Raw genomic sequence first — 55372 nt, 5'->3', positions numbered from 1 at the left:
CACGAACGACGGTGGAATTGACCGGCCCCTGCAGGAAGACCAGGTCCAACGCCAGCAGCAGCAGGCCGAGTGGCAGCATCCAGATGCCCAGCACCGGCAGGAAGCTGAATATGCCGCCCAGGATGAGCAGGATGCCGAGCGGGATGCGGATCAGCCGGGCTTCCGGCCGGCGGATGCGCTCAAGCCAGCGGGCGGCAAAGCCCGGAATCCGCCGCTGCAGGCGGTCGAACTGGCGATTGAGGCGGGCGCGGCTCTTGGATGCCATCATCGGGTCCCTCGTATGGACATGTCCATTTCGCATCTGGTGAGTCAAACGCCAAGCGCCAAGATCGTTTCGGTCAATTTTTCGCGTCCGGCACTGGCGAAACCTGCCGGAACGCGTGTGGCGGAACTTCCGGCCCGGGCCAGAGTTGAGCCAGCAACGAAACCCTATTCTGGAGCGTCACATGGCCACGAGTGCAAAAAAAGCTATCAAGACAGTCGAAGATGCCGGCGAGAGCGTGTCGGACGCGCTGTTCGACCAGATTGCCGCGCTGCGCAAGGAGATCGCCTCTATCTCCGAGGCCGTGAGTGACTATGGCGGCCACGCGCTCAGCGATGTGCAGCACAATGCTGTCGCCCTCGCCAAGGAAGTCCGTCACCAGGGCGCCGTCGTGGCGCGTGAAGCCAACAAGCAGGCGCATGCCGCCGGCAAGGTGGTGCAGGAAAATCCCGTGCCCGTGATCGTCGTGCTGGGGACCATTGCCCTGCTCTCGGCCCTGCTGTTCAAGCGCGACTAACTTTGCCGCGTTCAGGAACTGGTAACCCTTCGGGGCAAGGCCGCCTTAAGCCTATTGGGGCATTTTCGGTCTGACTTGCAGCAAAGCAACAGACCGGAGCAGCCCATGGCACCGATATCGCGGACTATTCTCCATGCGCTGACGCTGGCTGTGTCAGCGTCGGTGCTTGGGGGCTGCAGTTTCCTCGGTCTCAATTTCGGCATGGCGCAGCTCAGCGAAAAAGAATGCCTGATGCGCGCCATGTATTTCGAATCGAACCGCTCCAGTTCGGAAGGCATGCTGGCCGTCGGCACGGTGGTGATGAACCGCCAGGCCGATCCGCGCTATCCCAAGACTGTTTGCGGCGTTGTCGGGCAGAAGAACCAGTTCGCGCAGGGCGTGCTCACGCGCAAGATGACCGATAGCGGTGCGGTGCTGGCCTCGCAGATGGCCGATCAGGTCTTGCGGGGCGCGCGGCATCCCGGGGTGCAGAATGCTCAGCATTTCCACACCGCCGGACTGCGCTTTCCCTACAACAACATGTATTACGTGCTCGAAGCGGGCGGGAACGAGTTCTACGAGAAGCGCTCGCCCGTCCGCTAGGCGAGGCTAGAAGCCGCCGCCAAAGTCGAAGTCATCCCCACCACCGAAGTCGTCGCCGCCGGCGTCAAACTCCTGCTCCGTCGAGTCGGCAGGCTCTTCCGGGCTGGCTTCGGCGGCATGGGCGCCGCCCGTCAGCATGCCGGCAATGGCGCTGCCCAGCAGCACGCCGCCCGTCACGCCCAGGGCCGTCTGCGCCGCTCCGGCCAGAAAACCACCACCGCCCTGCCCGCGCCGGTCGTCATAACCCTGCTGCTGGCTGTCCCATGGTCCGCGGCTGCGCGCCGGACGCCGCTGCTGCGGCTCCGCATCGCCGAACAGGCCGCCAAGGAAGCCGCCTGCCGGTCGCTGGCTGGCTTCCAGTTGCTCGATACGCTCCTGGGCCTGCCGCAGAGCCTCTTCCTGGATCAGGATGGTCTGCGCCATGTAATAGGGTGCGGGCGGATATTCCCGCAGCCGCTGCTGGATCAGCGCCTCGGCGTCGCTATCGCGCGGCGGGCTCTTGCGTGCCACGTCCTCGATGCGGTCGAACAGGCCGTCAATGGCCTGCTGGTCTTGCTGGTTCGGCATGTGCCCACTCCATGAGCGACTGATAATGATCAGGAGATGGGAAAGCATGCCGCGCTGTGCAATGGCGGCAGGCTATTTCTGTGCGCTGGCCCGCAGCACATAGCCGATGACGATCGCCACGGCCTCGTAGAGCTCGATCGGGATCGTGTCGTCGATTTCCACCCCGCTCAGTGCTTCGGCCAGCACCGGATTGGCCTCGACGATCACGCCGTTTTCCTGCGCCAGTTCGACGATGCGGTCCGCCAGCAACCCTCTGCCCTTGGCGACAACACGCGGTGCATCGCGGGTGCCCTTTTCGTATTGCAGCGCTACGGCGACGGAGCGGGGACGAATTTCATCGCTCATGTGCGGGAATCCACGAAGTGACCCGAAGGCGCTGGCGGCGGGGTTGGCGGCTCGCCATGTCGGACGATAATGGCGCCCGGGTTCAGCCCGGCGGCGGCCAGCGTGTCGCGCAACGCCGTCACCTCGGCTTCGAGAGCGGCAGAGGTTCCGGGTTCGGTAGCCCAGAGCATGACGCCGGTGGCACCCGCCCGCAGCGAGACCTGCGCCCCGACTTCGCCCATGCCCGGCAGGCTGATGGCAAAACGCATCTGCCAGCCGCGTTCTGCACTGGCGTCGGCTTCATTGTGCTGGTCGCGATGGATCTGGAGTTGCAGCAGGGTCTGGTGCGAACCGATCAGCACCGGCAAGTCCATGCTCCAGTCGGCCGTCCGCGCCAGGGTATCGGGTAAGGACGCATGCTGATGCAGCCGCACCCGCGCCAGCGCTGACTCGGTGCGCTCCAGCAGCTGTTTGCCGACCTCCTCCGGGGCGACCAGCGGATCGACCGGCGGGGCTTCGGCACCTCGAGCCCGCAACACGCCGCCCTTGAGCGGCGGCGGGATATGCGCAACGGCGGCCACTGGCGCCTGCGAGCCGAGCCAGGTGACCAGGGTTTGCCGCAAGGCCAGCAGGGCCGATTTCATGTCGGCCTGCGGCAATGGCAACTGGCCGCGCGCCAGTCCGGCCTCCTGGAAAATGCCCGCACCGCGGATGGCGGCCTGCAATTTGGTGCCGTCGAATTTCGGGGCGTCAATCGCCACGCGGTTGGCCAGGACCTGCTGGGCCGCCCGGGCCACCGGTTCGGGCAGCACCACCTTGCCGGCAATACCCGTGAGCGCTGCCGTCAGGCTGGTCACGGCGCCCTGCCGTGGCACCGAGGCCTGCACCATTTGCGCAATCGCTGCCTGCGGGGTGGCTGGCTGCGTTGCCGCCGGCTGGGGCGCTGTTGCCGTCGGCACCGGATTGGCCGTCGCACCGGCGGCGGGCGTGGCTGGCGAGACCGGCACCACCGGTCGGATACCGGTAGGCACGGCCGAAGCAGCCGCTGGCGCCTGGGCGGCAGGGCCAAGGCTGGCGGCCGCCACCGGCACGGGCTGGGGCGCAGGTGTGGCAGACTGAGGATAGGGCGTGGCCGGCACTGCCGGCTGGGTCGTCGCTGCTGCAGGCATTGCGGCAGGGCCGGCCGGCATGGCCTGTGCTGCCGCAGGCTGCGGCAAGGTTGGCGGATTGGCTGAAGCTGTCGGCGGCGGCGCGGGGTATGCGGTCTGCTGAGTGGATGCCGGCTGGGTTGCCGCATTTGCCGGAACAGCCGGTTGTGGCGTCGACGGCACGGACGGGGCTTGCGGCTGTGTCACCTGCGCTGGGGGCGGGTTGCCCTGCGAGGGAGGCGAGCTGGCCTGAGGCGTCACCGGGGTGGCGGATTGGGTGGGCTGCGCGGGCGCCGGCGTGGCGGGCGATATCGGCGTACCGGTCGGCATTTGCAGCGCCAGGCGCAATTGCTGCGCGCTGCCCTGGACCTCGAATTTCAGCGTCTCGCCGGCCTTGGCGGCCAGCGGCAGCAGGAGGTTCAGCATCTGGCCGCGGATTTCCACCTGCGTGCCGCCATTGGGGGCCGGGCCGACGACCTTGCCATCCAGCACCTGTCCGGCCTGCAGCGCCAATGCCTGCAAGGCCCCGGAACGGGCCGCCGTCACGATCTGGGGTAGCTGCGAGGGGATCGTCGTCACGTTCCGGCCCTCTGCCGCTCCATGCGGCAACCCATTCTAGCGCAGGCTCAGCATCCGATGATTCCCCCGCTGTTGGGAAACTTAACGTTGCCTCACCGGCGGCGCGCGAAAGTGGCGCAGTGCGGCCTTATATGTGTTGGCTCAGTCCGGGCGGATATCGGTATACTTCTTGGTCGCCGGCTTGCCGCGGAAGGTGACCCAGAAGAAGTTCAGCGTATAGGTCCCGGCTGTCCGGAACACGCCTTCCTTCTCGAGGCGGCGCCCCGAGGTCATCATCTTGAGGGCAAAGGTCCATTTGACCCCGCCCACCTTGGACAGCCGCACCGCGACGTCGGTATCCTCGCCAAAGAACTCGATCGAGCGGTCATACCCGCCGACTTGCTGCCAGGCGGCGCGCTTGAAGACGAAATTGCCCCCCTGCACCACCGAGCCCACCCGCAGCACGAAGCGGTTGAGGATGTAGATCAGGTAGGTCAGGCCATAGAACATGTTGACCAGGAACCGGCTCCACGCGGACATGTCGTAATAGACGTAGGGCCCGCTCAGGCAGACGAGCTTGGGGTCACGGCCGAATTCGGCGAATACGGTATCGAGCCAGCCCGGCGGGACGATGGTGTCGCTGTCGATATTGGCGATCAGCTCGAAGCCCTCGCTGGCGGCAAAGCCGGCATCGCGGGCATTCACTAGGCCCTTTTTGGGCTCATCGACCACGCGAACACCGGCAAAGCTGCGGGCGATCTCGCCGGTGCGGTCGGTCGAGGCATTATTGACGACGATGACTTCAGCATCGGCGCCGGAACGCGCGATTTCTGCAATCACCGATTCAAGGCATTTGCCGATCAGCGCTTCTTCGTTGTAGGCCGGGATGACGAATGCCAGTCTCATGACTGCCTCTTGGCTGGGCTGGAGCGGCTTGCCGCAATGTGGTGCAAATAGCGCCTGCCCAAGGCCACGGCAACAGAGCGCGGTGCTTTTCCATCGATGTTCGGGCCTGGCGGCCTGCGTCGACTTGTTTCCGCACCATGGCCGGTAATACTATGTTCATTCGGCATTCAGCTGCGCATTGCGACAAGCGAGGCCATGATGAAACAGTTTGTCTTGATACCTTTGCTTGGCCTGTGCCTGTCGCTTGCGGCACCAGCCGCCTATGCGGATGGCGAAGGCACGGCCGTCGGCGTCAACCCCGATGCGGTGGCGCGGGTCAGCTCCAGCGACCGCCTGCTGCATGTCGGCGCCGATGTATCGGTGGGCGAAATGATCGTCACGGGTCCTTCGGGACAGGTCCAGATCATCTTCGACGACGCCACGCGGCTGGTGGTCGGTCCGCGCAGTTCGCTGCTGATCGAGACCTATCTGCTGGCAAGCAGCAACACGGCGCAGAAGCTGACGATCAATGCGCTGGGCGGATCCTTCCGCTTCATCACCGGCAACAGCCCCAAGCCTGCCTACTCGATCAACACGCCGACGGCGGCCATTGCGGTGCGCGGCACCGAGTTCGATCTCATCGTCGAGCCGCGGATTACCCGCGTCATGCTCTATGACGGGGCCCTGCTGATCTGCAACAATTCCGGGGACTGCGAAGTGCTCGACGACCGCTGCGAAGTCGGGATTGCGGCAGGCCAGCAGACGGTGCTCTACCAGCGGCTCAATCCGGAGCGGGCACCGCTCAGCGCGCAGTTCCGCTATGCCCGGTTCCAGGCCTCGCTGCTGCCGCCCTTCCGGGTCAGCGGCGTCGGCAACTGCGTGGAAGAGCGCGCGGAAGCCGATCCCGGCTCGGGCTCGTCTCCCACGCCGCAAAACCAAACCCAGACTCAAACTCAGACCCAACAACAGCCGGGCCGGAACTAGTCAGGCTAGCTGTGCTAACCGATATAGTCGCGCTTGCCCACCGGCACGCCACCATGGCGCAGGATGGCGTAGGCGGTGGTGACGTGGAAGAAGAAGTTCGGCAGCGCGCGCTCGGTCAGATAGGTCAGGCCGGGCATGGTGACGTCCTGGCCGCCCAGCTTGAGCGTAACCTCGCGGCTTTCGCCACCGGCCAGGTCTTCTGGCCGGATGGTGGCCAGCAGGTCGAGTGCCTTGCGGATGCGGGCCCGCAATTCGTCGAAGCTGTGCTCGGTATCCGGCCATGAGGGAATTTCGCGACCGGACAGACGGCAGACGCAGCCCTTGACGTGGTCGGTCGCGATCATCACCTGGCCGCGAAACGGAATCATGTCGGGGGAGAGCCGCATGTCGGAAAGAACCTTGGTGTCGAACTTGCGCTCGGCGGCGCTGGCTTCAGCCTTGTCCATGATGGCAAGCAGGTTGGTCAGCATGCGGGTGAATACCGGCACGGTCACGTCATAGACAGAGATGGTCATCGCAAAGTTACCTTGATTGTCACGCCCCGAACGGGGACAGTCTTCTTGCGCCTGCGTGCGAAGGCTGGCAAGGCAGTTGGGTATGAGTGCGGAAAAAGACAAGCCAGCAGACGACGATAGCAAGACTGCGTTCCAGGAGTTTCGCTCCCGGTTACGGCTGCTCTATCACAGCCAGTCGCCGGGTGCGCAGCGCTTCCAGGCCCTGGTGCTGATCGTTGACCTGGCGATCATCGCCTTCTTCATCGCCACCCCGCTGCTGCGCGGGGACGAATCGTTCCTGTGGATCGATTATTCCATTGCTGCACTGCTGGCGGTCGATCTGGTGGCGCGGGCGCTGGCCACGACCGATATTATGCGCTGGCTGCGGCAGCTGCCGATCATCATCGACATCTTCATCCTGGCGACGCTCCTGGCGCCGACCCTGTTCTTCAATCTGGGTTTCCTGCGCATTCTGCGCCTGTGGACGCTGACGCGCAGCTCCACCTTCTGGCGCCCGCTGCGCAAGCGCAATCTGGGCATCTACCAGGAGCCGATCCAGGCCGTCATCAACCTGCTGGTGTTCCTGTTCGTGGTCACCGGCTTCGTCTACACGGCCTTCGCCAATCGCGGCCATGACAATATCGCCGGCTATGTCGACGCGCTTTACTTCACCGTGGCCACCGTGACGACGACGGGCTTTGGCGACATCACCCTGCCCGGCACCTGGGGCAAGCTGACATCCATCGTCATCATGATCGTGGGCATTTCGCTGTTCGTGCGCCTGGCCCAGTCCATCTTCCGGCCGAACAAGGTGAACTTTCCCTGCCCGGAATGCGGCTTGCAAAAGCACGACCCCGACGCCGTGCATTGCAAGGCCTGCGGCCACGTCCTCAACATTCCCGATCACGGGCACTACTAGCGCAATACGGTCAGCCTGACGCGGAAGCAGGCGCCGGGCAGCGGGCCCTGCACGAGGTCCAGCGACCCGTTCATGCGGGCGATGATCTGGCGGGAAATCGCCAGCCCCAGCCCCGCCCCGCCCTGGTCGGCCACGCCGCCCGGACCGCGCCAGAACTTCTCGAAGATCAGCTTGCGCTCGCGCTTGCCGATGCCCGGGCCGTTATCGGCGATATCCACCACATAGCTCCCCGCCCGGACGGTGGAGGAGATGTGCAAGAGCGGGGTATCGGAGTCGTTGTATTTCACCGCATTGGAAATCAGGTTGATGAAGACCTGACAGAGCCTGTCGGCGTCGCCCTCGACCATGGTCCGCTGCGCGCGCTCGCCCAGTTGCACCTTCATGCCGCGCTGGCGCAGCAGCGCCTCGCAGACCGTCAACGCCCGGTCGAGCGCAGCTTCGGCGTCGATCGGCACATTGTCCCAGGCCCGTTCGCCGCGCTCCAGTGCCGAGAGGTCGAGGATCTCGTCGAGCAGCTTGGTGAGCCGGAGGCTTTCCTGGTGGATGGTCGAGACGAAATGCTGGCGCTGCCCGGGGTCGATGTCCTGATCATCGAGCAGTATTTCCGAGAAGGAGCGGATCGAGGTCATCGGCGTGCGCACTTCGTGGCTCACCTGGCTCAGGAACTCGTCCTTCTGGCTGTCCAGCTCGCGCAGCTGCACGTTGGCATCCTCCAGCTGCTGGGCCGTCGAGCGCAGCTCTGCCGAGGTCTTTTCCAGCTGCTGGGAATATTCGATGACCTGCTGGGTCTCGTCGGCCATCTGCATCATTTCCTCAAGCGAGACTTCGCTGCCCGAGACGACCTTGGAGAGCATGACATGGGCCGAGGCCGCGCCGATCGAGCCCGCCAGTTCGCGCTCCAGCCGGCCGATAAAGCCGGGCGAGGGCTCCAGCATGTCAGGATCGACGCCGCTCTCGCGCGCTTCCGCCTCGAACAGGGCGGCGGCGCGCCGCTCGCCAAGCACCCGCTCGGCCACGAAGAATAGGTCGTTGGCGGTGGCCGAACCGCGCACGAAGTTGCCCCGGGCGACCTGGCCGCGCTTGAACACGTCGACGAAGACGCTGGCCTGGATGCGTTCGAGCGCCGATTGGGTGGTCAGCAGCGAGACCACGGTCAGCGTCAGCACGTTGATCGAGAGGCTCCAGAACGCCGCGTGCGCCAGCGGGTCGAGCCCCTCGAGCCCGAACATGGCCTCGGGCCGCAGCCAGGATATGCCCCATGGGCCCTGGCTCATCATCAGGGCAATGCGCGGCGACACCGATTCGAACGATGGCAGGAAGCTGCACCACACCCAGAAGACGAAGCCGGCGGCAATGGCCGCGGTCGCCGCCTTGAGCGAAGCGTCGCGCCAGAACAGCGCCGCGATGACCGCCGGGAAGAACTGGGCGATGGCGGTGAAGGAGATCAGCCCGATAGGCGCTAGGGCGTCGGAATCCCGGGTGAAGAAGAAGTAGAAGAAGCCCAGCGACAGGATCAGCACGATGGAAAAGCGCCGGGCGATCAGCAGCATGCGCGACATGCCCTGCCCGTCCCCGCTGCCACCCGAGCTATAGCGCAGCACCAGCGGCATGATGATGTGGTTGGAGACCATGATGGAGAGGGCAATCGACTCCAGGATGATCATCGACGTTGCCGAGGAAAAGCCACCGATGAAGGCGAAGAGCGCCAGCGCGTCCTGCCCGAAAGCCATGGGCAGGGTCAGCGCGAACATGTCGGGATTGGACCCCGCCGGCATGCGCGTGAGCCCGAACACCGCGATGGGCAGGATGAAGAGGCTCATCAGCAGCATGTAGGCGGGGAAGGCCCAGCTGGCGACGCGGAGGTGGTTCTCGTCCGAATTCTCGACCACCGTCACCTGGAATTGGCGCGGCAGGCAGACAATGGCGGCGACCGACAGGCCCAGCGTGGTCAGCCAGCGGGCGTCAAAGGTGTTCTCGGCATCCATGGTGATGCCGATCTCGGCGGCCTGGCTGAAGATGTTCTCAAAGCCCCCGCCCACATAGACGACGAAGATGCCCACAGCCACGAGGGCCGCCAGCTTGACCACGGCCTCGAAGGCAATGGCGGCGACCACGCCGTGGTGCTGTTCCTTGGCGTCGACGTGGCGGGTCCCGAACAGGATGGTGAACAGCGCCATGCCGGCGGCAATGCCGAAGGCGAGCCCGACATCGTCAATCCCGGCCAGACTCCCCTGGCCGAATTCGGACGAGCCGGCGACCGCCTGGATGGAAGAGGTCACCGCCTTGAGCTGCAGGGCGATATAGGGCGCAATGCCGACCACGGCGATGCAGGTGACGAGGACTGCCAGCCGGTTGGACTTGCCGAAGCGCGACGACAGCAGGTCGGCCACCGAGGTGATGCGCTGCAGGTGGCTGATGCGAACCAGCCGGCGCAGCAGGAACCACCAGCCGACAAAAACCAGCGTGGGGCCGAGATAAATGGTGAGGAATTCCAGCCCGCTGCGGGCGGCATTGCCCACTGCCCCATAGAAGGTCCAGCTGGTGCAATAGACGGAAATCGACAGCGTATAGACGGCGGGCGAGTGCAGGAACGACTTCTTGTGCGTGCGGGCCCGGCGATCGCCAAAATAGGCCAGCACGAACAACAGCCCGACATAACCCACGGCGGTGGCAATGACGAAGTCAGCCGACAGCATCAGCGGTCACCGTCACCTGACTCGGCGGGTTCGTCGCGCGGCACGGCATGGGCCAGCAACGCGGTGCCGCCGATCAGGAGCAGCCAGACCACGAACAGATAGAAGACGATCTGCGGGATGCCGAAATGGAAGATGGGCTGGTTAAACACGTAGACCAGCGGCGGCAACACGAGCAGTGCGCCGAACACGGTCAGCAGCAGCATGCCGCTGGTGAGCCTACGAAGTTCCGGCATCTCGGCCCAGCAAGTGTCGCACCGCGCCGACCACGTCGGCATTGGCATATGGCTTGGTCACGAACACGTCCGCCCCGAACTCCTCGGCAATGCGCCGGTCCTGCTGCTGGCCTTTAGCGGTCAGGATCAGCACCGGCAGTGCCCGGGTTTCGACGTCGGCGCGAATTTGCTTGAGCACTTCGAAACCGCTGCGCTTGGGCAGCATGACGTCGAGCACAAGCACGCGTGGCTTCAGTCGTCGAACCGCGTCCAGCGCCGCGTCACCGTCGGTGACGGCACTGATCGTCCAGCCCGCGCGCCGCAGGATGAAGTCGAGCGATTCAAGAATGCTCGGCTCATCCTCGGCAATAAGTACGTCTATTGCCAAAATCCCCCCTCAAAATCTGCGGTCTCCCCTCCGCAGATGCTTCACTTAAGCGCAATCACGGCGGATCGCCAAGGCCGAATTGGGCGGGCAGTAGCGGCGCGCGGGTTTCCGAGCGGCTTCCTCCCGGGGAAAGGGCTTCTTCCTGACGGCTGGCGCAGTCCCGTCTCGTGCACAGGCGGCAGCTCGGGCCGACCGGAATGTCCGCCGAAAGGTCGGACAGGTCGAGGCCCGAACCATAAATGGTGCGGTCGGCATGCAGCATGTCGCAGGCCAGCATGACCGAAGCGAGGGCGGGCTGCTCGCGGAACGAACCGGGGCGCCGCTGCACGGTGCGCGCGAGAAACAGGTAACGCGAACCATCGGAAAATCGCACGACCTGGCGCAACATGGATTCAGGGGTCCTGAAGGCACCATAAATGGCCCAGAGCGGACAGGCATGGCCGCTATTGGGCAGCAGCAGGCCGGGAAGCGGGAAATGCTTGGTCAGTCTTCCCGCCGGGTCGGAGCGCAGGAAGCCGAAGGGAATGCCCTCCTGCCCCGGGCGGCGCAGGGTGACCAGCCGATGCGCCACCTGCTCGAAACTGGCATTGTAGACCTGCCGCAGGTGGTCGATGTCATAGGCTGAAGCCTCGGCGTCATCGAGCATCCGCGCATAGGGAAAGACGATGGCGCCGGCCAGGTAGGAGCCGACAGCACGCGAGGCCAGCCGGCGCGCCGTAGGGGTCGATAGCGTCGCGCTTTCCAGCGTATGGGCGATGGCATCGGCGCCAGCCAGCTGGCCATAGAGCCGAGCCAGTTGGAACTGGCGCGTTGCAAGGGTGGAAGCGCCCTGGAACCACATCACCCGGCGCTCGGACTCGAACCTGTATTGCCCCGGAAATTCAGGATCACCGGGCGCGCCACCAACCACCATAACCACGCCGAACTTGCTCTCGAGCAATGCAGTCAGCGTCGCGATGCCGAACTGCCCCGCCTGCTCAATCTCGGCGCGCAGCGTGTCTGCCGTGTCTTCCAGCTCCGGAAAGTGGTTCTGCCGCTCGATGATGAGATCGTCGATTTCACGGGCCGGGGAAACGCTGCGCCGGTTCTGGCTGGACGTTTCGAACTGGCCGATCAGGTTGCGGGTGACATCTGACAGCGTCCGCGTGTCGCGGCCAATGGCCGTCAGGAATTGGCGCCGCTCGGCCTCGTCGAGGTCCGGCACGTCTTCGAGGATTTCGGCGCTCGATCGGATGGCGGTAATCCCCGACAGAATCTGGTGCAGCAGTTGCGACAGCAACGGGTCGGAGCGCAGCCGGTCGGCATAGGCATCGGCATGGGCCATGGCGGAGGAATAGGCGCGATGCATGCGCGCCAGCGCCGCGGCGCTGGCAGGGTATTGCGCGACCAGTTCGCGTCTCTCGTCTGGGCGGAAAGCGAGCGACTCGACCAGGGGATCGGCGAAGGCCTCTTCGAGGTCCTGCAGCAGTTTTTGCTCGGCCCGCCCCGCCAGTTCATCAATATCGATGTCGAGTTGCGCCGCCACGCGATTGAGCAGTGCCCCGCCGATGTCGCGTTTGTTGTTCTCAATCAGGTTCAGGTAGCTGGCAGAAATCCCCAGGCTTCGTGCCAGCGCTGCCTGCGAAATCTTCAGCGATTTCCGTCTGTTGCTGATGCGGAAGCCAATCGGCGCACGCATGGATCCGGCCCTCCCCCGCCCGGCGCTTGTCAACGAATTGACTAACATTCGCCCTGGTTAGAGCAATTATTGACAGATTATCGTTGCAATTACAAAGACATATTGCCGTCGTTTTCTTGAAGGGGTCATACTCCTTGGTGCGGTGAGCTGCTGGCTATGTATCAGTCGCCCCGCGCCAAAAGGAGGAAATCAATGACACTTTTGAAGCGCGGCTTGTCTCGCCGCAGGGTGCTGCAGACCGGCATGGCCGGTATCATCGGCACGGGCATTGCCCCCATGGTGTTCACCAAAGGCGCCTGGGCGCAGGAATTCTGCAACAACCCCACCGGCGACACCGTCACAATCGGCCTGAACCTTCCGCTGACCGGCGCCTATGCCGAAGAAGGCGCTGACGAGCAGAAGGCTTATGAACTTGCTATCGCCCATCTCAATGGCGAAGGCGACGGCGGCCTGATCAGCGTGCTGACCCCGACCGCCCTGACCGGCAAGGGCATCCTGGGCAAGAAGGTCGCCTTCGTGACCTCCGACAGCCAGACCAAGTCCGACGTGGCCCGCGCAGGCGCCACCCGCATGATCGAACGCGACGGTGCCATCATGATCACCGGCGGCTCGTCCTCGGGTGAAGCGATTGCCGTGCAGGGTCTCTGCCAGGAACTGGGCGTCATCTTCATGGCGGGCCTGACCCACTCCAACGACACGACCGGCAAGGACAAGCGCCGCTACGGCTTCCGCCACTTCTTCAACGCCTACCAGTCCGGTATCGGCCTTGGCCCGATCCTCGGCCAGGAATATGGCACTGATCGCCGCGCCTATCACCTGACGGCTGACTATACCTGGGGTTGGACCCAGGAAGAGTCGATGAAGGCCGCGACGGAAGCACTCGGCTGGCAGACGGCGGAAGCCGTGCGCACGCCTCTCGGTGCTGCGGACTTCAGCCAGTATCTCACCCCCGTGCTCAATTCGGGCGCCGACGTGCTGATCCTGAACCACTATGGCAACGACATGGTGAACTCGCTGACGCAGGCGATCCAGTTCGGCATGCGTGACCGCGAGGCCAACGGCAAGACCTTCGAAATCGTGGTGCCGCTGTTCTCCGAACTGATGGCCAAGGGTGCCGGCGAGAACATCAAGGGCATCTTCGGTACCTCGAACTGGCACTGGAACCTGCAGGATCCCGGCTCGATCGCCTTCACCAAGTCGTTCGGCGCCGCCTATGGCTCCCCGCCGTCGCAGGCCGCACACACGGCCTATGTCCAGACGCTGCTCTATGCAGACGCCGTGGAACGCGCCGGCACCTTCTATCCGCCCGAAGTCATCAAGGCGCTGGAAGGCCACGAATTCGACGGCATGGGCAATGGCCGCACGCTCTATCGTGCGGAAGACCACCAGTGCATGAAGTCGATCCTGGTCGTGCGTGGCAACGAGAACCCGACGAGCGAATACGACGTGCTCAACGTCGTGCAGGAAGTCGATCGCGAAGCCACCACCTATGACCCGGCGATCTTCGGCGGTGATCTGGGCCCGGCAGAGCCGGTTCCGCTCTGCGCTTAAGCAGACCTCGCTCGCCCCGGCTTGCCGGGGCGGGCATTTCGGTAGCCGTCACAGACCCCCAGCCTCGTCCAGAGCCTGTTTGAGGACAAGGTTTGGCAAGGTGCATCCTGCCATCGCCGCAGCGGGCAGGTCTCACCTCAGGGTTCGTGAGACGACACCGCTCGTTTGGAGCACTCCCATGTTCGAAGTCATCTTCCTGCAATTCCTCAACGGCCTCGACAAGGGCGCGGCCTATGCGCTCATCGCGCTGGGCCTGACGCTGGTGTTCGGCACCCTGGGCGTCGTCAATTTCGCGCATGGCGCGCTGTTCATGCTGGGCGCCTTCTGCGCCGTGCTGTTCCGGCAGCTGCTGACGATGGAGACCGTCACCATCGATCCGACCCAGCTTTCGCCCTGGGGCCAGCCGCTCGAAGTGCGAGCACCGCTGGTGCAGGCTTGGTTCGGCGATTTCGGCGCCGTGCTGGTCAATTACTCTGTGCCGGCGTCGATCATCATCACCATTCCCATCATGCTGGTGGTGGGCATCGCGCTTGAGCGCGGCATCATCAAGCATTTCTACAAGCGTCCGCATGCCGAACAGATCCTTGTGACTTTCGGCCTAGCCATCGTGGCGCAGGAAGTCATCAAGTCCTTCTTCGGACCCAACCCCATTCCCCAGCCCATGCCCACCGACCTGCGTGGCGCGGCCGATATCGGGGCCTGGCTGGGCATGCAGGCCAATGTGATCACCTATCCGATCTGGCGCCTGGTCTACTTCCTGTTCGCCGGCGTGATCATCGGCGCGGTGTTTGCCTTCCTGCAGTTCACCACATTCGGCATGGTCGTCCGCGCCGGCATGGCCGATCGCGAAACGGTTGGGCTGCTGGGCATCAATATTGACCGGCGTTTCACCATCATGTTCGGCCTCGCCGCCGTCGTCGCCGGCGTTGCCGGGGTGATGTACACGCCGTTGCTGCCGCCGAACTATCATATCGGCATGGACTTCCTGGTGCTCAGCTTCGTGGTTGTCGTGGTGGGCGGCATGGGCTCGCTGCCCGGCGCCGTGGCCGCGGGCTTCCTGCTCGGCATCCTGCAATCCTTTGCGTCCATGACGCAGGTGAAAGCCCTCATCCCCGGCATCGACCAGATCATCATCTATCTCGTCGCCGTGGTTATCCTGCTGGTTCTTCCGCGTGGCCTGTTCGGTCGGCGCGGCGTGATGGAGGCCTGATATGCTGGCCATGTCCCGCAACGACATTCTGCTGTTCCTGGGCTTCACCATTGCGGTGCTGGCCATGCCGATCTGGCTGCAGCCCTTCGGGGCTGCCTATCCGGACCTGCTGCAGCGCTTCATGATCTTCGGCATCTTCGCCGTGGGCTTCAACATCCTGTTCGGCCTCACCGGCTATCTCAGCTTCGGCCACGCCGCCTTCTTCGGCGTCGGGTCCTATGCCGCCGTCTGGTCGTTCAAGCTGCTGAGCCTGGACGCCATCCCGGCCATGATCTTCGCCGTCTTGGTCTCGGGCGTCTTCGCCCTGGTCATCGGCTATCTCAGCCTGCGCCGCTCGGGCATCTACTTCTCCATCCTGACCCTGGCCTTCGCGCAGATGAGCTATAACCTGGCCTATTCCGTGCTGACGCCGATCACCAATGGCGAAACCGGCCTGCAGCTGACGCTCGCCGATCCGCGCCATGTCGATCGCATGTTCGGTGAGGCCATGCCCGGCCAGCCGGTGCCGACGCTTCTGGGCCAGTCGCTGGGTGGCTTTGCCGGCTTCTACTTCTGTGCCGGCTTCCTGATCATCGCCTTCTTCATCGCCCAGCGGATCACCAATTCGCCCTTCGGCATGATGCTCAAGGGCATCAAGTCCAACCAGACGCGCATGAACTATACCGGCTTCAACACCAAGCCCTATACGCTGGCCGCATTCGTCATCTCGGGCATGTATGCCGGTCTGGCCGGCGCATTGCTGGCCGTCACCGACCCGCTGGCCGGTGCCGAGCGCATGCAGTGGACGGCTTCGGGCGAAGTGGTGCTGATGACCATCCTGGGTGGCGCCGGCACGCTGGTCGGCCCGGTGATCGGCGCCTGGCTGATCAAGTATTTCGAGAACATCTTCTCGGCCATCAACGAAACCATCCTCGCCCGATTCTGGGACTTCCTGCCCGACGGGCTGGACCATGCCGCCGTCATCGTCAGCTCCAAGTTCGTCGGCGAGGGCTGGTTCCTGACGCTGGGCCTGGTCTTCGTGCTGATCGTGGTCTTCCTGCCCGGCGGGATCATGGAGGGGGTGCGCCGCATCGCGCATCTCTTCAACCGCCCGGACAAGTCGTCCCCGAGCCAGGGCAAGGCTGCCCCACAACCACAACCCGCCGAATAGGACGTCACCGCCATGAGCACACCCAATGTCGTCCTGCATGTTGCCGACGTCCACAAGCGCTTCGGAGGGCTCCACGCCCTTGCCGATATCGACCTGCAGGTGGAAGAAGGCCAGACCCATGCCATTATCGGCCCCAATGGGGCCGGCAAATCCACCCTGCTCAACGTCATCATCGGCAAGCTGGCACCGACCAGCGGCCAGGTGGTGTTCGACGGGGCGGTCCTGACGGGGCGCAAGCCCTATCAGATCAACCAGCTCGGCATTGCCCGCGTGTTCCAGACGCCGGAAATCTTCGCCGATCTCAGCGTGCTGCATAATGTGATGATCCCTGCCCTCGCCAAGCGCGACGGCGCCTTCAAGCTCAACATGCTGCGCTCGCTCGACAGCGAGGTCAGCATCCGCCAGGAGGCCGAGCATATGCTGGAAGATGTCGGCATGCTCAGCAGCCAGGACATGCATGCCGGCAGCCTCAGCCGTGGCGACAAGCGCCGCATGGAGCTGGCCATGTGCCTGATCCAGCATCCGCGCCTGCTGCTGCTCGACGAGCCGACGGCCGGCATGAGCCGGCACGACACCAATACCACCATTGAACTGCTCAAGAAGATCAAGAGCCGCGGCATGACCAAGGTCATCATCGAGCACGACATGCATGTGGTCTTCTCGCTGGCCGACAAGATCTCGGTGCTTGCGCAGGGCCGCATCATCGCCGATGGCACGCCCGACCAGGTGCGCGGCAATCCCAAGGTCCAGGAAGCCTACCTCGGAGGTACCCATTGATGAGTGCTATCGCCATGGAGACCCAGATAGTGGCCAACAGCAGCCAAGCCGCTTCAATCGAAACCACAAGGCCGTTCTTCTCGATCCGGGACATGCACGCCTATTATGGCGAGAGCTATATCGTGCAGGGCGTCTCGCTCGATGTCCGCCAGGGCGAGATCCTCGCCCTGCTGGGCCGGAACGGCGCCGGCAAGACGTCGACGCTGCGCACCATCGCACGCACCGACACGCCGCAGCTGCGGCAGGGCGAAATCTGGCTGGACGGCCAGCCGATCCACCAGATGAAGTCCTTCGAGGCAGCCCGTGCCGGCATCCAGCTGGTGCCGGAAGATCGCCGCATCATTGCCGGCCTGACCGTCGAGGAGAATATCACCCTCGCCAAGGTCGCGCCGGGCAATGGCTGGGATCTGGACCAGATCTACCAGAGCTTCCCGCGCCTAGCCGAACGCCGCAAGCAGGAGGGCGTGACGCTGTCGGGCGGCGAGCAGCAGATGCTGGCCATTGCCCGCGCGCTGGCACGCGACCTCAAGCTGTTGCTGCTGGACGAGCCCTATGAGGGCCTCGCGCCGGTGATCGTGCACGAGATCGAGCGGATCCTCCATTCGATCAAGCCAATGGGCATCACCACGATCATTGTCGAACAGAACGCCGTGGCCGCGCTCAAGCTGGCCGACCGCGCCGTCATCCTCGATACCGGTGAAGTCGCCTTCGCCGGTACCGCCAAGGAGGTTCTCGACAATACCGAGCTTCGCCACGAATACCTCGCCATCTGAGGATTTGCGGCGATCTGACATCCTTACCCTGGGTCTTTCGGCACAAGGCATTCCGCCGATCTCACCCTCTCCCCACCGGGAGGCCCAGGGTACGGATTTCTACTCTTCCGCCGGTTCCGGCGGCACAGCGGCGATAGAAATCCCCTCGCCTTCCAGCGCGTCGCGGACGTCTCGCGCCAGATCGACCGCGCCGGGCGTATCGCCATGCAGGCATATCGAGCGGGCGGCTGATTTCAGCACCGTTCCGTCAATGGCGACGATTTCGCCGGCCTTGGCCAGCCGCAGGCAGCGTTCGATCACCGCCTCGCTGTCGTGGATCACGGCCCCCTCCTGATTGCGCGGCACCAGCAGTCCATCAGCGGTATAGGCACGGTCGGCATAGGCCTCGCGGATCAGCGGCATGCCAACCGCCTTGGCCGCGCGCACCTGCTGGCTGTTGTCGAGCGCCAGCACCGCCATCTGCGCATTCATGGCCTGGATGGTGGCGAAGATACCCACGGCAAAGGCCAGCTCCTCGGCGGTCTGGTTGGCCAGCGCGCCGTGCAGCTTCACGTAGGAGAGCGGAACGCCCACTTCGTCGGCGATGAAGCGGACAAGGAAGAGCTGGCTCCTGATCTGGCCCAGCAGCTGGTCCAGCGGCATGACCACGCGGAAGCGGCCGAAGCGCTTGGGGTCGGCATAGCCGGGATGGGCGCCTGCGCGGACGCCGCGGGCCTTGCACAGCTTGAGGATCCGCCGGATCGTCGGCGCGTCGCCGGCATGGCCGCCACAGGCGATTGAGGCGCTCGAGACGATCTCCAGCAGATCGTCATCGGTGCCCATCCCCTCCCCCAGATCGGCATTGAGATCGATGGAGGTCATCGCTGGCGGCTCCGTAGCAGCTGGTGGGCATGGTGGAGGGTGATCGGGGTGAAGGCAACGGACGTTCCAGGCCGCAGCTGGGCAAAGCGGTCAAGATCGACCGTGACCACGGTCGCGATACGCGGATAGCCGCCTGTCGGCTGATGGTCGCGCATCAGCACGATCGGGGTTCCGTCACCCAGGATCTGGATGTCTCCCGGCACGATGGCGTCGGACACAAGGGAGAGCACCCTTGCATCCGCGAAGACTCCATCCACGTCATCCAGCCGCACGCCCATGCGATCGAGGCGCGGCGATATGGTGAACGTCCCGTCCAGAAAGCGCTGGCGCAGCTCTTGCGGGAAACTGTCGGCATGCAGCCCCCAGATCACGCGGATCGGCCCCTCCGCCTGCTCCGGCATGACGGGCACAGTGCCTGTGCCGCCGCCGGACAATTCGATGACATCGCCGACGCGCAAGGCGCGTCCCTCGATACCGCCCAGTCCGGCGCGGCTGCTGGTGGCGATACTGCCCATCATCGGCTTGGCCACGATGTCGGCATCGAAACGCAGATAGCCATAATTGCCCCAGCTGCCTGGCGTCACGGCCAGGGTATCGCCGGCTTCCAGCATCACGGTGCCGGGCCAATCCTGCACCATGCCGTTGCGCCGAACGACGAAATCGCCGCCGGCAAATCCTACCCGGCAGCTACCACTGGCCAGGCGGATATCGAGGCCTGCCGTGGTGAACTCGATGCCGCCGCTTCCACCGCCGGAAAGCTGACCGGCCAGAGCAAATGCTGCGCGATCCATCGGCCCCGAGGCGCTGATGCCGTGCAGCAGCATGCCGAAGCGGCCCTCGTCCTGGATGCTGCTCAGCGGCCCTGCCCGCATGACCGTCAGGATGGCGCTCATCGCACCGCCTCGAACTGGATCGTGTCGCCTGCCGTCAGCCGGGTGGGCCTTTGCTTGGTGGGCTCGAAATTGTTGAAATCGGTATGGCCGATGACATGCCAGCCCGTGGGCATTTCGGTTGCGGCAATTGCCGTCTGGCCGGCCGCGAACAGCACGCTGCCGGCAGGCACGGCGGGCCGGACGGCCATGCGCCTGGGCAGCACCAGGACCTGGGGATGCAGGCCGCAATAGACAAAGCCCGGCGCGAATCCGGTGGCGAGGACACGCAACGGGGACGCATTGTGAGCCGCGATGAAGGCCCCACCGGTCATGCCCAGGGCGGAAGCGGTCTCCTCCAGATCGGGACCATCGAACACGACGGGGATGGTCCAGCCATGCGGCTTCCGCTTGTCGGATGCCAGGCCAGACAGCCGCAGCCGCACTTCACCCAGGATCGTCTCTGGCGTCGCCGCGCATGGATCGTAGCGCAGCAGCACAGAGACCAGGTTGGGCATGACCTCGAGAACGCCCGGCACCGGCGCCCGCGCCAGTGCAGAAGCGAAGGCAATGGCGGCGCGGTTGGCGTCGTCCGTCAGAGTGGTGCCAAAGCGCACCAGAAAGGAACTGTCGCCGAGCGGGATCAGCGTCGGCATCGGGAAAGTTTCGGAGGCGGACGAGCCTGCCACGACGCAGCCTCCTCGGCTGGAACATGCAGCAAGTCCTGTCGGACCCGCCCGGATCAGTCAACCCGGTCCATAAGCGTGGGGCTCTGCCCCGCTCGGAAGACCGTTCGTTGGCGCCAATGTCGCCTGGGCGCATTGGCCGGATTTGACCTGCCGGGTCGGTAGCGTCCGGTCAGTTCGGGTCTTTGCCGTCCTGTTCGACCACAGCGTCGAAAAGCTCTCTGGCTTGCCCGGCCCCGATCGCCTCGATGGCGACCGCGGCAATGGCAGCAAAAAGCTCTGCGATTTCCTGGGGATCGGTGATTTCGGCGTCGTCGTCTTCGGCGTCGGCGTTAATCAGAGTGAACACAATAACGCGCCTCCAAGTTAGCCAATGGAGTGATTGTGCGGCGATTCCCGTTACGGAATAAATAATGGAAATTGGCAGAAGCCTGCGCACAGGCCGATTGTCAGAAGGGGCAGCAGCCCTTACTCTTGCCCCGCCTCAAGATTGTCGAGATAGGATTCGATCTCGTCCAGCGTTGCCGAGAATGGCTGGGGCACATTTCCGTAAATCACCTTGAAGCTCTCGTCCTCGCGCAGCGCGTGGCCGCCCTTGCCGCCCTGCACCTTGATCTTCTCGGCGGTGAGGATGGTCAGGCCATGCCGGGCGGCAATACGCTTCATCCGGCGCATGCGCGATGCATCAAATTCCTTCCGGCTCACTTGTCTTCCTTTACTTCGATACGAGAGCGACTGGCGAAACTCCGCCAGTTACCTGCTTGGGCTGGCGAACCTACTCGAAGGCGCCGGCCGATGCAAAACCCTCAATTGACCGGGGCCTGAGCCGCAGGATCGACGCTCGCGTGACCGGCGGTGGCCAGGGCTATGTTGGCCTCGAAGATGGTTCCGCCTTCCGTTCGCAGCTCGTAGCGCCCGGCCATCTGGCCGACAACACCCTTGATCAGCCTTATGCCCATTCCAGAACTGGGAATGGTCTCGCCCAGTCCCACGCCGTTGTCGGCAACTGTCAGGTCGGCCCGGCCCTTGCCGGCCGCCTTCAGCTTGATGCGGATTTCGCCCTCCTGGCCGTCGGGAAAGGCATATTTGAGCGCGTTGGTGATGAGTTCGCTGAGCAGCAGCGCCAGCGGGGTGGCGTGATCGCGGTCCACCATCACATGGTCCAGCTCATAGGTGGCCGTGACCGACGATCCATAGGCAGCGATCACCTCATCCACGATCACCGGGACGAAGTCCTCGGCATCGATGTCGACATAGCGGTCGAACTGATAGATGTGCTCGTGCATGGCGGCCATGGCGGCGAGCCGACTCTGCAGATCGAGCTTGGCCGAGGCCGGCATGTCCTGCATCCGCACCAGGGACTGCACGGACTGCAGATTGTTCTTCACCCGATGGTGGATCTCTCTGAACAGCAGGATATTGGCCTCCACCGCCTCCTCGAGCTCGCGTCCCCGCTTTGCATCGCGGAACAGCAGGCGGATGATCCAGACCGAGCCGAAGACCAGACCCAGTATGATCGGCGACACGATAATGAAGACCGCGGTGACGGCGCCGTTGAATTCCTGCCAGGTGCTGTCCGAGGAAATCGAGGCCAACGCCACGATCTCGGTATTTTCAACGCGTCGATAGCTGACCACCCGGGCCACGCCGTCGAGCGGCGATGAAGGCGACGCATAGGTGCCGTTCGGCGAGGCCGGCAGGTATTCGGTGAATAGCGGATGCTCGCTCAGGTCTACCGGCCCCGTGGCAGGCGGATAGCGCGCGATCAGCTTGCCGTCGGAGCGGATCAGGCTGATGGACGACTGCTCGTCAAAATCCAGCGTCGACCACAACAGGTCGATCACCGTCGAGGGGAAAGACACCATGATGGCGCCGGCAAACTCCCCATTGCGTTCCACGCGCTTGCTGAAGGCAAAGATATTGGCGCCGTTGATGCGGCTGATGATGGCGGACGACATATAGAACGGTGCGCCGTCCCGAACCCTCGCGAAGTAATCGCGATCGGCGATCGATACGGATTCTGCACCCGGCACTGTCGAGAATATGGTCTGCGCATTGGCGTCGACGACATAGACATCTACCTGTGCGGGCAGGCCGTTGAGCGCCACCTGCAGGGAATCGATCTGGTCGAGCATGGTCGGGCCGAGCGCGGCATCGACACGGCGCAGGGTCTGGTTGGCGACTTCATTGATCCAGGCGGCATTGGTGGCCACCACCTGCGCCGCTGCGGCGGAGCGTTCCTCCAGCGTTGTCGCCGTCTGGCGCACGCCCTGGACCAGGAAATAGCCGAAAATCCCGGCAAAAGCCGCCAGGAAAAGGATCAGCAGGGTCAGCGCTACCGGAATGGCGGAAATTCGTCTCGCGCGGCCGGTTTGAGATTGATCCAGCACTGCCTCCTCTTTTGCGAGTTCTTATAAAGCGTGCCGCATCAAAGGGCTAGGCTGGGCGGTGTGCGACGGGAGGAAGTCGGATCACGTTTTTGTCCATGCAATAGCCAGACGCAGCGCTACTCGCCGGAATTGATCTGGATCAGTTGGGCGCCTGGGCGGACGTGGTAACTTTCTTTGTGTTGTCCAGTCACTCGACTGGTGTGAGGTGCAACATGACCGATCCCGTAAATTATGCCGGCCGGCTCGAGATAGACTATCCGGCGCAGCTCGACCGACTGACGACCTTCTTTCGACCATTATGGGCCATTCCGATCGTCATCATCCTCGCCCTGGTTTCCGGGCCGGGTGGGGGTCAGCATATCGACCATGCCGGGCGCGTTGTCGGGTCAACCGGCGGCGGCATCTCGGCCGGTCTCTTCATGGCGACGGTCCTGATGATCGTGTTCCGGCAGCGCTATCCGCGCTGGTGGTTCGACTTCTCCCGCGAGCTGGGTCGCTTCGGCATGCGGGTGACCGCCTACCTCTTCCTTTTGACCGATAAGTATCCCTCGACCGTCGAAGAGCAATCCGTCCATCTGGAGGTGGATTATCCCGACGTTGAACGAGACCTCAATCGCTGGCTGCCGCTGGTGAAGTGGCTGCTAGCCATCCCGCACTATATTGTCCTGGCGGTGCTGACCCTGCTCGCTATCCTCGCGACGATCGTGGCGTGGTTCGCCATCCTGTTCACGGGACGCTATCCGCGGCCGCTGTTCGATTTCGTCGTCGGGGTTGGGCGTTGGGCCGTTCGGGTCTGGGCCTATGCGTTCCTGCTGGTAACGGACATCTATCCGCCGTTCATTTTGCGGTCATAGTGGTGACCAAAACGTGGCAGGAAGGCTGGCGGGTAGAGAGGGATTCGAACCCCCGGAACGCTTTCACGTTCGCCGGTTTTCAAGACCGGAGCAATCAACCGCTCTGCCATCTACCCGTGACGTGAGCGTTTAGCGATAGAGCGCCGGGCTGTCCAGCCCGGCGCACGGCCTTATGGCAGCAGGATCACCGAGCCGGTGGTCTCGCGATTCTCCAGCGCCCGGTGTGCCTCGGCGGCGTCGGCCAGCGCGAATGTTCGCCCGATCTCCACCTTGATCGCACCACTCGCGACCGCCTCGAACAGGCTCGCCGCCCCCTCCACCAGCTCGGCACGCGTCCCCATGTAATGCGCGCCAGTCGGCCGCGTCACATAGAGCGAGCCCTTGCGGGCAAGGAGCGTCACGTCGGGGATGCTGACCACGCCCGAAGCATTGCCGAAACTGGCCAAAAGGCCGCGTGGCCGCAGGCAATCGAGTGACTTCTCGAAGGTGGCCTTGCCGACGCCGTCATAGACGACATCCACGCCCCTGCCCCCGGTCAGTTCACGTACGCGGGCCGCGAAATCCTCGGTTCGGTAGTTGATCACATGGTCGCAACCATGCGCCTTGGCCAGCGCCACCTTGTCGTCACTGCCGGCCGTGCCGATCACCGTGGCGCCAAGCGCCTTGGCCCATTGCGTGGCGATGAGACCCGTACCGCCAGCGGCGGCGTGCCACAGAATCGTCTCGCCCCGCGCCACGGGCCAGGTCTTGAACAGCAGGTAATAGGCCGTCAGCCCCTTGAGCATTATGGCTGCGGCCGTCTGGTCAGAAATGCCGGCCGGAATGTGGACCATCCGGTCCGCCGGCGCCAGGCGCTCGGCCGCATAGGCACCCACCTGGCCCTGATAGGCAACGCGGTCGCCCACGGCGAACCCGGTCACACCCTCGCCGAGAGCCGTGATGACACCCGCGCCCTCATTGCCGGCAACGAAGGGCAATTGCACGGGGTAGAGGCCGCTGCGCTGGTAGGTGTCGATGAAGTTGAGGCCGATTGCGGTCTGGCGCAGCGCGACCTGGCCGGGACCAGGGCTGGCCAATGGCCAGTCCTCGAGGTTCATGACTTCCGGCCCGCCGAGCTGGCGGACGATGACCGCGCGGGTCATTTCGGCGTCTTGGGCTTGCGGGGCGCCGATTTCGGCCGAGCCTGTGCGCGCGCGGTCGGCGTGGTGCGGGGACCAGGCCTCTTGCCCGTGACGGCTGCAACGCCGGCTGCGGCAGAGACAGAGCCGGTATCGCCGGTGAACGGGGTAAACTCAGCCCTGGTTGCTCCACCCTTGCTGGCTAGCTTGCGCTGCTTGGCGATGATGTTGATCGACTCCACCAGGACCGAGAAGCCCATCGCGGCGTAGATATAGCCCTTTGGAATGTGGAACCCGAGGCCGTCCGCCACCAGCGTCACGCCGATCAGCAGCAGGAAGGCCAGGGCCAGCATCTTGGTGGTCGGATGGTCGGCAACGAACTTGGCGACAGGGCCCGAAGCCACGAACATCACCGCAACGGCGACGATGACAGCGGCGATCATGACTTCCACATGCTCGGCCATGCCGACGGCCGTCACGATGGAGTCGATGGAGAAGACCATGTCGATGACGATGATCTGCGCGATGATGGCCGCAAAGGTCGCGGTAGCCTTGGAGGCCATGTCGGACTCATGTGGCTCCTCGATGGCGGCATGCATCTCGTGGGTGGCCTTGTAGACGAGGAACACGCCACCCGCGATCAGGATGATATCCTTCCAGGACAGGTCGAGGCCGAAAGCGGAAATCGCCGGCTGTGTCAGGCTGATGATCCAGCTGATGACCAGCAGCAGCAGAATGCGGAAGATCAGCGCCAGCGCCAGGCCAATCTTGCGCGCCTGATCCGCCTGCTCCTTGGGGAGACGCGACACCAGAACCGAAATGAAGACGATGTTGTCGATACCGAGCACGATTTCCATCACCGTGAGGGTACCAAAGGCGATCCATACATTGGGATCGGCCAATAGCTCTAGCATTGTCGGCTCCATTTCGAGTCTTGTTGGTCTGCCTATCTAAGCGGAGCTTTGCGCAGGCGAAAGGCCATGTGTGAGAGTTTTCCTCCATGTGCGGCGTTGGCGGCACAAAGGACGCACCACGAAGGCTGGCTTCGGCGCGTGGTCGGATGCTAGCCTTGCAGGCAACTGCATCACGAGTGACTCCATGGAATCGTTCACCCCTCTCACCGCCGCCATCGGCGGCGGCCTTATCGGCCTTGCCACGGCGGTCCTCTGGCTCGGCAATGGCCGCATCGCCGGCATATCCGGCATTTTCGGCCAGTTGCTGCCGCCGGCCCAGACCGTGGTCTGGCGCCTGGTGTTCCTGGTCGCTCTCGTGATGGCCACGTTCGGCGCTGCATGGCTCTTCCCCGGCCTGGGTGTGGGAGGTGAAGTGCCGGCTGAGCTCGTGGCTGCGCCGGCTGCCTGGGGCGTGTCGACGCCTGTCTGGCTTGCCATTGCCGGCCTCTTGACCGGTATCGGCACCAAGATCGGCAATGGCTGCACGTCCGGCCACGGGGTCTGCGGACTGGCACGACTATCGCTGCGCTCGCTGGTGGCGGTTATCGTGTTCTTCAGCGTGGCGATCGTCACGGTCGCCGTCACGGGGATCGTCTGATGGCCAGTCTCAAGCTACCCTACCTGGCAACGGCCGCGCTCAGCGGCGGACTGTTCGGCGCCGGGCTCTATGTCTCGCAGATGGTCGACCCCCTCAAGGTGCTGCGTTTCCTCGACTTCGGCGCCATTCCGTCCGGCGGCTGGGACCCCAGCCTTGCCTTCGTCATCGGCCCGGCAATCGTGGTCATGTTCATCGCCATCCGCCTCGGCCGACGCCGTGACGCGCCCCTGTTCGACAGCAGCTTCCACGAGCCGGAATACCGAAGAGTCGACGGACGCCTGATCGGCGGCGCGGCGATGTTCGGCATCGGATGGGGCATGGCAGGCATTTGCCCTGGCCCGGCCATATCTCTCATCGCCTTCATGCCCGACAATCTCTGGATATTCCTTGCTGCCATGTTTGCCGGGTCGCTGGCGGGTAGCGTGATCGTCCCGAGCGGCCATGCCAGACGACTGGCGGACGCACAATGAGTGCCTATGATGCCGATGCCATCGTGGTTGGCGGGGGCCTTGCCGGGGTCGCCGCCGCTATCGCCGTTGCCAAGTGCGGCCTGAAGACCCTTCATCTCGCGCCGGTCGGCCCACCGGATCTGCGCACCTCCGCACTGATGATGCCGACCGTCGACTATCTGCGCGATGCGGGCCTTGTCGACGATCCGGCAGCAGTCGGCCACGCGCTGATTCAGATACGCATCATCGACGCCACTGGGCGGCTCATTCGCGCGCCCGAGACCTTGTTCGATGCCGCCGAGGCCGGACTGGACGCCTTCGGCTGGAATTTTGCCAATGCGCGGCTGATGGAGCGCTTCCACGCCGTCGCCGAGGGGCTGGGCAATCTGGAAACCCGCAACGTTGGCGTTACCGTTCTTGGTGCCGACCATACACTGACGTTGGGCGACGGATCCGTCCTGCGGGCGCCACTGATCGTCGGCGCCGACGGGAAGAAGTCCCTGATCCGGAGCGCGGCCGGCTTCCATATCCGCGAAACGGAGTTCCGCCAGGCCGCCCTGGTCTGCGACCTCGATCTCGGACGGACTATTGGAGGCACGTCGGTCGAGTTCCATTACCCCCAGGGTCCCTTCACCCTGGTGCCCGCCGGCGGCACGCGCGCCAATCTGGTGTGGATCGATGACCGCGCCCTGCTTGAGCAGGCGAGGGCCTCTGGGGAAGAGGCACTGGCGACTAGGTTCCTCGAAAAGTCGCAAGGCCTGTTTGGCGCCATTTCCCTGGCCAGCCCCGCCTTCGTCTTTCCGCTCAGTACGCTGAGCGTTGACGCGGCCGGCGCCGACGGCGTGGTCCTGGTGGGCGAAGCCGCCCATGCCTTCCCCCCGATCGGGGCACAGGGGCTCAACCTTGGCTTGCGCGACGTTGCCGACCTGGCGGCCGCCTTGGCCTCGGCTGACCGCGGCAGGCCAGATTGGGCCATCGGGGTCAGCACCGACTATTCCCGCCGTCGTGCGAGCGATCTCGCTCGGACCGGGGGCATGGTCGATACGCTGTTCCGCTCCCTGCTGGCCGATATGATTCCCGCCCAGGCGCTACGCGCTGGTGGGCTGTGGGCGCTCAAGCTCGCCCCAGGCTTGCGCAAACAGGCCTTTGCCATCGGCATGGGTCGGCGCTGACGTCCGGACGAAAAAAGGGCGCGGTTGCCCGCGCCCTTTGTGCAAATATCAGTCTATCTTACTGTGCAGTAGGTGCAGCCGAGGTTTCCGTACCCTCGGCCGGCGCGGCGGCGCCTCCGTCAAGCTGCTGACGCAGCTGCTCGGCGCGATCCTGCAGGACCTGTTCCAGAGCGTTCTCACCCGAAGTTTCCTGACGGAACTCCTCAAAGGTCAGCGCTGCCTCGCCATCATAGGCGGCGGTGAAGCCGGCCAGGGTGATGTCGATGGTCAGGTCCTGATTCTGGCGGTTCTTGGCGGTAAGCTTGAGCGTGCCGCCCTTCTTGAGCGAGTTCACATACTGCTCGTTGATCACCAGCTGCGTCGCGCAGGAGGTGGGGTCACACAGCATGTAGGGTACGCGGATTGGCTTGGCGCCATCGATCTGCCAGGTCAGGCCGAATGGCAGGAGCACGCCAAGCGGTACGGCAGCCACTGCCAGCAGACGGCTTTCCTGGCCCGGATCGTCACGCAGCAGGAACGAACCGAGGAACTGGCCATTGGCCAGGACAACCTGGCGCATGATGCAAGCCTTCTGCCCATCGGGCAGCGGGTCGCAGACCTTGAGCCAGTTCTGGCTGCCGGCGGCGGCAGCATCGGCGGGCGCAGCGGCAGCGTCAGTCGCGGCAGGCGCATCGGCCGGGGCCTCTGCAGCCGGTGCCTCGGCGGGGGCGGCGTCCTGGGCGAAGGCCGACAGGGGGGACAGCATGAGCGCGGCCACCGCAATACCGGCGACGAGGGGTTTCCTGAAGTTCATAGAATTTCCTTGGCTTCTTTGGCAGTCCCGGTGGCCTGATGCCACCTTGAAAATCGAACTGCCCTTCAAGTGCTGAAATCGGGCAATAACATGACCAATACAGCTTGCCAAAGGATTATGGCAGGACAGGGTTGATGCAGGTCGCTCAGGCAACATTTTCTGCCAGTTTTGCTAGGCGCGACAGGATTGCTGCGGCCCCTTTGAGGCGGTCATTCGGGGTTGGCCAGTTGCGGGCGAACACGAGTTTCTGATCGGGCTTGATGCGCACCTGGTTGGCCGGGTCGCTGACCAGCCTGACCAGCGCGCCCGGATTGGGGAATTCCTTGTTGCGCAGGGAGATGACCGCGCCTTTGGGGCCAGCGTCGACCTTTTCGACATTAGCCTGCCTGCACAGGGCCTTGACCAGGATAACCTTGAGCAGCGCCTCGACCTCTTCTGGCAGCGGGCCGAAGCGGTCGATCAGCTCGGCACCAGCCGCGTCGATGTCGCGAATGTCGGTGAGGTCGCCCAGGCGCCGATAGAGCTGCATACGCAGCTGGAGATCGGGAATGTAGTGCTCGGGGATCATCACCGGCATGCCCAGCGAAATCTGCGGGCTCCACTCGTTGCGGTCCTCGTAGTCTTCCTCGCCGCTCTTGAGATTGGCCACGGCCTCTTCCAGCATCGACTGGTACAGCTCGAAGCCCACCTCCCGGATATGGCCCGACTGCTCGTCGCCAAGCAGGTTCCCTGCCCCGCGGATATCAAGGTCGTGGCTGGCCAGCTGGAAGCCGGCACCCAGGCTCTCGAGCGATTGCAGTACGCCCAGACGGCGTTCCGCGGTGTCGGTCAATTTTCTGTCAGGCGGCACGGTGAACAGGGCATAGGCGCGTGCCTTGGCGCGGCCGATGCGCCCGCGGATCTGGTAGAGCTGGGCGAGGCCAAAATGGTCGGCGCGGTGCACGATCAAGGTATTGGCGTTGGGAATGTCCAGCCCCGATTCGACGATGGTCGTCGCCACCAGCACGTCGAACTTGTTGTCGTAGAAGGCATTCATGATGTCGTCGAGCTCGCCCGGCGCCATCTGGCCATTGGCCACGACATAGGACACTTCGGGCACCTGCGCCTTGAGGAAATCGGCGATTTCGTGCTGATCGGTGATGCGCGGCACGACATAGAAGCTCTGGCCGCCGCGATATTTCTCGCGCAGCAGCGCTTCGCGCACGGACAGCGCGTCGAAGGGCGCAATAAAAGTGCGGATGGCCAGCCGGTCGACCGGAGGGGTGGCCAGTAGAGACAGATCGCGTACCCCGGTCAGGGCCAGTTGCAGGGTGCGCGGAATCGGCGTCGCCGTCAGCGTCAGCACATGCACATTGGCCTTGAGCTCCTTGAGGCGCTCCTTGTGGCCCACGCCGAAATGCTGTTCTTCGTCGATAATCAGCAGGCCGAGGTCCTTGAACTTGATGGTCTTCGAAAGCAGGGCGTGGGTGCCAACCACGATATCGACCTGACCGTCGGCCAGACCTTCCTTGGTCGCCTTGAGTTCTGCCGCACTGACCATGCGCGAGGCATGGCGCACCCGTACCGGCAGGCCGGTGAAGCGTTCGGAGAAGGTCTTGAAATGCTGCCGCGCCAGCAGCGTTGTGGGCACGACCACGGCCACCTGCTTGCCGCTCAGCGCCACGGCAAAAGCTGCACGCAGCGCCACTTCGGTCTTGCCGAAGCCCACGTCGCCGCAGACGAGGCGGTCCATGACGCGGCCCGAGGTCACGTCATCGAACACCGCCTCGATGGCAGCCATCTGGTCCTCGGTTTCCTCATAGGGGAAACGCGCCGCGAATTCGTCATAGGCACCCGGATTGATCTCGACCACATCCGCCTTGGTGAGCAGACGCGCGGCGGCGATCTTGATGAGCTGCTCCGCCATCTCGCGGATGCGCTTCTTGAGCTTGCCCTTCTTGGCCTGCCAGGCGACCCCACCCAGCTTGTCCAGCGTGACGTGGCCGTCGTCGGAACCGTAGCGCGTCAGCAGTTCGATGTTCTCGACCGGCAGGTAGAGCTTGGTCTCCCCGCCATATTCGAGCTCGACGCATTCATGCGGCGCGCCGCCGGCCTCGATGACCTTAAGTCCGAGGAAACGGCCGATGCCGTGATCGACGTGCACCACCAGATCGCCCGCCGCAAGGCTGGCCGCCTCGGTGAGCGCGTCGCTGGCCTTCTTCTTGCGCTGCGGCCGCAGGATGCGTTCGCCGAGAATGTCCTGTTCGGACAGGACCAGCAGGTCCTTGGTCTCGAAGCCGGTTTCAAGCGGCAGCACGACCAGCGATGTGGTCGCCGCACTCGTTGTCTCGGCATCGCGCCAGTTTTCGGCGAGGCGCGGATTGGTGAGGCCGTGGTCCTTGAGCACCTGGACCATGCGGTCGCGTGTACCCGTACTCCAGCAGGCGACGACAGCGCGCCGGCCATTGCGGCGCTCAGCCAACAGCCGATCGACGACCGACTGGAACAGATTGGTATCAGTGGCCTGCCGTTCGGCAGCGAAGCTCGGCGCAATGTGCCCGCCGGCGTCGTCCGCTGCCTTGGTGCCCGGCGCCATGAACTGCGACAGCTGCACAACCGAAGCACCGGCCAGTGTGTAGGGGTGGGCGTCCACCGCATAGAGCAATTCGGGCTTTATCGGCTTGTAGGGCGCCCCTGCCCCCGCCACGACTGGCAGCAGCCGGGCCGCTTCGCGGGCATCGTAATAGTCGCGCACCTGCGCCACGCGATCGGCATAGGCCTCGACGGCCTGCTCGTCGAAGACGAAGGGCGCATCACCGACATAGTCGGCGAGGGTATCGAGGTGCTCGTAGAAGAAGGGCAGCCAGTGTTCGGTGCCCGAGTAGCGCGAGCCGCCGCTGACCGACGCATAGAGGGTGTCGTCGACCGTGTTGCCACCGAATGTCGCGGTATAATTCTGGCGGAAGCGCTTGATGGTCTCGTCGGTGAGCACCACTTCGCTCATCGGCGTGAGATCCACGCGCTTGAGCGTACCCGTGGTGCGCTGGCTGTCGGGATCGAAGGTGCGGATGGATTCGAGCTGGCTGCCGAAGAAATCGAAACGCAAGGGCGATTCGGCGCTTGCCGGGAACAGGTCCACCAGCCCGCCGCGCACGGCATACTCGCCGCTTTCCCGCACGGTCGGCACGCGCAGATAGCCATTATTGGCTGCCCAGGCGATCAGCTTGTTGCTGTCGACGATGCGCCCCGTAGCGGCCGAGAAGGACATGGTTTCCACCACATCGCGCGGCGGCAGTTTCTGGATCAGCGCATTGACCGCTGTCAGTACGACGGCGCCCTTGGCGCCGCTGGTCAATGCGGCCAGCGTGTTCATGCGCGCGGCAATGGTGACGTTGTTGGGCGAGACGCGGTCATAGGGCAAGCAGTCCCACGCCGGCAGAGTCAACACGCTGTGGCCTGGCAGCATGGCGGTCAGGATGTCGGCCATGCGCTGGAGGCGACGTCCGTCGCGCGCCACAAAGACAATGCTCGCCGCATCGTCTGGCGCCGCTTCGATGCGCTGTTGCACCAGACGCGCCAGCACCATGGGCTGCATGCCGTCGGGCACATTGGCAATGGTGCGCGTGGGGCGCTGGGCGACGACTTCGTTCATTTGGCCAGCCGCGCCTGATGATCGGCAATGACCTCGGCCAAAAACGCCCGATCCACATTGGCCGGCGGCTCTTCCTGGCCCATTACCCACTTGAGCAGCGGCGGGTCTTCCTCGCTCATCAGCGCTTCAAGCCGGTCGAGCTGGGCAGCGTCCATGACTTCGGTATGGGCGTCCGCGAAGGGCCCCAAGACGAGGTCCATCTCCCGCGTACCGCGGTGCCAGGCTCGATAGCGCAACTTCTTGCGGCGCAAGGCAATGTCTTCACCGGCAGTCATTTGACGCGCCATGATCCCGAATGGTGGTTGATTGGGCCAAGTGTTTACCCGGATTGGGTGGGGTTGTCAGCCTTCAATGCCACAAGGGGTGACGGAGTTGCGGCGGGCGGCTAGCTTTGCCGCGCCAAGGAAGCCAGTACGAATCGTGTCCCGCCCAGAAAGCCTTTCGCCGCTGTTCCGCTCGCTGCATTCCATCAAGGGTGTCGGCGACAAGCTGGCTGCTTTGCTGACCCGCTATTTCGGCGCGCCGGACGGGCAGGAGGCGATTGCCCTCGATATCCTGATGCATATGCCATCGGGCATCGTCGACCGGCGCCGCGAGGTTGGGATTGCCGAGGCTTATCTCAACCAGATCGTCACGCTGCGGCTGCATATCGATCGTCACCAACCGCCCCCGCGCGGCAAGGAGCATGTGCCACATCGTGTCTTTGCCCATGATGAGACGGGTGACGTGCAACTGGTGTTCTTCCGTGCCCAAGGCGGCTGGGTGGAGAAAGCCCTTCCCGTTGGCGAAGAGCGCTTCGTCTCCGGCACGATCGGCTTTTTCAATGGCGAGAAGCAGATCACCCATCCCGACTACATCGTCGAGCCGGACAAGTTCGCCACACTGCCTCTGGTCGAGCCGGTCTATCCCCTGACCCAGGGGCTCAGTTCCAAGGCGCTGGCCAAGCTGGTGCGGCAGGTGCTCGACAGCTTGCCCGAGCTGCCGGAGTGGATCGACACCGCGACCATGACGGAACGCAAATGGCCCAGCTTTGGCGACGCCATGCGCATGGTCCACACCCCGGCATCGCCCGGCGAGGCGGAGCTATGGGCCCCTGCCCGCATGCGCCTGGCCTATGACGAATACCTCGCCGGCCAACTCACCTTGCAGCTGATCCGCTCGACCATGGTCGCGGCGCGCGGCGTGTCCCGGCAATTTACCGGCGCCATTACGCAGCGCGTAACCCAGGCGCTCCCCTTTTCGCTCACCGAGGGGCAGCAGCGCGCCGTCGATGAGATCCGCGCCGACCTCGCCTCCCCAGATCGCATGTCGCGGCTGCTCCAAGGCGATGTGGGAGCCGGCAAGACCGTCGTGGCGCTGATGGCCATGGCGGCCATGGCCGAAAGCGGCGCTCAGTCGGCCATGATGGCGCCGACGGAACTGCTGGCCAGCCAGCATTTCAAGACGCTCAAACCGCTCTGCGATGCGGCCGGCCTCGGTTGCGAACTGCTCACGGGCAAGATGCCGGCCAGCGAACGCCGTGCGAAGTTGGCCGGCATAGCCAGCGGGGAAACCGTGCTGGTGGTTGGCACGCATGCCCTGTTTCAATCCGGCGTCGAGTTTCGCAACCTCGGACTGACCGTCGTCGACGAGCAGCACCGCTTCGGCGTGCATCAGCGCCTCGCTCTATCCGACAAGGGCAAGCATACCGACCTGTTGGTCATGACGGCGACGCCGATCCCCCGCACGCTGGTGCTCACGCATTTCGGCGACATGGAGGTCAGTGTGCTCCGCGAGAAGCCGCGTGGCCGCCAGCCGATTGACACGGCCGTCCTGTCCATTGGCGACTACGCCCGTGTTATAGCTCGCCTCCAATCGCGACTGGCCGAAGGGGCGCAAGCCTTCTGGGTGTGCCCCCTGGTCGAAGAAAGCGAGCATCTGGACGTCGTGGCCGCCGAGGACCGGTTTGCTGAACTGCAGAAGGTGTTCGGCGATCAGGTCGCACTGGTGCACGGCAGGATGAGCGCCGCCGCCAAGCAGGAGGTGATGCAGCGCTTTTCTGCCAATGAACTCAAGCTGCTGGTCGCGACCACGGTCATCGAAGTGGGCGTCGACGTGCCCAATGCCTCGATCATGATTATCGAGCATGCCGAACGCTTCGGCCTTGCCCAGTTGCACCAACTCCGGGGCCGCGTCGGGCGCGGGTCACAGCGCTCCGCCTGTCTGCTGCTCTATAAGGAGCCGCTGAGCGAAACCGCCAAGGCCCGGCTGGAAACCATCAAATCCACCGAGGACGGGTTCGAAATCGCAGAACGCGACCTCGAACTGCGCGGCCAGGGCGATGTGCTGGGCACCCGCCAGTCCGGCATGCCCGGCTATCGACTGGCGGTGCCGGACGTGCATCGGCATCTGCTGGACTATGCGCATGACGACGCCAAGGCCCTGCTGGCCCGCAATCCGGGCCTGACCGGCCCGGAAGGTGAAGCGGCGCGGACGGCGCTTTACCTGTTCCGCAAGGACCTGGCGATCCCGCTGATCAGGGCCGGTTAGCGCCTACTCCACGGTCACCGACTTCGCCAGATTGCGTGGCTGGTCCACGTCCGTGCCCATGAATACGGCGGTGTGATAGGCCAGCAACTGCACCGGGATGCAGGCCAGGATCGGCGCCACAAAGCTGGAAACGTGTGGAATAACAATAATATCGGCTACGCCGTGGCCGACTGTCTCTGCACCTTCGGCATCCGTGATCAGGATGATCTTGCCGCCGCGGGCGGCGACTTCCTGCATGTTGGAGAGGGTCTTGTCGACCAGCTCGTCCGAAGGGGCGACGACGATGACGGGCATGTCTTCGTCAACGAGGGCGATGGGGCCGTGCTTGAGTTCACCTGCCGCATAACCTTCGGCGTGGATGTAGCTGATTTCCTTGAGCTTCAGCGCGCCTTCCATGGCGATGGGGAACATCGGACCGCGGCCGAGATAGAGCACGTCCTTGGCCTTTGACAGGCGTTTGGCGATGTCCATGATCTGGGTTTCGGTCGCCAGTGCCTGCGAGACTGCTGCAGGCAAGCTGGTCAGTGCCCGCACGCATGCTTGCTCTTTGCTTGCATCCAGCACGCCCCGGGCACGACCCGCCGCGATGGCGAGGCTGGCCAGTGCGGTCAACTGCGCCGTCAGCGCCTTGGTGGAAGCGACGCCAATCTCGGGACCGCAGAGAATGGGGAACACGACGGACGATTCACGGGCGATCGTCGATTCCAGCGTGTTGACCAGCGACGCCACGTGCTGGCCTTGCCTAGCGCAATAGCGCAGGGCCGCCAGCGTGTCGGCGGTCTCGCCGGACTGGGAGATGAACAGGGAGAGACCACCCTTTTCCAGCGGCGGCTCGCGGTAGCGGAATTCGGAGGCCACGTCGATATCGACCGGCAGGCGGGCATAGCGCTCGAACCAGTATTTTGCGACGGCGCCGGCGAGGTAGGCGGTGCCGCAGGCACTGATGGTCAGACGGCTGAGATCGGCCCATTCGAAGGGCAGCGCCTCGCGGATCGCGACCGTTTCAGCGCCCATATCCACATAGTGGCTCAGGGTATGCGAGATGGTTTCGGGCTGCTCATAGATTTCCTTGGCCATGAAATGGCGGTGGTTGCCCTTGTCCACCATCAGCGCCGACGTCTGCGAAATCAGCTGCTCGCGCTGAACGATGGCGTCCTTGCCATCGCGGATGGTGACGCCCTGGGGGGTGATCACCGCCCAGTCGCCATCCTCGAGATAGGTGAGGCGCGAGGTAAAGGGGGCGAGGGCCATGGCGTCGGAACCGAGATACATCTCGGTCGTGCCATAGCCGATGGCCAGCGGCGCGCCGTGGCGGGCTGCGATCAGCAGCCCCTCTTCGCCCTTGAACATGAAGGCGAGGGCGAAGGCGCCCCGCAACTGCTTGAGCGTGCGGGCGACGGCGAGTTCGGGGTCGGCGCCATTGGTCAGCTCGCGGCTGACCCAGAGCGCCACGGCCTCGGTATCGGTCTGCGTCTTGGGCAGGTAGCCGTCCTTGGCCAGGTCCGCGAGCATCTCGCGATAGTTCTCGATAATGCCGTTATGCACCACGGCGACCCGGTCGGTGGCGTGGGGATGGGCATTCAGCTCGGTGGGGGCGCCATGGGTGGCCCAGCGGGTGTGGCCGATGCCGATGCGGCCGTCGAGCGGCTCGAAGCTCAGCTTCTGGGCCAGATTGCCCAACTTGCCCTCGGCGCGGCGGCGCGCGATGTCGCCATGCTCGAGCGTCGCCACGCCGGCGCTGTCATAGCCGCGATATTCGAGGCGCTTGAGCGCATCGACGAGACGAATGGCCACCGGTTCGGTGCCTACGATGCCGACAATACCGCACATGTTACTTGTCCTTCTTCGACTGCTTCTTGGCTGCAGCCGCTGCAAAAATATCCCTGGCCCGGCCAGGCTTGACCACCTGCCGTGCGCGACCGAGCGCCAGGGCATCGGCCTCGACATCCTCGGTGATGACACTGCCGCTCGCTACGAGAGCGCCGGCGCCTACATTGACCGGCGCCACCAGTGAGGCATTGGAGCCGATAAAGGCGTTGTCGCCGATGACGGTGCGGTGCTTGTTGTAGCCATCATAGTTCACCGTGATGACGCCCGCACCGATATTCACGTCGGCGCCCACCGTGGCATCGCCGATATAGGTAAGGTGGCTGACCTTGGCGCCCTTGCCGATCTCGGCCTTCTTGATCTCGACGAAATTGCCCACCTTGGCGCCTTCGCCCAGATTGGCCTCCGGCCGCAGCCGCGCGAAGGGACCGACGCTGGCATTCCGGCCGACATGGGCGCCTTCGAGGTGACTGAAGGCATGGATCACCGCGCCCTCCTCGATCCTTACGCCTGGCCCAAAGACGACATTGGGCTCGATGGTCACATCGCGAGCGATCTCTGTATCGTAGGAGAACCACACGCTGCCGGGGTCCTTCAGCGTCACGCCGGCCTTCATGAAGTCCTCGCGCCGGACCTCCTGGAACAGGCCTTCCGCCCGGGCCAGCTGGCTGCGGTCATTGACGCCCATGACGTCGTTTTCCGGCGCAAGCCCATAGCCGACCTTTTTGCCGGCCGCATTGGCGAGGCCAACCAGGTCAGTCAGGTAGTATTCGCCCTGGGCATTATTGGTCTCGACCTTGTCGATCAGGTCGCGGAACACCTCGGCACGGAAGGCCAGGATGCACGCGTTGCAGAGCCGGATACGGCGCTCATCCTCGGTGGCATCCTTGTGCTCGCGGATGGCCAGCAGCGTATCGCCGTCGGTGATGAAGCGGCCATAGCCGGTAGGATCCTTGGGCTCGAAGCCGAGAATGGCGACATCGAGGCCAGCGTCGAGCCGATCGAGCACGGCCCGAAAATTGATGCCGCGCAGCAAGGGGTGATCGCCATAAACCACGGCAATATAGCCGGTCGCCTTGTCGAACAGGTCGCGTGCCATGGCCGCGGCATGGGCCGTGCCGCGTGCCACCGGCTGTTCAAAATGCACGATCTCCGGATGCATTGCCGTCACCGATTTGCGGATGGCATCATGGCCGGGGCCGGTGACCAAAGCGATCCGGGTCGAACCCGCTTCACGCGCTGCGCGGGCCACATGACCGACAATCGGCATCCCGCCAACGGGGTGCAGAACCTTGGGCATAGCCGATCGCATGCGCGTGCCCTCGCCCGCAGCAAGAATGATCGACAGCAGTTCGGTCATGAGGGTTTCTCCGGTGCGACTCTTAAACAGCGCATTTTCACAACATTATGGCACGCAACCGTTGGCGAACAGGTAACGGCGGCGTCATGGTCAATACTGGTGCAGCGCCTGATTCGACGGCACCCACCGGGGTATTGCATTGGCTAGAGCATCGGAACAATTCCGGCAATCGGACGTGACCACCTGGGGCATCGTTGCTCTGGTGCTGGCGGGCATTGCCGTGATGGGGGCCAATATGTCGGCGCTGATGCCGCAAAGCCTGTTGGCCGGCCTGCACAAGACCCGGATCGGCGGCGCCTCGCTGGAGCAGTTGCGCGGCCAGGTTGCGGACCTGCGCGAAGAAACCCAGCGGCTGCGGCGCGAGAACAGCGTGCTGGCCTCACGCTTTGCGCTCGAGGAGCAACAAGGCAATGAAGTGACCCGCCGCGTCGGGGCGCTGGAAGTCAGCCTGCCGCGATTGCTCGAAGCCCTGCCTGACAATGCCGGGGTCGACCTCTCCAACCTCACCGCGTCGATCGGTGGCGCGGCCCTGGTTTATGAGGCGGATGGCGGCACCGTCGAGGTGCGCCAGCAGCCCATGGCGGGGGTCCAGCCAAGTGACCAGCCGCTGCCGGCCCCGGTGCAGCAGGTCGCAACCTCGGCGGCTCCAAGCCAGACGGGCTACGGCATTGCGCTCGGACCTTCGGTCGGCGTCGAGCAGGCGCCGGACGCCTGGCGGGACCTGTCCATGAAGCTGGGGCCCCTGCTGTTTGGCCTGGCGCCAATGCTGGCCGATGAATCCAATAGCGATGAAAAGCGCATTATCGTCGGCCCCATTACACAGCTCTCCGAGGCCACTGCCCTGTGCGCCCGCCTCGAGCGCTTGTCTGTATCGTGCCTGCCCATGCCATTCACCGGAACGCCTTTGGTCTATTGAGGGAACGCAATTGCGGTTGACAGCACAGGCAACGTGGCTATGTTCCGCCGCGACGCCAGCAGCGTCTGACTTGGTGCGTGCCGGTAGCTCAGTGGTAGAGCATTCGACTTTTAATCGAATGGTCGAGGGTTCGACCCCCTCCCGGCATACCAATCCTCTTCACATCATCTGATCGGGCCACCTGCAGTGTCACAGGATACCATCGATCTGCTCAAGGTGCTGGCTGCGACCGCGCTCGTGTTTGCGGGCGGCACGCTGGTCATGCTCTATGTCATCTACCTGATGGCCCAGTATGGCGCGGACCTGCCCATGGTCGGATCGCTGCCGCTGCGCGCGCCACCCGAGATGGTGCCCCTGCTGGCCGACAATCGCATCTTTACCACGCTGGCCGCCGTGCATGTCACCGCGACGGGCCTGGCACTGCTGATAAACAGCCACACGGTCGACATGGCCCTGCTGATCACGTCCAAGGCGGTCGCGGTGGTCATCATCGCGCTGCTCGGCTTTGTGGGCGGGCACATGATCTACCTGCAGCTGACCGAAGGCGCCTCGCTGGCGCTGGCTCCGCTGACGCCGGTGCTCTTGGCGCTGCTGGGCTTTCTGGTGCTGTCGACGCTGCTGAGCGTGCCAAGCCTGCGCGGGCTGGGCAACCTGCGCTTCGCGGTGGCCATAGCGCTGGTGGTGATGGGGCCGATACTGCTGGTCTGGCTCTAGCCGGCCAGCGTCACGACCACGGCACCGCGGGGCGTGGCGACCACGGTATGCTCATACTGCACGCAGGGCGCCGCCGGACGGCTGACCAGGGTCCATTCGTCATCCGCTGACTTCTGGTCGGCCATCTTGCCACCCAGCGACAGGAAGGGCTCGATGGTGAAGACCAGGCCGTTGGTCATGCGCCGGCGCTCGGACCTGTCCGGCCAGGTGGCGATTTCGCCCGGCTCGTCATGGAGGCTGTCGCCCACGCCATGGCTGGCGAGATTGCGGATCAGCGTATAGCCGCCCTTCTTGGCAAACTTGCCGATTGCTTCGCCGATATCGGCCAGTGGTGCGCCTGCCTTGACGGCGTTGATGCCGGCCCACATGGCCTTCTTGCCGTCGCGGCAGAGCATGCCCAGGCGCTTGTCGCCAGTGCCGAGCACATAGGACGAGCCGCAATCGGCGAAGACCCCGTCCTTTTTCGCCGACACATCGATGTTGACCAGGTCGCCTTCGGCCAGCACGCGGTCTCCCGGGATGCCGTGGGCGATTTCCTCGTTGACCGAGATGCACGTAGCGCCGGGGAAGTCGTAGGTCACCATGGGGGCAGACATGGCCCCATGCTCGGCCAGGAGCTTCGCCCCGATTTCGTCGAGCTCGGCAGTGGTCATGCCCGGGCGCATGGCGGAGGCCATGGCGTCGCGGGTGATGGCGCAGATGCGGCCGATGGCCTTCAGCTTTTCGAGCTGTTCTTCAGTGGTGATGGTCAAGCGATCAGGCCTTGTTGGCGAGGTAATAGGCCAGCAGGCCCTGGGTGGAGCTGTCATGGCCCTCCCCGCCCTGCTTGCCTTCGACCTTGGGCAGCAGCGCCTTGGCGAGCTGCTTGCCCAGCTCGACGCCCCACTGGTCGTAGGAATTGACGTTCCAGATAACGCCCTGGGTGAACACCTTGTGCTCGTAGAGCGCGACCAGCGCGCCCAGCGTCTCAGGCGTCAGCTGCTCATAAAAGAGCGTATTGGACGGACGGTTGCCGGGGAAAACCTTGTGCGGCGTCAATGCCTTGATCGTCGCCTTGTCGAGGCCCTGCGCCTTGAGCTCGGCGACGACTTCTTCCTCGGTCTTGCCCAGCATCAGCGCTTCGGACTGGGCCAGCACGTTGGCCACCAGCTTGTCGTGGTGGGGCGGCAGGCTTTCATGCGGGCGGGCGGCGATTAGGAAATCGGCGGGGATGACGTCGGTGCCCTGATGGATCAGCTGGTAGAAGGCGTGCTGGCCATTGGTGCCCGGCTCGCCCCAGACGATGGGGCCGGTGGACCAGCCGACAGGCTTGCCGGCAAGCGTCACCGACTTGCCGTTGGATTCCATATCCTGTTGCTGCAGATAGGCGGCGAAGCGGCTCAGGCGCTGGTCATAGGGCAGCACGGCATGGGTCGAGAAGCCCCAGACATTGCGGTACCAGACCCCCAGCACCGCCATGATGACCGGCAGGTTATCCTCGAGCGGCGCCGAGAGGAAATGGCGGTCCATGGCGTCGGCGCCCTTGAGGAAGGCGGCGAAATTGTCGTAGCCGACGGCCAGCGCGATGGGCAGGCCTATCGCCGACCAGACCGAGTAGCGCCCGCCGACCCAGTCCCAGAAACCGAAGATGCGGTCTTCACGAATGCCGAACTTGGCGCAGGCCGGGATATTAGTGGAGACAGCGGCGAAGTGGTTTGGCACCGCTTCTTCGCCCAGCGTGTCGGCGATCCATTCGCGGGCCGTGCCCGCATTGGTCATGGTCTCGTCGGTCGTAAAGGTCTTGGACGCAACGATAAACAGCGTGCGCTTGGGGTCGAGGCGCTTGAGGATATCGTGGATATGGGCGCCGTCGACATTGGAGACGTAATGCGCGCGCAGGTCGGCCCGGGTATAGGGCTCGAGCGCTAGGGTCACCATGGCGGGGCCGAGGTCCGAGCCGCCGATGCCGATATTGACCACATCGGTGAACTGCTCGCCGCCGTGGCCGCGAATGGTGCCGCTGCGGATGTCGTTGGTATAGGCCTCGATGGCAGCCAGCACGGCTCGGATATCGGGCATGACATCCTTGCCATCGACTGGCACCGGCTTATCCCCCTGGTAGCGCAGGGCCATATGCATCACGGCGCGGTCTTCGGTGATGTTGATATGCTCGCCTTCGCACATCTGATCGCGGCGTTCCTCGACACCGGCGGCGCGGGCCAGGTCGAACAGGGCGGCCATGGTGTCTTCGTCGATGCGGTTCTTCGAATAATCGAGCAGGATGCCGGCGCCGGTGGCGGAATAGCGCTTGAAACGGTTGGGATCGACGGCGAATTGCACGCGCATGGGCTGCTCTTCAAGCCGCTTGCGGTGCTTGTCGAGGCTCGCGAAACTTGCCTTGCGCCCTGCTTTTGCCATGAGTTTGAACCCCTAATGAACGTTAGATGACCGGCAGATCGCCGGCGGCCCATGCCGCGCGCGTCTCTGCCGCAAAATCGTTGAACCGGCCGCCCTCGATTGCACCGCGGCAGCCCTGCACCAGCTCTTGATAATAGGCGAGGTTGATCTGGGAAAGGATCATCGCGCCCAAAATCTCTTCTGTCTTAACAAGGTGATGCAGGTATGCCCGGCTCCAGCGGCGGCAATTGGGGTTGGGCGACGCCTCGTCGATGGGGCGATGATCATCCCTATGCCGCGCATTCTTCAGATTGATGACGCCGAACCGGGTATAGACGTGACCATGACGGCCGGCGCGGGTGGGATGGACGCAATCGAACATGTCGATGCCGCGGCCGATGGCGCCCAAGATATCGTCGGGCTTGCCGACGCCCATGAGATAGCGCGGCCGATCGGTCGGCAATTCGGGGGTGATCTCCTCGATCACCTTGAACATCACGTCCTGTGGCTCGCCCACGGCAAGGCCACCGACGGCATAGCCGTCAAAGCCGATGGATTTGAGCCCCTGGGCCGAGCGGGCGCGCAGTTCGGGATCGTCGCCGCCCTGCACGATGCCGAACAGGGCACGGTTGAGCTGGTTGTTGAAGGCGTCCTTGGAGCGGGCGGCCCAGCGGAGCGAAAGCTCCATGGCGCGCTCCATCTCCTTGCGCTCGGCGGGCAGCTTCAGGCACTCGTCGAGCTGCATGATGATGTCGCTGTCGAGCAGGGTCTGGATCTCGATCGAGCGTTCCGGCGTCAGTTCGTGCGAGGAACCGTCGATATGGCTGCGGAAGGTGACGCCGTTTTCGGTGAGCTTGCGCAGCTGGGCCAGGGACATGACCTGGAAGCCGCCACTGTCGGTCAGGATGGGGCGCTGCCAATCCATGAAGGTGTGGAGCCCGCCCTGCGACGCAACACGCTCGGCGCCGGGGCGCAGCATCAGGTGATAGGTATTGCCCAGGAGGATATCGGCGCCGGTCTCGCGCACCTGTTCGGGATACATGGCCTTGACGGTGCCGGCCGTACCCACCGGCATGAAGGCCGGCGTCTGGATATCGCCGCGCGGCGTGTCGATGCGGCCACGCCGCGCCATGCCGTCGGTGGCCGAGAGGGTGAAGGTGACGAGTTTGGTCGGAGCGTTCATGCGCGGGGTTCTAGCGGGTTGCAGGGGGGCGGACAACCAGGGAGGTGATCAGTCGTCCTGCTCTGCCCGCAGCAGCAGGCTTGAATCGCCGTAGGAATAGAACCGGTAACCCTCGCGTATCGCGTGGGCGTAGGCGGCGTGCATGGTGTCGAAGCCGGCAAAGGCGCTGACCAGCATGAAGAGCGTCGATTTGGGCAGGTGGAAATTGGTCATCAGCACATCGACGGTGCGGAAGCGAAAGCCGGGAGTGATGAAGATGTCGGTGTCGCCCATGAAGGGCTGCAGGGTTCCGGTCTTGAGCGAGGCGGTTTCGAGCAGGCGAAGGCTGGTCGTGCCGACGGCGACGACGCGGCCGCCAGCGGCGCGGGCAGCATTGATGCGCTCGACGGTCGCCTGGTCGATCTCGCCCCATTCGGCATGCATGACGTGGTCTTCGGTATCGTCCACCTTCATGGGCAGGAAGGTCCCTGCCCCGACATGCAGCGTCACCCGCTCGATGGTGACGCCCATGTCCGAAACCTGCTGCAGGAGCGCCTCGGTGAAGTGGAGGCCCGCCGTCGGGGCCGCGACAGCGCCGTCCTCGGCTGCGTAGACGGTCTGATAGTCGACCTTGTCGCGCTCCTCGACATCGCGCTTGGCGCCGATGTAGGGGGGCAGCGGCATGGCGCCGTGAGCCTTGATGGCCTCGTCGAGCTGGGCGCCGCCCAATTCGAATTCCAGCGTCACCTCGCCGGTCTCGCCCCTGCCCGCCACACGCGCCTTGAGCGCGTCCGCCTCTCCATTGCCCAGTTCGAGCTCATCGAGCAGAGCCAGCTTCTTGGCCGGCCGGGCAAAGGCCCGCCAGGTGTGGGCGTCCACCCGCTTGTGCAGGTTGAAGGAGACGTTGGCCCGCAGTTCGCCGCGCAGGCGGCTGCCGCGCAGTTCAGCCGGCAGGACGCGGGTGTCATTGACCACAAGGACGTCGCCCGCCCTGAGCAGCGTGAGCAGGTCGGGGATGTGCCGGTCGGAGAGGCCCGCGACGGGATCCACCACCAGCAGGCGCGCGGAGTCGCGCGGCTCGGCCGGATGGAGGGCAATGAGGCTTTCGGGAAGATGGAAGTCGAAATCGGAAACGCGCATGGATCGTCCGTAGCACGCTGCCGGTCAGCCTGAAACCGGCCGAATGCGGCAGAGCTGCAATGCGGCAGAGGCGATGCTTTGCTACAACAGGCGGATCATGAGCGCGCCAGTGACGAGCGTCACGGCTCCAGCCACGCGGCCGACCGAAATCTCGCGAACGGCCATCCCCATGAAGCCGATCTTGTCGAGAAACATCCCGCCGACCAGTTGCCCGGCCACCGACAAAGCCATGACCGCAGCCGCCCCAATCATCGGGGTCAGCATAATGTTGGAAAACACGTAGAAGGCTCCGAGAACGCCCCCGGCCACGATGGTCCATGGCGCAGGTGCGCCGAAATTGATCGGCGTATCGACGACGTGGCTATAGATGAAAGCGATGGCCCAGAGCAGGATGGCGCCGGCGACGAAGGAGACGCCGGCCGCAGCGATGGGCACGCCGAGATTGCGACCGAGCTGCGCGTTGATCGGCGCCTGGGTGGCGATGCAGGCCCCGGCTACAATGCCCATCAGTGCCCAGAGAATGGCGTCCATACGCAAGCAATGCTCCCATGCAACGACAAAACAAAGACCCCCGGGCAAGGCCCGAGGGTCTGTTGGTGACTAGTGCCACGAGTCGTGGTCAGGCGGCGATATCTGCTGCAACCTTGACCGAAACCATCTTGTCCGGGTTGATGACGGGCTCGCCGCGCTTGATCTGGTCGACATTGTCCATGCCCTCGATGACCTGACCCCAGACAGTGTACTGCTTGTTGAGGAAGGGCGCATCGCCGAAGCAGATGAAGAACTGCGAATTGGCGCTATCCGGGCTCTGGGCGCGGGCCATGGATGCGGTGCCGCGGACATGCGGCTCGGCGTTGAATTCCTGCTTCAGATCGGGGTATTTCGAGCCGCCCGTGCCACGACCCTGCGGGCAGCCGGTCTGGGCCATGAAGCCGTCGATCACGCGGTGGAACACGATGCCATCATAGAAGCCTTCGCGCGCCAGCTTCTTGATGTGCGCGACATGGTTCGGTGCCAGGTCGGGACGCATGGCGATAACCACCTGGCCCTTGGTGGTTTCGATGACGAGGGTGTTTTCGGGATCGGCGTATTCAGCCATTTTTGCATCTTTCGGTTGGGAATTTGTGGCCCGCATGTAAGGCCATTGGGCGACGGGTGCAAGGTTGGGCGCTTGCCTTGATCGGGCTCTGCAATCTCAGCCGACACCCTCCCCCTTGCGGGGAGGGATCAAGGGTGGGGGGCGTGTGACCCGAATATCGGGGCTCTCAACACCCCCTCCCGGCCTCCCCCATCAAGGGGGAGTGCAGATTGGGGTTGCGGTACGTCCGGGCCATTCGGGCACAGCCCTCATGGCCTTCTCGGCTTGAAACGCTCCACCGGAGCGACTTTGCCTTCTGCCGGCTCGAAGTTATTTGTATTCGATCTTGGCCGAGATGATCTGGTCGGGATTGGCCACGGCGCCGTTCTGGTCTTGGGGGCCCTTTTCGAGGGCGTCGACCAGTTCCATGCCCGAAATCACCTTGCCGAAGACGGTGTATTGGCCGTCGAGGAAGCTGGCATCGGCCGTGGTGATGAAGAACTGCGAATTGAACGAGTTCGGATCCTGCGAACGGGCTGCGCCGAGCACGCCGCGCTGGAAGCTTTCGGCGTTGAATTCGGCCTCGACGTCGGGGAGGTCGGAACCGCCCATGCCGGCGCGGGTCAGATCGAAGCCTTCGGCGCCGCTCTTGCCGAACTCGACGTCGCCGGTCTGGGCCATGAAGCCGTCGATGACGCGGTGGAAGACCACGCCGTCATAGGCACCCTGCTCGGTCAGCGCGATGATGCGCTCGACATGCTTGGGGGCCAGGGTTGGCAGCAGCTCGATATCGACAGCGCCACCCTCGACCGTCAGGATCAGGTGCGGCGTGCCGCTCTGGGCAAGGGCCGGTGCGGCGGCGGACAGGGCCGCGGCGCCGATGACGAGGGCGCCGAACAGGCGACGGGTAAGAGCGGTCATGTGGTTTTCAAAGCCTTGAGAACGATTTGTGGGACGAAGGCGGAAATGTCGCCGCCCATTTCAGCGATTTGCCGCACCAATGTGGCCGAGATATGCCGAACCGGCGGGCTGGAGGGCAGGAAGACGGTCTGCAGGTCAGGCGCCATCTGCGCATTCATGCCCACCATCTGCATTTCATAATTGTAGTCCGTGGTGTCGCGCAGACCGCGGATGATCAGCTTGGCGCCATGCTCGCGCGCTGCATTGACCATGAGGCCGGAGAAATCGACGATACGGAACTCGGTATCGGTGCGTTTGCCGACCGGCGCCAGCGCCTGTTCCAGGATTGCCAGGCGATCCTCATGCGCGAAGAGCGGCGTCTTCTTGCCTGGATTGATGCCGACCGCGACGACCAGCGTGTCGACCAGCTTGCAGGCGCGCTCGATGACGTCGAGATGACCATTGGTCAGCGGATCGAATGAGCCCGGATAGAACCCAACCAGCTTGCTCATGACGCCTTCCCCCTTGTTGTTGTCGTGGTTTTGTCACGCGGGGAGATTCAAGGCAAGGCGCGGACGAAGACGTCCAGATTGTCGGTGCCGACGCCCGACTCGAGCAGGGTCCAGCCATGGGCGGAATAGTAGCTGCGCAGGGGCAGCTTGGCTCCGAGATAGACGCGGGGATATCCCGACCGGGCAAGGCGATCGCAGGCCGCCCGGACGAGGCGCAGTCCGACGCCCTGGCCCCTGCCAGCGGGATCCACCCAGAGCGCGGCAATGCAGGGCCGCAAATCGGGTCGGGCTTCGATATCGTCCTTGATCACGGTTACGGTGCCGATGAACCGACCGGCGTCGACAGCCACGAGGGTGAAGGAGGGGAAATCCGCCGCTGCCGCAACCTCGGTCAGGGCGAGTTCGACATCGCCCAGCACCGCGCCATAGGGACGCCACCAGGCCTGCCAGATCCTATCGACCACGGTGGCCCAATATTGGGGAACCTGGCGCAGATCGAGGATGTCGATCGTCACTTTGACCGCCGCAACACAGCCATCCTGTTCACCAGGGGCACGAGGATGAGCAACGGCTATCGCGGCGCGCCGCAGGCATCAGGCCCGCTTCTGCAGCGCCAGCCAAACTCCGCCACCCATCAGGATCAGCCCCGATACGCGAGAAATGAGGCGCACGCGTGTCGCGCTGAGCAGACCCCTCGCCTGCCCGGCCACCACGGCATAGATGGCGTCGGTCGCGCCGGCCACCAGCATGAAGAAAACGCCGAGCAGCATCACCTGCGGAAAGGTCGGCTGCGTCACGTCGACAAACTGCGGCAGGAAGGCGCCCAGAAAGATCAGTGCCTTGGGATTGGACAGGATGACGAGAAAGCCTTCAACGGCCATGCACAGCCGAGACTTGGTCCTTTCGGCGTGGGCGGTGCCCAGTTCGCCATTGGAGCGCCACATCTTCCAGCCCAGCCAGACCAAATAGGCTGCCCCGAGCAGCTTGATCCAGTCAAAGGCCCAGCCCATGAAGGCGACCAGCGCCTGCATGCCCAGCGCCACGACCAGGGTCATCACCAGAAAACCTGCCTGCGTGCCGGCCACAATGGCCAGACCCGCGCCGGTGCCGCGCGCCAGCGAATTGGCGACGATCACCGTGACGGTGGGTCCAGGAACGATGGCCAGCAGGAAGCAGGCACCCAGATAGGGGATGAGCGTGGTGAGGTCGAATATGGCAGGGACTCCCTTGAGCTGGCAGCAAGCCACCGGGCAACGCGCTTGGCAAGGGGGCTCTTCGGTTCAGCCAGAAACGAAAAGGGGCGCCGTGGGGCGCCCCTGATGCTTATTCCGTGGCCGGCGCCTCGGGCGCTTCGGGTGGCGGCGGCGCTTCGCCGTTGTCAGCGGCCTCTTCGGGCTCGCTGATATGCTCGACCGACATCACCTTCTCGCCGTCGGCGGTGTCGAAGACGATGACGCCCTGGCTGCCGCGCGAGACGATGCGGATCGGCTTGTCCCCGCCGACAGGCAGACGAATGGTCTGGCCGCCATCGGTGATCAGCATGATCTGGTCTTCGTCTTCCACCGGGAAGCTGGAAACCAGGTTGCCGTTGCGCTTGTTGACCGCCATGGCGACGATGCCTTTGCCGCCACGCCCCGTGATCCGGTATTCGTGGCTGGAGGTGCGCTTGCCATAGCCGTTTTCCGAGATGGTCAGGATGAACTGCTCGGTGGCGCTCATCTGGGCATAGCGGTCCTGGTTCAGTTCGCCGGCGACAACATCGCCCTCGTCCGAACCAGTGGCCTCCTCCTCGGCACCCTCGCCGCGCACGGCACGGCTCATCTTGAGATAGGCGGCGCGTTCCTCGGCGCTGGCGTCGGAATGGTTGATCACGGCCATGGAGATGACCTTGTCGCCCTCGGCCAGCGCGATGCCGCGCACGCCCATGGAATCGCGGCCCTTGAAGACGCGGACGTCATCGACCTTGAAGCGGATGGCCTGGCCCAGCGCAGTGGTGAGCAGCACGTCATTATTGGCCGTGGCGGTCTCGACGCCGACGATCTGGTCGCCCTCATCGAGCTTCATGGCGATCTTGCCGTTCTGGCGCACCTCGACGAAGTCGGCCAGCGAATTGCGGCGCACGGTGCCGCGGGTGGTGGCGAACATGATGTCGAGATTGGCCCAGCTCGTCTCGTCCTCGGGCAGCGGCATGATGGTGGTCAGCCGTTCGCCCTGCTCGAGCGGGAGGATATTGATGAGCGCCTTGCCGCGCGCATTGGCCTGGGCCAGCGGCAGGCGCCAGACCTTGAGCTTGTAAGCGATGCCGCGGTCGGTGAAGAACAGGACCGGGGTATGGGTGTTGGCGACGAAGAGACGGGAGACGAAATCCTCGTCGCGCGTTGCCATGCCCGAACGACCCTTGCCGCCACGGTTCTGCGCCCGATAGGTGGAGAGCGGCACGCGCTTGATATAGCCCTCGTGGCTCACGGTCACGACCATGTCCTCGCGGGCGATCAGGTCCTCGTCGTCGAAATCGCCGACCACGTCGGAAATCTCGGTGCGGCGGGGCGTGGCGAACTGTTCCTTGATCTCGGTCAGCTCGTTGCGGATGATTTCCACGACGCGTTCGCGGCTGCGCAGGATCTGCAGGTAATCCTCGATCTCAAGGCCCAGGCCATTGAGTTCGTCGCCAATTTCGTCGCGGCCAAGCGCGGTGAGGCGAGCCAGGCGCAGCTCGAGAATGGCGCGGGCCTGCTCCTCAGAGAGGTTGAAGGTGCCATCCTCGTTGATACGGTGGCGCGGATCGTCGATCAGGGCGATCAGCGGCTCGACATCGGCTGCCGGCCAGCGCCGGACCATCAACTGCTCGCGCGCCGTCGCCGGATCGGGCGCGGTGCGGATCAGGGCGATGACTTCGTCGATATTGGCGACGGCCACGGCCAGGCCGACCAGGATATGGGCGCGGTCGCGGGCCTTGTTGAGCAGGAAGCGGGCGCGGCGCGTCACCACTTCATGCCGGAAATCAATAAACGCCTGCAACATCTCGCGCAGGTTCATCAATTGCGGCTTGCCGCCATTGAGCGCGACGAAGTTGCAGCCGAAGGAGGACTGCAGCTGGGTGAAGCGGTAGAGCTGGTTGAGCACGACATCGGCCAGCGCGTCGCGCTTGATCTCGATGACCACGCGCATGCCCTCGCGGGAGGATTCGTCGCGCATGTCGGCAATGCCTTCGATGCGCTTCTCGCGCACCAGCTCGGCAATCTTCTCCACCATCGTCGCCTTGTTCACCTGGTAGGGCAATTCGGTGATGATGATGGCTTCGCGTTCCTTGCGGATTTCCTCGATGGCGACGCGGCCCCGCACCAGCACGGAGCCGCGGCCGGTCTCGTAGGCCGAGCGAATGCCGGCGCGGCCCAGAATGATGCCGCCAGTGGGAAAATCGGGGCCCGGCAGGACTTCGAGCAGTTCCTCGGTCAGTACCGCGGGATTGTCGAGCATCAGCAGGGCGGCGTCGATGGTCTCGCCGAGATTGTGGGTGGGCACATTGGTGGCCATGCCCACGGCAATGCCGCTGCCGCCATTGACCAGCATGTTGGGAAAGCGCGCCGGCAGGACGACGGGCTCGTGCTCGGAGCCGTCATAGTTGTCGCGGAAGTTCACCGTATCCTTGTCGAGATCGTCGAGCATGGAGTTGGTGATCTTCTGCATGCGTACTTCGGTGTAGCGCATGGCGGCCGGCATATCGCCGTCGACCGAACCGAAATTGCCCTGACCTTCGACGAGCAGTTCGCCCATGGAAAAGTCCTGCGCCATGCGCACCAAGGCCATGTAGACCGCGCTGTCGCCATGCGGGTGGTACTTGCCGATCACGTCGCCGACCACGCGGGCCGACTTGCGGTAAGGCTTGTTGTACTCGTAGCCGTTCTCGCTCATCGAAAACAGAATGCGCCGGTGCACGGGCTTGAGGCCGTCGCGCACGTCGGGCAGCGCGCGGCTCACGATGACGCTCATCGCGTAATCGAGATAGGACTTGCGCATCTCGGCGGTGATGGAGATCAGCGAAATGTCGGATGGCGGCGGTGCGCCGGTTCCGTTTTCAGGCGTATCGGTCACTGGGGTGATTCTTGGTTGTTCGAACTGGTCTTTATGTAGGCGATTCCGGGGAAAATTGCTAATTCTGCCGGGGCGAAGCCTGTGGAGATCAGGCCAGGACCAGGGGGCGCCGATTCATCTGGCGGAAGCTCGGCACGGCCAGGGGCGTCATTGTGGCCAAAAGGTAGAGCACGGCCGTGGCACCCAGGGCGATGGCAATGCCAAAATTGTCGACGACCAACCCGGCATAGAGCCCGCCAAACGGCATCAGCGACCATGCCAGCGCGCCAAACAGGGCGATGACGCGGCCCACCATCGGTGCCGGTATGCGCTCGAACAGGATGGCGCCGATGATGGGGTTGAGAAAGCCTGCCGAGAAGCCGCTGACAACCAGCACGGTCAGGATGGCCGGAACGGGAGCGTCGATGGCGAAGACCAGCATGGGGAATGGGCCTGCGAAGAGAAAGCCGGTCGTATAGACCGCGAGGCGCGGCAGGCGATGGCCGACGATCGCCGCAATGGCAGCGCCGGCAATCGAGGCGCCGGAAAAGGCCGCGAGGAAAATGCCGACCCAGGTCACGTCCAGCCCCGATGTCTGCACCCATACCGGCAGCAGCACGATGGCATAGGCCTGGTCGAAGAGGTTGGTGACCGCGATCATCAGGACGAGCCCGCGAAGCACGGGATCGCGGCTCAGCACGGTCCAGCCGGCGGCCAGCTCCGTGTGGTATCTGCTGGTGCGGTCGCGGGCCGGCACTGCGCCCTGCTGGGCCGGTATGCCGAAGGCCACCACAATGGCGGACAGGACAAAGGCCAGCGCATTGGCGAGCAGGGCCGGCGCTGGCCCGAGCACTGCAATGAGCAAGCCGGCACCGGCAGCACCCAGCGTGCCCGCCAGCCGGTCGCTGGCGCCCATGACGCCGGTGACCCGCTCCAGCGGCAGCTTGCCCATGGCAGCGACGGACGGCACGAGGGCCTGTTTGGCTGCATCGGCAGGCGCCCGCAGCACGCCGATCAGGGCGACGGCTGGCAAAAGGACCCAGATGGAGAGGAGACCCAGCCAGAACAGCAGCGGCACCAGCGCCACGGCCAGGGTCGAGAGGCCATCGCACCAGACCGAGATGCGCCTGGCGCCAATCCGGTCGATCAACGGCCCGCCCAGCGCCTTGGCCAGCACATAGGGCAGCATCTCGGCAAAACCGACGAGGCCGGTCAGCACCGGACTGCCCGTCATGGTCAGTACCAGCCAGGGAATGGCGATGGCCGACAGCCGCGTGCCCGAGGTGGAGAGAACGGTCGCCAGCGCCAGGGCGATGAAGGATCGCTGGCCAATCATGGCGCGCTACCCGCCGGGTCCTCAGTGGTGCGCGGGGCGGCGTTGAGAATGATCGTGAAGGGGCGCATGTCTGGTGGCAGGGGCGTTCCCAAGGCCGGCGCCGCTGCCATGGTTTCGGACAGAATGTCCCTGAGCCTCGTGACAAGCCCGGCCGCCGCTTCGGCGGTCATCGGAATCGTATAGTCGCTGGCGGTTGAGGCCTGTCGCCAATCCGGGGGCAGAGCGGCAAAGGCATTGAGCGCCCCCTGCATCTGGTGCATCTGCCAGCTGAGCGCGGCCTGCAGGAAGGCCAGGCCGGCATCGAGTGCCTCGCCCTCGACGTCCCCAGACAGATAGGTCGTCATCTCGTGGCTGGCGCGCCACCAGCGGTCGCGCCGGCTGCCGCGCTGCTGATCTTCCTCGATGAAGCCATGCTGCGCCAGTTGCCGCAGGTGATAGCTGGTGGCGCCGGAATTGAGCCCCAGCCGTTCCGCCAGGCCGGATGCCGTGGCCGGACCATCGATGCGCAGCAGGCCCAGCATGCGCAGCCGGAGCGGATGCGCCAACGCCTTGAGGGCGGTTGGGTCAGGGGCAATGCTGGTGATGTTTCGACGGTTGCCTACCATGGCGCATCATCTCCGATGGCCCAGCCTACAATCGCAAACATACCTTTGCAAATATTTGTTTGCGATCATACTCTTGGTGGGCGTCGCGGGACAGGCTATGGAAGGCGCATGGCAGACACTTATCGAGCATGGCTCCGCGGCGTCCGGAAATGGCAGGACATTGCGGTGATCGACCTGCGCGAGGTCGATGGATTGGGCAAGCGCCTGCAAATGGCCGGGCTCAAGACCCTGGGCGAGATCAACGAAATGGACGGCCCGGAACTGCTGAAGCTGGAAGGCATCGGCGTGGGCGTGGTGCGGCGCGTGCGGGGAATCATCAAGACCTGCAAGTCCGAGGAGCGCCGGCGCAGGCCACTGACGCCGTCACTGCAGGTGCGCCCGCCGCGAAACGAGCCCGGACAGGGATAAGGGGCGGCCCTCAGGCCGCGGTGTCGAACTCTTCCCTGGCCTCTTCGATGCGCGGCAGGTTGCCCGAAGCCCATTCGATCAGGTAGCCGAAGGGCACGATGATCGACTGGCCGAGCGGGGTCAGCCGGTATTCCACTGATGGCGGCTTGGTGTCGAAGACCCGGCGGGCAACGAGGCCGTCGCGCTGCAGGTCGCGCAGGGTCTGGGTCAACATCTTCTGGGAAATATCGGGCACTTCTCGCCTGATCTGGTTGAAGCGCCTTGGGCCACTGGCCAGCGTCATGACCAGCAGCATGCTCCACTTGTCGCTGATACGATCGAGCACCCCGCGCACGGGACAGGTGCCGAGCGCCAGGTCTGCCGCCTCGTTCCAGCGCTGCACGAAAATGGCGGCGGTTGCTTCGGCGGTCTGCATGGCGGTTACCTCAAGGTGACGTTACGCGGAAAAAGTGCCTCCTTTCGGACTGTGTCCGGGTCCACTAGATAGCACTCTCCGTTCGATACTTACTCTCCAAAGGCTTCCGCCACAAGGGAGGAGCGAACAGCACAACAAGGAGAGTTCGCCATGTCTCAATTCAAGGATCAGACACTGCTGGTCACCGGCGCTTCGGGCCATTTCGGGCGCATCGCGGTGGAGGAGCTGCTGGCACGCGGCGCCACCAAGGTCATTGCGGGAACGCGCGACCCTGCCAAGCTCGGGGAGCTAAAGGCCAAGGGTGTTGAAATTCGCAAGGTGGATTTCGATGACGCCGGCAGCCTGGGCGCCGCCTTTGCCGGGGTCGACCGCGTGCTGATCATCAGCACCGACGGCATCGGCAAGCGTGTCGCGCAGCAGACCGCGGCCGTCAGCGCAGCCAAGGCCGCCGGGGTGAAGCACATTGTCTACACCTCCGCCCCTGCCGCCCGTCCCAATGCCGATGCCGGTCTGGGTGTCGAGCATTTCTGGACCGAGGTAGCCATCGCCAATAGCGGCCTCGACTTCACCATTCTGCGCGACCACATGTATGCCGAGAACAACCTGGCCGACGCCGCCCATGTCGTCGCCTCCGGCCAGCTGTTCGGGCTGATCGGGGATCGCGGCACCGCCTATGTGACCCGGGCCGACGCCGCCCGCACCGCTGCCGGCGCCCTGCTGACCGCGGAAGGCAAGAGCATCGACGACGTGACCGGCCCCGCGGCCATCACCAATGTCGAGCGCGCCGCGCTCTATTCCAAGATTACGGGCAAGCCCGTGACCAGCATCGCCCTGCCCCCGGCCGATCTCAAGGCCGGCATGGTTGCCGCCGGCCTGCCGGAAGGCTTTGCCGGGGCCCTGGTGGCGTTCCAGGTCGATGCCGTGCTGGGCTTCCACGGCGTCGTCACCGACATTGTGGAGCGCTATTCCGGCCGCAAGCCGCAGGCGCTCGAGAGCTTCCTGACGGAAAACCGCGCAGCTCTTGGCGCTTGACCCCTCCGGCCCCGCGTTCTCGCGCGGGGCCCTTGCCCACAGCCATTGTTGCACCAATCGAGGCTCCCTGCCCCGGCGCTGCTAGACGCCCCCGAGACAAACCCCTACCAATTGCGCCAGTTTCTCGCGCAGTGGCGGAGTCGGGTCCCGGTGTCAGTTGGTTCTGTGTTCAACCGCCTATGGGCCCGTATCACCCATGACCGGTCCATCGGCTTTGGCCTCGAGCATATCGGGCTGACCACGCTGCGCTATCCGCGCGCCATTGCCCTGGCCGTGCTGGCCTTTTCCATTCTCTGCTTCTCCTATATTCCGCGCGCCAATGTCGATGGCGATCTGATGCGGGTCTATGCCCATTCGGGCCAGTATTACGACGCCTACGAGCACCTGTCGGACACGTTCGGCACGTTCGAGAACGACATCTACGTGCTGGTCAGTTCACCCCGCCTGACCGAGCCCGAGACGCTGGAACGGGTGCGTGAGCTGGCCTTCGATCTCGAGCTTAACGACTATGCGGTGGGCACGATGTCGCCCTTCACGCTGCGCAAGCCCGATGGCCTGGGCAATTCGGTGCCGGCGGTGCCCGAGGGCATGGACGATTTTGCCGAAGTCGCCATTGCCCTGGCGGACCTGCAGCAGAACGATCCGATGATGCGCAACCTGATCACGCCTGATCTCAGCGGCATGGTGCTGATTGTCTTTCCCAACCAGGAAATGACCAAGGGCGACGGCACCAAGGCCATGATCGCCAGCGTGCGCGAGACCATTGCCTATTATGCCGACGAGAATATCTCGATCGAGCTGACCGGGCCGCCGATCTGGACCTCCGAGATGCTGGCGGCCGCGGTGAATGACCAGATCAAGTTCACCGTCTGGGGTTTTGCCCTGGGCGCGGTGATCGCGCTGCTGGCGCTGCGTTCGCTGCCGGCGGCGCTGCTGGTCACC

General features: G+C 64.3%; 55 protein-coding genes, 2 tRNA genes and 1 pseudogene (2 of these 58 cut by a window edge). 20 read left to right on the top strand and 38 right to left on the bottom strand.

Translation table 11 applies throughout. The annotated features are described in order from the left end of the window. A protein-coding gene (locus ACLI1C_RS09505) for a hypothetical protein (RefSeq protein ID WP_411396616.1) crosses the window boundary here: on the bottom strand, window positions 1-268 show its 5' portion. It extends 65 nt beyond the left edge of the window; 268 of the gene's 333 nt are visible here — the first part of the coding sequence; the start codon lies at window positions 266-268; its stop codon lies off the left edge, out of view. Window positions 269-446: 178 nt separating this feature from the next. Here ACLI1C_RS09505 and ACLI1C_RS09500 point away from each other — a divergent pair, with 178 nt between their 5' ends. Together ACLI1C_RS09500 and ACLI1C_RS09495 are read left to right on the top strand one after the other, a co-directional pair. Then, entirely contained in the window at window positions 447-779 is a 333-nt protein-coding gene (locus tag ACLI1C_RS09500; RefSeq protein ID WP_411396615.1) for a hypothetical protein, read from the top strand. Window positions 780-884: 105 nt separating this feature from the next. Next, window positions 885-1349 (top strand): annotated as a pseudogene (locus ACLI1C_RS09495) (cell wall hydrolase); the annotation flags it as partial. Between the two features lie 18 nt (window positions 1350-1367). Here ACLI1C_RS09495 and ACLI1C_RS09490 read toward each other — a convergent pair. From ACLI1C_RS09490 to ACLI1C_RS09475, 4 genes are all read right to left on the bottom strand, one after another. Beyond that, on the bottom strand, window positions 1368-1928 hold the full coding sequence (locus ACLI1C_RS09490) for a DUF2076 domain-containing protein (protein ID WP_411396614.1): 561 nt from the start codon (window positions 1926-1928) through the stop codon (window positions 1368-1370). Between the two features lie 72 nt (window positions 1929-2000). Then, window positions 2001-2273, bottom strand: a complete 273-nt coding sequence (locus ACLI1C_RS09485; protein WP_411396613.1) for an EscU/YscU/HrcU family type III secretion system export apparatus switch protein — start codon at window positions 2271-2273, stop codon at window positions 2001-2003. After that, the gene (locus tag ACLI1C_RS09480) at window positions 2270-3979 is read right to left on the bottom strand and encodes a flagellar hook-length control protein FliK (protein ID WP_411396612.1); all 1710 of its coding nucleotides are present in this window, start codon (window positions 3977-3979) and stop codon (window positions 2270-2272) included. Before ACLI1C_RS09480 ends, ACLI1C_RS09485 begins: the two co-directional genes overlap by 4 nt. Before the next feature lie 141 nt (window positions 3980-4120). Beyond that, complete coding sequence (locus ACLI1C_RS09475) at window positions 4121-4864, bottom strand: glycosyltransferase family 2 protein (protein ID WP_411396611.1); 744 nt, start codon at window positions 4862-4864, stop codon at window positions 4121-4123. 195 nt (window positions 4865-5059) lie between these two features. Between ACLI1C_RS09475 and ACLI1C_RS09470 the strand changes: the two genes are divergently transcribed. Then, complete coding sequence (locus tag ACLI1C_RS09470) at window positions 5060-5827, top strand: FecR domain-containing protein (protein ID WP_411396610.1); 768 nt, start codon at window positions 5060-5062, stop codon at window positions 5825-5827. A 14-nt stretch (window positions 5828-5841) separates the two neighbouring features. On the opposite strand, the gene ACLI1C_RS09465 is transcribed toward ACLI1C_RS09470, so the two are convergent. Next, window positions 5842-6342, bottom strand: a complete 501-nt coding sequence (locus ACLI1C_RS09465) for a DUF1993 family protein (RefSeq protein ID WP_411396609.1) — start codon at window positions 6340-6342, stop codon at window positions 5842-5844. Between the two features lie 82 nt (window positions 6343-6424). On the opposite strand from ACLI1C_RS09465, the gene ACLI1C_RS09460 reads away from it, so the two are divergent. Further along, window positions 6425-7240 (top strand): potassium channel family protein, encoded by an 816-nt coding sequence (locus ACLI1C_RS09460; protein ID WP_411396608.1) that lies wholly within the window; start codon window positions 6425-6427, stop codon window positions 7238-7240. On the opposite strand, the gene ACLI1C_RS09455 is transcribed toward ACLI1C_RS09460, so the two are convergent. The 4 genes from ACLI1C_RS09455 to ACLI1C_RS09440 are packed head-to-tail and all read right to left on the bottom strand — an operon-like array spanning window position 7237 to window position 12214. After that, window positions 7237-9936, bottom strand: a complete 2700-nt coding sequence (locus ACLI1C_RS09455; RefSeq protein WP_411396607.1) for an ATP-binding protein — start codon at window positions 9934-9936, stop codon at window positions 7237-7239. The two genes, ACLI1C_RS09460 and ACLI1C_RS09455, sit on opposite strands and share 4 nt — an antisense overlap. Next, window positions 9936-10139: a hypothetical protein gene (locus ACLI1C_RS09450; protein WP_411396606.1), complete on the bottom strand. Its 204-nt coding sequence runs from the start codon at window positions 10137-10139 to the stop codon at window positions 9936-9938. Before ACLI1C_RS09450 ends, ACLI1C_RS09455 begins: the two co-directional genes overlap by 1 nt. Before the next feature lie 13 nt (window positions 10140-10152). Further along, window positions 10153-10536 carry a response regulator transcription factor gene (locus tag ACLI1C_RS09445; RefSeq protein ID WP_411396605.1) on the bottom strand — a complete coding sequence of 128 codons (384 nt, stop codon included), beginning with the start codon at window positions 10534-10536 and terminating at the stop codon, window positions 10153-10155. A gap of 55 nt (window positions 10537-10591) precedes the next feature. Next, on the bottom strand, window positions 10592-12214 hold the full coding sequence (locus ACLI1C_RS09440) for a short-chain fatty acyl-CoA regulator family protein (protein WP_411396604.1): 1623 nt from the start codon (window positions 12212-12214) through the stop codon (window positions 10592-10594). Between the two features lie 192 nt (window positions 12215-12406). Between ACLI1C_RS09440 and ACLI1C_RS09435 the strand changes: the two genes are divergently transcribed. The 5 genes from ACLI1C_RS09435 (at window position 12407) to ACLI1C_RS09415 (ending at window position 17675) form a co-directional block, all read left to right on the top strand. Next, complete coding sequence (locus tag ACLI1C_RS09435) at window positions 12407-13765, top strand: substrate-binding protein (protein WP_411396603.1); 1359 nt, start codon at window positions 12407-12409, stop codon at window positions 13763-13765. A gap of 178 nt (window positions 13766-13943) precedes the next feature. Continuing rightward, the gene (locus tag ACLI1C_RS09430; protein WP_411396602.1) at window positions 13944-14975 is read left to right on the top strand and encodes a branched-chain amino acid ABC transporter permease; all 1032 of its coding nucleotides are present in this window, start codon (window positions 13944-13946) and stop codon (window positions 14973-14975) included. Window position 14976: 1 nt separating this feature from the next. Continuing rightward, window positions 14977-16125: a branched-chain amino acid ABC transporter permease gene (locus ACLI1C_RS09425; protein WP_411396601.1), complete on the top strand. Its 1149-nt coding sequence runs from the start codon at window positions 14977-14979 to the stop codon at window positions 16123-16125. Between the two features lie 12 nt (window positions 16126-16137). Continuing rightward, window positions 16138-16902 carry an ABC transporter ATP-binding protein gene (locus tag ACLI1C_RS09420; RefSeq protein WP_411396600.1) on the top strand — a complete coding sequence of 255 codons (765 nt, stop codon included), beginning with the start codon at window positions 16138-16140 and terminating at the stop codon, window positions 16900-16902. A 14-nt stretch (window positions 16903-16916) separates the two neighbouring features. Continuing rightward, window positions 16917-17675 (top strand): ABC transporter ATP-binding protein, encoded by a 759-nt coding sequence (locus tag ACLI1C_RS09415; protein ID WP_411398285.1) that lies wholly within the window; start codon window positions 16917-16919, stop codon window positions 17673-17675. Between the two features lie 99 nt (window positions 17676-17774). Here the strand turns inward: ACLI1C_RS09415 and ACLI1C_RS09410 are convergent, their stop codons facing one another. The 6 genes from ACLI1C_RS09410 to ACLI1C_RS09385 form a co-directional block, all read right to left on the bottom strand. Next, complete coding sequence (locus ACLI1C_RS09410; protein ID WP_411396599.1) at window positions 17775-18536, bottom strand: LamB/YcsF family protein; 762 nt, start codon at window positions 18534-18536, stop codon at window positions 17775-17777. Further along, window positions 18533-19429 carry a biotin-dependent carboxyltransferase family protein gene (locus tag ACLI1C_RS09405; protein WP_411396598.1) on the bottom strand — a complete coding sequence of 299 codons (897 nt, stop codon included), beginning with the start codon at window positions 19427-19429 and terminating at the stop codon, window positions 18533-18535. Before ACLI1C_RS09405 ends, ACLI1C_RS09410 begins: the two co-directional genes overlap by 4 nt. Continuing rightward, the gene (locus ACLI1C_RS09400) at window positions 19426-20094 is read right to left on the bottom strand and encodes a 5-oxoprolinase subunit B family protein (protein WP_411396597.1); all 669 of its coding nucleotides are present in this window, start codon (window positions 20092-20094) and stop codon (window positions 19426-19428) included. The genes ACLI1C_RS09405 and ACLI1C_RS09400 overlap by 4 nt, the downstream gene beginning before the upstream one ends. A gap of 169 nt (window positions 20095-20263) precedes the next feature. Next, window positions 20264-20440, bottom strand: coding sequence for a hypothetical protein (locus tag ACLI1C_RS09395; protein ID WP_332690342.1), 177 nt, complete (start codon window positions 20438-20440; stop codon window positions 20264-20266). A 119-nt stretch (window positions 20441-20559) separates the two neighbouring features. Further along, on the bottom strand, window positions 20560-20796 hold the full coding sequence (locus ACLI1C_RS09390; protein ID WP_332690345.1) for a hypothetical protein: 237 nt from the start codon (window positions 20794-20796) through the stop codon (window positions 20560-20562). 101 nt (window positions 20797-20897) lie between these two features. Continuing rightward, entirely contained in the window at window positions 20898-22481 is a 1584-nt protein-coding gene (locus tag ACLI1C_RS09385; RefSeq protein WP_411396596.1) for a sensor histidine kinase, read from the bottom strand. Between the two features lie 212 nt (window positions 22482-22693). Here ACLI1C_RS09385 and ACLI1C_RS09380 point away from each other — a divergent pair, with 212 nt between their 5' ends. Then, a complete protein-coding gene (locus ACLI1C_RS09380; protein ID WP_411396595.1) occupies window positions 22694-23335 on the top strand; it encodes a DUF4389 domain-containing protein in 642 nt (213 codons plus the stop codon). Window positions 23336-23361: 26 nt separating this feature from the next. Here the strand turns inward: ACLI1C_RS09380 and ACLI1C_RS09375 are convergent. The 3 genes from ACLI1C_RS09375 to ACLI1C_RS09365 all read right to left on the bottom strand — a co-directional run bounded on the left by ACLI1C_RS09375 (window position 23362) and on the right by ACLI1C_RS09365 (window position 25367). Beyond that, window positions 23362-23451 (bottom strand) — tRNA-Ser (locus ACLI1C_RS09375). Between the two features lie 54 nt (window positions 23452-23505). Further along, entirely contained in the window at window positions 23506-24477 is a 972-nt protein-coding gene (locus ACLI1C_RS09370) for a quinone oxidoreductase family protein (protein WP_411396594.1), read from the bottom strand. Beyond that, entirely contained in the window at window positions 24474-25367 is an 894-nt protein-coding gene (locus ACLI1C_RS09365; protein WP_411396593.1) for a TerC family protein, read from the bottom strand. The genes ACLI1C_RS09370 and ACLI1C_RS09365 overlap by 4 nt, the downstream gene beginning before the upstream one ends. 184 nt (window positions 25368-25551) lie before the next feature. Between ACLI1C_RS09365 and ACLI1C_RS09360 the strand changes: the two genes are divergently transcribed. Genes ACLI1C_RS09360 through ACLI1C_RS09350 form a run of 3 tightly spaced genes read left to right on the top strand, consistent with a single transcriptional unit; the run spans window position 25552 to window position 27625 of the window. After that, window positions 25552-26004, top strand: a complete 453-nt coding sequence (locus ACLI1C_RS09360) for a YeeE/YedE family protein (RefSeq protein WP_411396592.1) — start codon at window positions 25552-25554, stop codon at window positions 26002-26004. Beyond that, window positions 26004-26474, top strand: coding sequence for a DUF6691 family protein (locus tag ACLI1C_RS09355; RefSeq protein WP_411396591.1), 471 nt, complete (start codon window positions 26004-26006; stop codon window positions 26472-26474). The genes ACLI1C_RS09360 and ACLI1C_RS09355 overlap by 1 nt, the downstream gene beginning before the upstream one ends. Next, on the top strand, window positions 26471-27625 hold the full coding sequence (locus ACLI1C_RS09350; RefSeq protein ID WP_411396590.1) for an FAD-dependent monooxygenase: 1155 nt from the start codon (window positions 26471-26473) through the stop codon (window positions 27623-27625). Before ACLI1C_RS09355 ends, ACLI1C_RS09350 begins: the two co-directional genes overlap by 4 nt. 58 nt (window positions 27626-27683) lie before the next feature. Here the strand turns inward: ACLI1C_RS09350 and ACLI1C_RS09345 are convergent, their stop codons facing one another. From ACLI1C_RS09345 to ACLI1C_RS09335, 3 genes are all read right to left on the bottom strand, one after another. Continuing rightward, a complete protein-coding gene (locus ACLI1C_RS09345) occupies window positions 27684-28418 on the bottom strand; it encodes an invasion associated locus B family protein (protein WP_411396589.1) in 735 nt (244 codons plus the stop codon). A gap of 145 nt (window positions 28419-28563) precedes the next feature. Beyond that, the gene (gene mfd / locus ACLI1C_RS09340; protein ID WP_411396588.1) at window positions 28564-32049 is read right to left on the bottom strand and encodes a transcription-repair coupling factor; all 3486 of its coding nucleotides are present in this window, start codon (window positions 32047-32049) and stop codon (window positions 28564-28566) included. After that, window positions 32046-32324 carry a succinate dehydrogenase assembly factor 2 gene (locus ACLI1C_RS09335; protein ID WP_411396587.1) on the bottom strand — a complete coding sequence of 93 codons (279 nt, stop codon included), beginning with the start codon at window positions 32322-32324 and terminating at the stop codon, window positions 32046-32048. Before ACLI1C_RS09335 ends, mfd begins: the two co-directional genes overlap by 4 nt. Window positions 32325-32469: 145 nt before the next feature. Between ACLI1C_RS09335 and recG the strand changes: the two genes are divergently transcribed. Next, on the top strand, window positions 32470-34578 hold the full coding sequence (recG, locus tag ACLI1C_RS09330; RefSeq protein ID WP_411396586.1) for an ATP-dependent DNA helicase RecG: 2109 nt from the start codon (window positions 32470-32472) through the stop codon (window positions 34576-34578). Window positions 34579-34581: 3 nt separating this feature from the next. On the opposite strand, the gene glmS is transcribed toward recG, so the two are convergent. Together glmS and glmU are read right to left on the bottom strand one after the other, a co-directional pair. Next, window positions 34582-36408 carry a glutamine--fructose-6-phosphate transaminase (isomerizing) gene (gene glmS / locus ACLI1C_RS09325; RefSeq protein ID WP_411396585.1) on the bottom strand — a complete coding sequence of 609 codons (1827 nt, stop codon included), beginning with the start codon at window positions 36406-36408 and terminating at the stop codon, window positions 34582-34584. Between the two features lies 1 nt (window position 36409). Continuing rightward, entirely contained in the window at window positions 36410-37765 is a 1356-nt protein-coding gene (gene glmU, locus ACLI1C_RS09320) for a bifunctional UDP-N-acetylglucosamine diphosphorylase/glucosamine-1-phosphate N-acetyltransferase GlmU (protein WP_411396584.1), read from the bottom strand. A 139-nt stretch (window positions 37766-37904) separates the two neighbouring features. On the opposite strand from glmU, the gene ACLI1C_RS09315 reads away from it, so the two are divergent. From ACLI1C_RS09315 to ACLI1C_RS09305, 3 genes are all read left to right on the top strand, one after another. Beyond that, a complete protein-coding gene (locus ACLI1C_RS09315) occupies window positions 37905-38681 on the top strand; it encodes a hypothetical protein (RefSeq protein ID WP_411396583.1) in 777 nt (258 codons plus the stop codon). A gap of 77 nt (window positions 38682-38758) precedes the next feature. Continuing rightward, a tRNA-Lys gene (locus ACLI1C_RS09310) sits at window positions 38759-38833 on the top strand. 34 nt (window positions 38834-38867) lie between these two features. Continuing rightward, a complete protein-coding gene (locus tag ACLI1C_RS09305; RefSeq protein ID WP_411396582.1) occupies window positions 38868-39395 on the top strand; it encodes a hypothetical protein in 528 nt (175 codons plus the stop codon). Here ACLI1C_RS09305 and map read toward each other — a convergent pair. The 13 genes from map to ACLI1C_RS09240 all read right to left on the bottom strand — a co-directional run bounded on the left by map (window position 39392) and on the right by ACLI1C_RS09240 (window position 52575). Further along, window positions 39392-40147: a type I methionyl aminopeptidase gene (gene map, locus ACLI1C_RS09300; protein WP_411396581.1), complete on the bottom strand. Its 756-nt coding sequence runs from the start codon at window positions 40145-40147 to the stop codon at window positions 39392-39394. The two genes, ACLI1C_RS09305 and map, sit on opposite strands and share 4 nt — an antisense overlap. 4 nt (window positions 40148-40151) lie before the next feature. Beyond that, window positions 40152-41792: a glucose-6-phosphate isomerase gene (gene pgi / locus ACLI1C_RS09295; protein ID WP_411396580.1), complete on the bottom strand. Its 1641-nt coding sequence runs from the start codon at window positions 41790-41792 to the stop codon at window positions 40152-40154. A gap of 22 nt (window positions 41793-41814) precedes the next feature. Next, window positions 41815-42954 (bottom strand): tRNA guanosine(34) transglycosylase Tgt, encoded by a 1140-nt coding sequence (gene tgt / locus ACLI1C_RS09290; RefSeq protein ID WP_411396579.1) that lies wholly within the window; start codon window positions 42952-42954, stop codon window positions 41815-41817. A 48-nt stretch (window positions 42955-43002) separates the two neighbouring features. Beyond that, window positions 43003-44073: a tRNA preQ1(34) S-adenosylmethionine ribosyltransferase-isomerase QueA gene (gene queA / locus ACLI1C_RS09285; protein ID WP_411396578.1), complete on the bottom strand. Its 1071-nt coding sequence runs from the start codon at window positions 44071-44073 to the stop codon at window positions 43003-43005. A gap of 81 nt (window positions 44074-44154) precedes the next feature. Then, a complete protein-coding gene (locus tag ACLI1C_RS09280; RefSeq protein WP_411396577.1) occupies window positions 44155-44604 on the bottom strand; it encodes a DMT family transporter in 450 nt (149 codons plus the stop codon). A gap of 88 nt (window positions 44605-44692) precedes the next feature. After that, entirely contained in the window at window positions 44693-45172 is a 480-nt protein-coding gene (locus tag ACLI1C_RS09275; protein WP_411396576.1) for a peptidylprolyl isomerase, read from the bottom strand. Window positions 45173-45481: 309 nt separating this feature from the next. Beyond that, window positions 45482-46072 carry a peptidylprolyl isomerase gene (locus ACLI1C_RS09270; RefSeq protein WP_411396575.1) on the bottom strand — a complete coding sequence of 197 codons (591 nt, stop codon included), beginning with the start codon at window positions 46070-46072 and terminating at the stop codon, window positions 45482-45484. Further along, complete coding sequence (gene coaD, locus ACLI1C_RS09265; RefSeq protein ID WP_332685845.1) at window positions 46069-46563, bottom strand: pantetheine-phosphate adenylyltransferase; 495 nt, start codon at window positions 46561-46563, stop codon at window positions 46069-46071. Before coaD ends, ACLI1C_RS09270 begins: the two co-directional genes overlap by 4 nt. A 47-nt stretch (window positions 46564-46610) precedes the next feature. After that, entirely contained in the window at window positions 46611-47078 is a 468-nt protein-coding gene (locus ACLI1C_RS09260; RefSeq protein WP_411396574.1) for a GNAT family N-acetyltransferase, read from the bottom strand. A 78-nt stretch (window positions 47079-47156) separates the two neighbouring features. Then, window positions 47157-47810 (bottom strand): LysE family translocator, encoded by a 654-nt coding sequence (locus ACLI1C_RS09255; protein ID WP_411396573.1) that lies wholly within the window; start codon window positions 47808-47810, stop codon window positions 47157-47159. 76 nt (window positions 47811-47886) lie between these two features. Further along, window positions 47887-50580 carry a DNA gyrase subunit A gene (gene gyrA / locus ACLI1C_RS09250; RefSeq protein WP_411398283.1) on the bottom strand — a complete coding sequence of 898 codons (2694 nt, stop codon included), beginning with the start codon at window positions 50578-50580 and terminating at the stop codon, window positions 47887-47889. A 163-nt stretch (window positions 50581-50743) separates the two neighbouring features. Continuing rightward, a complete protein-coding gene (locus tag ACLI1C_RS09245) occupies window positions 50744-51970 on the bottom strand; it encodes an MFS transporter (RefSeq protein WP_411396572.1) in 1227 nt (408 codons plus the stop codon). After that, on the bottom strand, window positions 51967-52575 hold the full coding sequence (locus ACLI1C_RS09240; RefSeq protein ID WP_411396571.1) for a helix-turn-helix domain-containing protein: 609 nt from the start codon (window positions 52573-52575) through the stop codon (window positions 51967-51969). The genes ACLI1C_RS09245 and ACLI1C_RS09240 overlap by 4 nt, the downstream gene beginning before the upstream one ends. A gap of 165 nt (window positions 52576-52740) precedes the next feature. Between ACLI1C_RS09240 and ACLI1C_RS09235 the strand changes: the two genes are divergently transcribed. Further along, window positions 52741-52983, top strand: a complete 243-nt coding sequence (locus ACLI1C_RS09235) for a hypothetical protein (RefSeq protein ID WP_411396570.1) — start codon at window positions 52741-52743, stop codon at window positions 52981-52983. A gap of 10 nt (window positions 52984-52993) precedes the next feature. Here the strand turns inward: ACLI1C_RS09235 and ACLI1C_RS09230 are convergent, their stop codons facing one another. Continuing rightward, window positions 52994-53398 carry a winged helix-turn-helix transcriptional regulator gene (locus ACLI1C_RS09230; RefSeq protein WP_411396569.1) on the bottom strand — a complete coding sequence of 135 codons (405 nt, stop codon included), beginning with the start codon at window positions 53396-53398 and terminating at the stop codon, window positions 52994-52996. 150 nt (window positions 53399-53548) lie between these two features. On the opposite strand from ACLI1C_RS09230, the gene ACLI1C_RS09225 reads away from it, so the two are divergent. Both ACLI1C_RS09225 and ACLI1C_RS09220 read left to right on the top strand, forming a co-directional pair. Then, on the top strand, window positions 53549-54430 hold the full coding sequence (locus ACLI1C_RS09225) for an NAD(P)H-binding protein (RefSeq protein ID WP_411396568.1): 882 nt from the start codon (window positions 53549-53551) through the stop codon (window positions 54428-54430). A gap of 150 nt (window positions 54431-54580) precedes the next feature. Further along, window positions 54581-55372, top strand: the start of a protein-coding gene (locus tag ACLI1C_RS09220; RefSeq protein WP_411396567.1) for an efflux RND transporter permease subunit. It continues 1599 nt past the right edge of the window; 792 of the gene's 2391 nt are visible here — the first part of the coding sequence; its start codon is at window positions 54581-54583; the stop codon falls past the right edge of the window.

The organism is Devosia sp. XGJD_8 (assembly GCF_046614475.1).
Classification (GTDB): Bacteria; Pseudomonadota; Alphaproteobacteria; order Rhizobiales; family Devosiaceae; genus Devosia.
Note: the sequence above shows the minus strand (reverse complement) of the source record. Positions and strands in the feature narration are given on the sequence as shown.

What these genes read in the sequence shown, in the direction of transcription:
- ACLI1C_RS09500 (WP_411396615.1), top strand. Translation starts at nt 447, where the DNA reads ATGGCCACGAGTGCAAAAAAAGCTATCAAGACAGTCGAAGATGCCGGC.
- ACLI1C_RS09490 (WP_411396614.1), bottom strand. Translation starts at nt 1,928, where the DNA reads ATGCCGAACCAGCAAGACCAGCAGGCCATTGACGGCCTGTTCGACCGC.
- ACLI1C_RS09485 (WP_411396613.1), bottom strand. Translation starts at nt 2,273, where the DNA reads ATGAGCGATGAAATTCGTCCCCGCTCCGTCGCCGTAGCGCTGCAATAC.
- ACLI1C_RS09475 (WP_411396611.1), bottom strand. Translation starts at nt 4,864, where the DNA reads ATGAGACTGGCATTCGTCATCCCGGCCTACAACGAAGAAGCGCTGATC.
- ACLI1C_RS09470 (WP_411396610.1), top strand. Translation starts at nt 5,060, where the DNA reads ATGATGAAACAGTTTGTCTTGATACCTTTGCTTGGCCTGTGCCTGTCG.
- ACLI1C_RS09465 (WP_411396609.1), bottom strand. Translation starts at nt 6,342, where the DNA reads ATGACCATCTCTGTCTATGACGTGACCGTGCCGGTATTCACCCGCATG.
- ACLI1C_RS09460 (WP_411396608.1), top strand. Translation starts at nt 6,425, where the DNA reads ATGAGTGCGGAAAAAGACAAGCCAGCAGACGACGATAGCAAGACTGCG.
- ACLI1C_RS09455 (WP_411396607.1), bottom strand. Translation starts at nt 9,936, where the DNA reads ATGCTGTCGGCTGACTTCGTCATTGCCACCGCCGTGGGTTATGTCGGG.
- ACLI1C_RS09450 (WP_411396606.1), bottom strand. Translation starts at nt 10,139, where the DNA reads ATGCTGCTGCTGACCGTGTTCGGCGCACTGCTCGTGTTGCCGCCGCTG.
- ACLI1C_RS09440 (WP_411396604.1), bottom strand. Translation starts at nt 12,214, where the DNA reads ATGCGTGCGCCGATTGGCTTCCGCATCAGCAACAGACGGAAATCGCTG.
- ACLI1C_RS09435 (WP_411396603.1), top strand. Translation starts at nt 12,407, where the DNA reads ATGACACTTTTGAAGCGCGGCTTGTCTCGCCGCAGGGTGCTGCAGACC.
- ACLI1C_RS09430 (WP_411396602.1), top strand. Translation starts at nt 13,944, where the DNA reads ATGTTCGAAGTCATCTTCCTGCAATTCCTCAACGGCCTCGACAAGGGC.
- ACLI1C_RS09425 (WP_411396601.1), top strand. Translation starts at nt 14,977, where the DNA reads ATGCTGGCCATGTCCCGCAACGACATTCTGCTGTTCCTGGGCTTCACC.
- ACLI1C_RS09420 (WP_411396600.1), top strand. Translation starts at nt 16,138, where the DNA reads ATGAGCACACCCAATGTCGTCCTGCATGTTGCCGACGTCCACAAGCGC.
- ACLI1C_RS09415 (WP_411398285.1), top strand. Translation starts at nt 16,917, where the DNA reads ATGGAGACCCAGATAGTGGCCAACAGCAGCCAAGCCGCTTCAATCGAA.
- ACLI1C_RS09410 (WP_411396599.1), bottom strand. Translation starts at nt 18,536, where the DNA reads ATGACCTCCATCGATCTCAATGCCGATCTGGGGGAGGGGATGGGCACC.
- ACLI1C_RS09405 (WP_411396598.1), bottom strand. Translation starts at nt 19,429, where the DNA reads ATGAGCGCCATCCTGACGGTCATGCGGGCAGGGCCGCTGAGCAGCATC.
- ACLI1C_RS09380 (WP_411396595.1), top strand. Translation starts at nt 22,694, where the DNA reads ATGACCGATCCCGTAAATTATGCCGGCCGGCTCGAGATAGACTATCCG.
- ACLI1C_RS09370 (WP_411396594.1), bottom strand. Translation starts at nt 24,477, where the DNA reads ATGACCCGCGCGGTCATCGTCCGCCAGCTCGGCGGGCCGGAAGTCATG.
- ACLI1C_RS09365 (WP_411396593.1), bottom strand. Translation starts at nt 25,367, where the DNA reads ATGCTAGAGCTATTGGCCGATCCCAATGTATGGATCGCCTTTGGTACC.
- ACLI1C_RS09360 (WP_411396592.1), top strand. Translation starts at nt 25,552, where the DNA reads ATGGAATCGTTCACCCCTCTCACCGCCGCCATCGGCGGCGGCCTTATC.
- ACLI1C_RS09355 (WP_411396591.1), top strand. Translation starts at nt 26,004, where the DNA reads ATGGCCAGTCTCAAGCTACCCTACCTGGCAACGGCCGCGCTCAGCGGC.
- ACLI1C_RS09350 (WP_411396590.1), top strand. Translation starts at nt 26,471, where the DNA reads ATGAGTGCCTATGATGCCGATGCCATCGTGGTTGGCGGGGGCCTTGCC.
- ACLI1C_RS09345 (WP_411396589.1), bottom strand. Translation starts at nt 28,418, where the DNA reads ATGAACTTCAGGAAACCCCTCGTCGCCGGTATTGCGGTGGCCGCGCTC.
- mfd (WP_411396588.1), bottom strand. Translation starts at nt 32,049, where the DNA reads ATGAACGAAGTCGTCGCCCAGCGCCCCACGCGCACCATTGCCAATGTG.
- ACLI1C_RS09335 (WP_411396587.1), bottom strand. Translation starts at nt 32,324, where the DNA reads ATGACTGCCGGTGAAGACATTGCCTTGCGCCGCAAGAAGTTGCGCTAT.
- glmS (WP_411396585.1), bottom strand. Translation starts at nt 36,408, where the DNA reads ATGTGCGGTATTGTCGGCATCGTAGGCACCGAACCGGTGGCCATTCGT.
- glmU (WP_411396584.1), bottom strand. Translation starts at nt 37,765, where the DNA reads ATGACCGAACTGCTGTCGATCATTCTTGCTGCGGGCGAGGGCACGCGC.
- pgi (WP_411396580.1), bottom strand. Translation starts at nt 41,792, where the DNA reads ATGGCAAAAGCAGGGCGCAAGGCAAGTTTCGCGAGCCTCGACAAGCAC.
- tgt (WP_411396579.1), bottom strand. Translation starts at nt 42,954, where the DNA reads ATGAACGCTCCGACCAAACTCGTCACCTTCACCCTCTCGGCCACCGAC.
- queA (WP_411396578.1), bottom strand. Translation starts at nt 44,073, where the DNA reads ATGCGCGTTTCCGATTTCGACTTCCATCTTCCCGAAAGCCTCATTGCC.
- ACLI1C_RS09280 (WP_411396577.1), bottom strand. Translation starts at nt 44,604, where the DNA reads ATGGACGCCATTCTCTGGGCACTGATGGGCATTGTAGCCGGGGCCTGC.
- ACLI1C_RS09275 (WP_411396576.1), bottom strand. Translation starts at nt 45,172, where the DNA reads ATGGCTGAATACGCCGATCCCGAAAACACCCTCGTCATCGAAACCACC.
- ACLI1C_RS09270 (WP_411396575.1), bottom strand. Translation starts at nt 46,072, where the DNA reads ATGACCGCTCTTACCCGTCGCCTGTTCGGCGCCCTCGTCATCGGCGCC.
- coaD (WP_332685845.1), bottom strand. Translation starts at nt 46,563, where the DNA reads ATGAGCAAGCTGGTTGGGTTCTATCCGGGCTCATTCGATCCGCTGACC.
- gyrA (WP_411398283.1), bottom strand. Translation starts at nt 50,580, where the DNA reads ATGCGCAAGTCCTATCTCGATTACGCGATGAGCGTCATCGTGAGCCGC.
- ACLI1C_RS09245 (WP_411396572.1), bottom strand. Translation starts at nt 51,970, where the DNA reads ATGATTGGCCAGCGATCCTTCATCGCCCTGGCGCTGGCGACCGTTCTC.
- ACLI1C_RS09240 (WP_411396571.1), bottom strand. Translation starts at nt 52,575, where the DNA reads ATGGTAGGCAACCGTCGAAACATCACCAGCATTGCCCCTGACCCAACC.
- ACLI1C_RS09230 (WP_411396569.1), bottom strand. Translation starts at nt 53,398, where the DNA reads ATGCAGACCGCCGAAGCAACCGCCGCCATTTTCGTGCAGCGCTGGAAC.
- ACLI1C_RS09225 (WP_411396568.1), top strand. Translation starts at nt 53,549, where the DNA reads ATGTCTCAATTCAAGGATCAGACACTGCTGGTCACCGGCGCTTCGGGC.